Origin of the sequence: Streptomyces bicolor (assembly GCF_000719285.1) — a bacterium.
GTDB lineage: Bacteria > Actinomycetota > Actinomycetes > Streptomycetales > Streptomycetaceae > Streptomyces > Streptomyces bicolor.
Genome location: NZ_JOFS01000047.1, coordinates 1 through 51,723, shown reverse-complemented (window position 1 = coordinate 51,723; position 51,723 = coordinate 1). Strand labels below are relative to the sequence as shown.

Below are 51,723 nucleotides of genomic sequence, written 5' to 3'. Positions count from 1 at the left end.
AAGGCGCGGTCGCAGGGCGGGTAAAACCGTCAAGCCTGTCGCCGCAAGGTAGACAGGAATCCCCTCCCTGAGCTTGCGAAGGGAGGGGAGAGCTTCAACTCCACCAAGGGCACTCCACCTACCCGGTGCGGCCGGGGCACGAGTGGGCGGGGCGCGTGGCGGCGGTCGGCGGCGGTGTCGATCCGGGCTGGGTCGGACGCCGGGTCATGGGTGACACGATGCTGGGCTGCGGCAGCTGCCGCCGCTGCCTCAGGGGCCGTCAGCATGTATGCGAGAAGCGGCAGGAGGTCGGCATCCGAGGCGCTCGGGCCGGGGCGCTCGCGGAGCAACTCGCCGTACCGGCGTCGTCGTTGTACGCCCTTCCCGACTCGGTCGACGCCGAGCTCGGGGCGCTCGTGGAGCCGGGCGGCAATGCCCTGCGTGCGGCGCGGGCGGCCGCGCTTGGCGCCGGGGACCGTGCGCTCGTCCTGGGGCCCGGGACCATCGGGCTCCTGGTCGCGATGTTCCTGCGGGCAGCGGGCGCGGAGGTCCACCTGCTGGACCGCGCCGGCAACTCACCCGCGTTGCCCACACCCTGGGCTTCGAGCACGTGTGGGACGAGGGCTCCCTTCCGGACCTGCCCTTCGACGCGGTCGTCGACGCTTCCAATGCCGCCCATCTGCCGAGCCGGGCACTGGAGTTGGTGGAACCGGCGGGCCGACTGGTGTACATCGGGCTGGCCGGCGAGCCCAGCAGGCTCGACACCCGGGCGCTCGTGCTCAAGGACGTGACGGCGGTGGGCATCCTGTCCGCCTCCCCCGGCCTGGACGCCACCATCCGGGCCTACGCGTCCGGAGCGGTCGACCCCAGACCCCTCGTCGCGGCCACCGTGAGCCTCGGCGAGGTCGGGGCGGTTCTCGCGGGTGAGCGGCCGGAGGGTGCCGGGCCCGGCCCCAAGATCCACGTGGATCCCCGATGAGCCGGCGCACACCCCGGCGGCGGCAGGTCAGCCGACGTACGCGGAAATGATGCGCGCGCACTCCAGGGACTCGGCGTGGGTCGTGTCCACCTCCAGGTCGTAGGACACCCCCTCGTGCACTGCTTCCGCCTGCGACGCGGCCATCCCCCGGGCACGATCCCCCCGTGCGATCTCGCGGCCCGCGGCGACCGAACCGTCGCAGCGAACGCCCACCCACAACACGGTCAGTGCGCCCAGGGCCTTCTGCCACCGCTGCTGGGACGCCGCGCCGCCGAGGAAGACGTCATCGATGATGATCCTGGCCCCGGCACGGGCCGTCGCGACGACGCCCTCCATCCAGGCCGCCTGCAGGGCCATGAAGTCGCTTCCGACGTTCACCCGGCCGTCCGCCGCGAACACGATGCCCTCGTCGGACGTCTGCATCTTCGCGGGCATCGCGTCGACCAGCGAGTCACACCCGAAGGCCAGCCACGGATCCGGCAGTACATCCTGCAGACACCGTACGATCCCGGACTTCCCCGAGCTGGAACCGCCGTTGAGAATGATCATCTGGGTCGCCACGGCGTCACGATATGACGCCTCCAGCAGGGTCGGAAACGAATAACGAACGGATAGCCTCGCGTCCGTGACGAGCGAAGACGTACTGCAGGATCACACTCACCGGCAGGTCGTGCGAGGAAGGCCGCGAGGTCCTCAGCTACGTCGACGGGGAGTCGGGGCCACTGGGGTGGGCCAAGGTGGTCGACGAGGACGGATTGACCGCCTTCGCGCGGCTGCTGCGCGAGTATCACGACGCGACCACGGGCTTCACCGGGCCCGACGACGCGGCCTGGGCGATCGGCGCGACCGGGCCGCCCGGCGGTGACGTGATCTGTCACGGTGACTTCGGGCCCTGGAACGTGGTCTGGCAGGGACAGCGGCCGGTCGGCCTCGTCGACTTCGACTTCGCCCGCCCGGCGGCGCGGGTGCACGACATCGCCTACGCCCTGCAGTACGTCGCACCGTTCCGCGACGACACCGAGTGCCTGCGCTGGCTGCACCACCCACAGCCACCCGTCCGCGGACGGCGCCTTGAGCGCTTCTGTACCGCGTACGGTCTGTCCTCCACCGACGGCATCGTCGACGCCGTCATCCGCGAACAGCGGGAGAACGTCGAGCGAATACGCCGACTGGCCCTCGTCGGCCAGGAACCCCAGGCCACCTGGGTGGCCGAGGGTTACCTCCGGGATCTCGCGGACAAACTGGCGTGGAGTCGAGGCCACCGGTACCTGTTCGAGTGATGCATCAGAACAGGGACGCAGATCTCCGATGAGCCACGCAACGGCCGCCTGTCGGCCACTCCGGAGAGTGACATCGGCCATGCGGACCGCTACCAACTGACGTCTGCTCCCGTACAGTTCGTGGCACCAGCGCCCGGATACAGTCGGGTCCAGCGGTTGACCGAGGGAGATGCATGGACGCCGAAGCCCGTCTCGATTCGCTCCCGCGAGATCCCGGGACTGAGCGCCCGGTCCCCATGGTCGATCCCGAGCTCGTCAAGCGGTGGGGTTCCGCGGGAGGCGAACTGGTGGAGTTGCTGGCCCAGGTGCGTGAGCGGGCCGGCGGCGTCGCAGGGTTCCGTCTCGGGTCGGGCCTCACCGTGCTCGTCACCGACCCGCGGGCGGTCCAGGAGGTGCTCGCGCTTCGGGCGGACCGGTACGTCAAGCGCTCCCATCGCGCCCGCCTGTTGATCGGCGACGGTGTCATGGCCGCCACCGGGGAGGCGTGGAAGCGTCAACGCCGCCTGCTGCAGTCCCAGTTCACCGGAACCGGGATGCGCCGCTACGAACGGCGGATCACCGAGGCGGCCCGGACCACCGCCGAGCGGTGGGTGGCGTACGCCCGTACCGGCCAAGTCCTCGACGTGGGCAAGGAGATGCACCGCTTCGCCCTGGACGCCATCTGGCGCTCTCTGACCGGACACCCACTCGATGACGAGACCGCGCACGAACTCGAGGCCGTGACGGCCGTGGGGGCCGCCCTTCCCGCCTTGCCCGCGGACGCCGACAAGGCCCGGGACTCCGTTGCCACCGATCTTGCCCGGATCGACGCGGTCGCCGAGCGCGCCATCGAGGCCGCCCGCAGTGGCGTACCGGGGCCCGACGGACCGGGCGTGCTGCGCGTTCTGGTCGACGCCGCCGCCGAGCGCCCCGAGTACACCGACCAGTTGATCCGCGACGAGCTGGTCACGCTGCTCGCGGCCGGGCACGAGACCACCGCGTCCACCCTGACGTGGCTCTATCTGCTGCTCGACCAGTACCCCGCGGCCCGCGAACAGGCGCTGGCCGCGGGCGCCGAAGGCTCGGAGCAGCGCCGCCAGGCCATCCAGGCCCTGGTCCACGAAACGCTCCGGCTCTATCCGTCCGCCTGGCTCCTGCCCCGCCACGCCGCCGAGGACGACACCCTCGCCGGCCACACCGTCGCGGCGGGCACCGACATCCTGGTCTGCCCCTACCTCACGCACCGCGATCCGCAGCTGTGGCCGGACCCGGAGCGCTTCGACCCGCTGCGCTTCCTCACCCCGGGCGGCCGCCCCACCCATCCGGGCGCCTACCTCCCCTTCGGCATCGGTTCCCGCGCCTGCCTGGGCTTGCAGTTCGCGCTCCGGGAATCGACCATCCTGCTCGAACACCTGCTGCCCGTCCACACGCTGAGTCTTTCCTCCACCCCGACGAAGGCGAACTTCGGCATCACCGTCCGCCCGGCCGGGCCCACGCCCGCGACCTTGGAGCCCGCAGCCGTCTGATCGTCTGCACGACCCCCTTTCACAAGGGCCGGACGCGTATGAGATCTCGACTTGCCGTCCTGGTGAAACGTGATCGCCAGGCACCTTCGACCTTGGCATCCCCAACCCGACAGGTTTTGGTATGGACCTGACACGCCGACCTGGCTAAGCTCTGCCCGACCCTGAATGAGAGCGCTCTCAGCTTGCGGTTGTTCCACCCCACCTTGCTGGAACGACGAAGGGCAACTCCCTTGAGACGCATCAGACTCACGTACGCGGGCCTCGCCGCACTCCTCGTGCTCGGCGGCTGGACCGCGGGCGGCACCGGGTCCGCCTCGGCGAACGACTCCGTCGCGGCGGCCGATGCCGGACCCGCCTCCGCCGGACTGCTGCAGGCGATGCAGCGGGACCTCGGCCTGTCGAAGCGGCAGGCCGAGGAGCGACTGGCCGCCGAACGCACCGCCATGGGCCTCACGCCGAAGGCACGAAAGGCCGCCGGGTCCGCCTACGGCGGCACGTGGTTCGACGCGGAGAGCGAGCGGCTGACCGTCGCCGTCACGTCCGACGCCCCGCCCGCGACAGTGCGGCAGGTCCGGGCCACCGGAGCGGCGGTGCGCACCGTCGCGCACAGCGAGCGAGAACTCGACGCGGCCAAGGCCCGTATCGACCGCATCTCCGCGCCCTCGGGCATCAGCACCTGGCACGTCGATCCGGTAGCCAACACGGTCGTCGTGAGCGTCGTACGCGACCGGCTGGCTGACAACGATGTCCGGACCTTCCTCTCCCGCGCCCGGGCAGCCGGCCCTGTCACCGTCGAGACGGTGGCCGCGGCCCCGCGCACCTTCGCGGCGGGAACGGTCGGCGGCGATCCGTACTACACGGGCAACGTCCGCTGCTCCATAGGCTTCTCGGTGCACGGCGGCTTCGTCACCGCGGGCCACTGCGGACAGCCGGGGGCCGGGGTGAGAGGCTGGGACGGAAGCCACGTCGGCTCCTTCCAGGGGTCCTCGTTCCCCGGCAACGACTACGCCTGGGTGAGCGTCGGCAGCGGCTGGTGGACCGTGCCGGTGGTCCTCGGCTGGGGCACCGTCCCGGACCGGCTCGTGCGCGGCTCGGCCGAGGCGCCCGTCGGCACCTCCATATGCCGCTCCGGCTCCACGACACACTGGCACTGCGGGACGGTGCTGGCCAAGAACGAGACGGTCAACTACAGCCAGGGCGCGGTGCACCAGATGACCAAGACCAGCGTGTGCGCCGAACCCGGCGACTCCGGGGGCTCCTTCATCAGCGGTGACCAGGCGCAGGGGGTCACCTCGGGCGGCTGGGGCAACTGTTCCGGCGGCGGGGAGACCTGGTTCCAGCCCGTCAACGAGATCCTCAACCGCTACGGGCTGACCCTGCACACGGCCTGATCCGACGGTGCCCCCCGGTGCCGGGGGCACCGCTCGCGGCCCGCCATCGGGGCGGTGCGAACCGAGTCGCTGTCCGGCTGCCGTAGGGCGTGCGGCAGGATGAGGGCCATGAGCGTAGTCAAGATCAACGTACTGACCGTCCCCGCCGAGCAGCGCGAGACGCTCGAGAAGCGGTTCGCCTCGCGTGCCCACGCCGTGGAGAACTCCGACGGTTTCGAGTGGTTCGAGCTCCTGCGCCCCATCGAGGGCACCGACACCTACCTCGTGTACACGCGCTGGCGTGACGAGGAGTCCTTCCAGGCCTGGATGGAGGGCCCCATGAAGGCGGCCCACCAGGGCGGCGGCGCGGAAGGCGGCGAGCGCCCCCAGCCGGCGGCCAGCGGGTCCACGCTGTGGTCGTTCGAGGTCGTGCAGCAGGCGGGGCCGACGGGCAAGTAGCGGTTCACCGGCCGGGGGCGCTCACGGTGCCCCCGGCCGGTCCGCGTCATCGTGCGGGCAGGCCGGTCAGCCGGCCGGAGCCCGCCGCCCCAGGAGCAACTCGGCGATCGCCACCTGCTCGCCGTTCAGCACCTGCCCCGCCTCCACCCGCCACAGCGCGCCCTCCAGCACCCGGCCCAGCGTCCATGCCCGCGCCCGCTGACAGTCCACGCCCAGCACCTCGGTCAGCAGATCGAAGCGCCGCGTCAACCGGCCCTCGCCGAAGCGGCTCCACAGGGCGGGCAGCAGCTCGAAGCACGGGTCCCCGGCCAGCGGCTTCGGGTCGATGGCCGACCAGGGTTCACGGTCGCGGCGAGGACGTTCTCGAAGTGCAGGTCCCAGTGCAGCAGCCGGTCCCCCGTCTCGTCCGCGACCTCGCGCACGGCCGCCGCGCAGTCCTTCAGCAGACGTATGTCGTCGTCGGCGCCCCTGCTCTGCAGCTCCGCGAGCACCGGTGGCAGCCGCTCGAACAGCCGCGCAACGACCGCGTCCAGCCGCCGCAGGCCCGACGGTGCCGGTACGGCCGTCAGCCGGGCGAGCAGCTCCGCGAGAATCCGGGTCGCCTCCATCACGTCGGGTACGGTCAGCAACGGCCGGCGGTCCTCGTCGAGCCGTTCGAGCAGCAGCGTGCCAGTCTGCGGGTCCTCGGCCAGCAGGTGTACGGCCCCCGTCGCCGCCCCAGGTCCGTAGCGCGAGCCCCTCACCGGCCGTCTCCTCGTCGACGTCCTGGAGTTTCAGCGCGTCCCGGCTGCCGTCGCCGCACACCACGGGCAGCACGACCGAGGCACGCACGCGCATGGGCGCCCCCTCTGGCGAAGCCCCCACCGCTGCAGAAAGACCGCGCCTCGTTCGAGCAGTCCCGCGTTCATGATCCTCCCGGCGTCGAGCCGGCCATGCCGTGGGGCTCGGGGTGGCGCCGCGCACGGGTCACCGCCGCCAGGACGAAGGTGACGCTGATCAGCAGGGACCAGGCGCCGAACTTGTCCACTCCGACGGGCTCCCAGCCGTCGAGTTGGTGGGGGTAGCGCCAGGCACCCAGGTAGGTGGCGAGGTTCTCGGCGACCCAGAGGAAGAAGCCGATCAGGACGAACGACAGCGTCAGGGGCATCCGGCGGCGTACTCCGCGGACCGTGTATCGCACCGAGGTGCCCGCGGTGACGGCCAGGAGCAGGCCGGCCAGGAGCCAGCGTACGTCGGGCAGCCAGTGATGGCTGAAGAAGTTGACGTAGACGGCCGCGGCCACGACCGCAGTCGCCCGAGGGCGGTAGCGGACCAGCTCCAGGTCGAACAGGTGCCAGGCGCGGCAGACGTAGCTGCCCACGGCCGCGTACAGGAACCCTCCGTAGAGCGGGACGCCCGCGAACTTCAGTACGGCGGGCTCCGGGTAGCTCCACGAACCGAGGGACACCTTCACCAACTCGAAGGCCAGGCCGATGACGTGGCAGACGCCGATGACGGCGATGTCCCGGCCGTCCTCCCAGCCGCGCAGCCAGAACAGAAGGGTGAGCAGGACGCCGTAGACGACGAGGAGGTCGTAGCGGGCCACGGGCAGGCCGGGCAGCAGGGCGGAAGCGGCCACGCCGGAGAGCAGGGCGATGGCGAAAGCGCAGGACCGGGTCTGGGTCCAGGCGAAGTCGAGCAGCTGGCGGACCGAGGAGGCCAAGGGGGCGGTGTTGATTGTGGTGAGCATGATGTCTTGAAGGACGGCCCCTCGGCCTGCTCGGTTGCCGCCGGTCCGCGGCGCGCGCGTCAGTACCAACCAGTGGTCGTCAGCGCGTGACCGTCGCACGCCAGCAGGACCCGCGAGACACGGCCGTTGAAGTTGTTGCCGATCTTCGTGTAGGCGTAGTCGATGCCCGCGTCGACGGTCTCCGAGACCCAGCCGTCGACGCGCCCCGCCCCGGAGTTCGAGCGCTCCAGCACCACGGCGCAGTTGGCGCGGGAGTTCTCGATGCGGGCGAAGGAGCCCGACTTGTCGGAGTAGAAGTACTTCAGCGACATCCCCGCGGCGGTCTTGGTCGGCCCGACCTGACGGAAGGTCCCGGCGCAGCCGCCGACCGTGGGGTACTGGCCCTCGAAGGCTTAGGCGCCGTAGTTGCCGCCGGAGTGCGGTGCGGCGTGCGCGGGGAGCGGAGTGAGCGCCAGCATCGCGGCGGCGCCTCCTGTGGCCAGCAGCATCTGGATCGGTCGGCGGCGCATGCGAGCCCTCCTTTTCGTTCGTCTGGGGTGTCCCGCGTGCGATCGCAAGGTGCCGGAGCTGCCCTCGATGGGGTGCCCCCTCTGGGGGAGTGCGTGCCAGTCGTCGCGCGCCCGGCCGGAGGTATGACACAGGCTCTGAGCGGATCCCCGCCGCGAAATTCCGTTGCGGCCATCGTCCCCTCCCCCGGACCCTGAGCCCATGCCCTACCTCTTTCGCCCCGCCGGCCTCGGCGACGCGGCCGCCATCACCGGCCTGCTCAACGACATCGACCGGATAGAGATCGGCCGGCCCGAAACCGACCAGCACACCGTCGAGTCCGATCTGAAGCGGTCCGACGTCACTCTGGAGCGCGACTCCTGGCTGGCCTTCGACGGCGACCGGCTGGTGGCCTACGGCCTGCTGTGGGACGAGTCGGGCGGCGAGCGCGTCGACATCGATCACTATGTGCTGCCCGACCACCAGCGCGCCGGGGAGATCCTCCTGGACGCGATGGAGGACCGAGCCCTTCAGAAGGCCCGCGCGAACGGTGCGGCGCGGGCGGTGGTGCATCTGTACCTCAACACCGAGCCGACGCTCGACACGGCGCTGATCGAGCGGCGGGGCTGGTACGTCGTACGGCGGTATCACGTGCTGCACCGGCTTCTGGACGCGGCCGAGGACCTCGTACCGCAGGCGCCGCCCGGCGTACGGCTGCGGGCGTGTGCCAGCGAGGAGGATCGTGCGCGGGTGCACGCGCTGTATCAGTCGAGCTTCGCCCAGCACTTCGACTTCCGGCCGCGTACCTACGACCAGTGGCTGGAGGATGTCGACGCCGACGTGCTCGACTGGTCCCTGGTGTGGATCGTCGGCACCGAGGAGCTGGGGGACGCCGGGTTTCTGGTCGCCCGCGACGACCGTGAGGCGATGGGCTGGATCCGGAGCATCGGTGTGCTGCGCGAGGCCCGCGGTCAGGGTCTTGGCGGCCTGCTGCTGCGGCACGCCTTCGGCGCCTTCGCCGCGCGCGGACGGGAGACGGTGGGGCTCGGCGTGGACACCGCCAACGCCACGGGGGCTCCCGCCCTGTACGCGCGGCACGGGCTGACCGTCCATTACGCCGTCGACACCTGGGAGACGGTCCTGAAGTGACCGACGGCTTCTACGGCGGCGGCCGGGCTCGGAAGCGGACTTCCGGGCATGCCCTGCCGTGCAGGTCGTAGCCGCTACCCACGTCCTCCCAGCCCTCGGCGCAGAGCAAGCACCGCGCCGTCGGCGGTCGCGACCTCGTCAGCACGGATCTCGGGATGGCCCTGGCGAGGGGAAATAACTCCGCACCATCTGCCGCTCCCGGGTCCTCGACTTGGAGCCGGGCATGCTCGATTGCGGCAGCGGTCTGGAGGGCGCCGTGCTGGGCGGCGGCTTCGGCGACTGGAACGACAAGATCCGCTCGGGGTGGGTGCAGCCGGACCGTCCGGCGCCGAGTGAGGACGAGATCGCGGATGTGCTGCGGCCCATGTGCCGGGCGTGGGGCTACCTCTGGCGACGGCACCGCCTCGAACACGCGCGGTGCGGTGAACCCGGCGGAGGCGAAGGCCTCCTCGACGGCCTTGGTGATGGTCCCGACGTCGGCCGTCTCGGCCGGCACGATCGCCGAGCCTCCAACGAGTGCCGCGCCCGGTTCTCAGGCGGGCGCCGGGCCTTCCGTGCCGGCGAGGGTCTCGCGCTGCTTCTCGTGGCGGAGAGCCGCGGCCGTGACCAGTGCGCCGAGGCCCGCACGTAGTACACGCCCATGGTGAGCGCCGCCATGGAGGACGCGGTCAGGAAGACCAGTGTGTGATCTCCCTCCGCGCGCCGGGCGTCCCCTACACGGGTGAAGCCCCTGACGGTCAGGAGGGCCTCCGGGGCGAGGAGGCCGACCACGCCCATGGTGGCGGCGAGGATGCCGAACACGGCCATGGTCAAGCCGGACGGCGAGCGGGGCAGGAGTCGCACCAAGTCCTCCGTGTGTCTGGGGAGTTGGGGCTGTGGTGTCCCTGCATACCGGGCGGGTCCGGTGCGGTGCAGGCAGGGGTACGGGACCGGTGAGCGGGACCGTGCCGACGTCCGCCCGAGGGCCGTTTCCCGACCGGAAAACGCTTGGACTGCGCGGTCGCCGTCGCGGGACACTTCCGCACTCGAACCCGAACTCACAACGGCCGTCGCCGGCGATGACCCCTGCCCGCGTGACGCGTGGCAGGCTGCCGCAGAACACCACAGGGTTGGGATGGAAACCCCTCAATCGCGCAAGGTCCAGCCGAGCAAACGCTCGGTACTTCTCGCACTTCGCTACTACGGACGGGAGTTGGCCAGGCTCCGCCGGCTGACCGTACCCACGATGCTGCTCTCGGCGCTGGGCAACATCGGAATCAACTACATCGCGCCGCTGATCGTCGCCAAGCTCGTGGGTGACATCGCCGACAACAGGGACGTCAGCGTCGGCTCGGCGCTGCCGTACGTCCTCGGCTTCGTCGGTGTCCTGCTGTTCGCCGAGACACTGTGGCGGATCGCCCTGCACTGCCTGAACCGCCTCGACGCCCTCGGCATCGAGCACCTGTACGTGATCGGGATGGACGAGCTGTTCGCCAAGGACGCCGCGTTCTTCCACGACAACTTCGCCGGGTCGCTGACCAAGCGCGTCCTGAGCTTCGCCACCCGTTTCGAGCAGTTCGTCGACACGCTGACGTTCCAGATCGTGGGCAGCTTCGTGCCGCTGACGTTCGGTGCGGTGGTGCTGTGGCGCTACGAACCGCTGCTCGTGATCGGGCTGCTGGTGATGGTCGCCGTGACGGCCGTGTGCGTGGTGCCCCTCATCCGGCGCCGCCAGGAGCTCGTCGACGAACGGGAGGAGGCGATCGCCCGGGTGTCGGGGCATGTCGCCGACAGCCTGATGAACATGGACACGGTGCGGGCGTTCGCCGCCGAGGGGCGGGAGGCGGCCGAACACCGCGCCCGCGTCGCGGCGTCGCGGCGGCTGACACTGCGGTCGTGGGACTACGGCAATCTGCGCATCGACACGCTGGTCGCGCCGATGTCGGTGCTGACCAACGCGCTGGGGCTGCTGCTCGCGGTCACGCTCGGCGGGGGCGCACACGGCGTGGAGGCGATCGTGGTGGCCTTCACCTACTACGCCAACGCGACGCGGATCATGTTCGAGTTCAACCAGATCTACCGTCGGCTGGAGAGCTCGATGACGGAGGCGGCGCAGTTCACCGAACTGCTGCTGACACCGCCGACGGTGCTCGACCCGCCGTTGCCGGAGACGCTGGTGCGCGGGGCCGCCGATGTCCGCTTCGAGCGGGTGGCCTTCACGCATGCCGGTGGCCGGCCCCTGTTCGAGGGACTCGACCTGGATGTGCCCGCCGGGTCGAAGATCGGCCTGGTGGGCCGATCCGGTGGCGGCAAGACCACGCTCACCCGTCTGCTGTTACGGATGACGGACGTCGACTCCGGCCGGATCCTGATCGGCGGTCAGGACATCAGCCGGCTGCGTCAGGCCGACCTGCGCAGCCTGATGGCCTATGTGCCGCAGGACCCGGCGATGTTCCACCGCACCCTGCGGGAGAACATCGCCTTCGCCCGGCCGGACGCCACCGAGGCCGAGATCCGCCGTGCGGCGGAGGCGGCGCACGTCACGGAGTTCGCCGACGAGCTGCCGTACGGCTTCGACACGATGGTGGGCGAGCGCGGCGTCAAGCTGTCGGGCGGTCAGCGCCAGCGGGTCGCTCTCGCCCGGGCGATCCTGCGGGACGCGCCGATCCTGCTGCTGGACGAGGCAACCAGCGCGCTGGATTCCGAGAGCGAGATCCTCGTCCAGGAGGCGCTGTGGCGGCTCATGGACGGGCGGACGGCGCTGGTGGTGGCACACCGGCTGAGCACGGTCGCCACCATGGACCGGCTCGTCGTCCTCGACCGCGGACGGATCGTCGAGCAGGGCAGCCACGACGAACTGCTCGCGGCGCAGGGCGCCTACGCCAAGCTGTGGCAGCACCAGTCCGGCGGCTTCCTCGACGACAGTCCCGCGCGGGCCGAGTTCCCCTGAGCCACAGACGGCCCGGGGCGGGCGGCGGAGCGCATCCGCCGCCCGCCCGCCGCTTCGGACGCCGGCCGGTCCGAATCCCGGGGCCGCTCAGGGGGAGAGTCCGGCCTGGGAGCAGGCGGGGCGGAGCTTGCGGATGCAGATCTGCTCGATGCTGTACACGCCGTCCTTGACGATTGTCTCCTTGATGTTGCCGACCGTCACCGTTCTCGGAGTGAGCAGTACGGCCGGGATGTCCTCGGTGGTGGCGCTGTCCAACGTCTCCGTGGCCGTGTCCCGGACATCCTCGCCCCGCCCCAGGGCGACGGCCATGTCGGCGGCTGCGGAGGCTTCCGCCTTGAACGGCTTGTACACCGTCATGTACTGCTCGCCCTTGACGATGCGCTGCACGGCGTCGAGGTCGGCGTCCTGGCCGGTGACGGGGGGAAGCTTCCTGACACCGGCCGTCTTGAGCGCGGAAATGGCTCCTGCGGCGATGGAGTCGTTCGCTGCCAGGACGCCGCCGATCCGGTCCGAGCCCAGGGCCCCGATGGCGGCGGACATGTTGGCGTGGGCGTTGTCGGTGCTCCAGGCCACGGTGTCGTAGGACCTGGCGATCTTCAGCTTGCCGGTGATGGCGGACAGCGCGCCCGCGCGGAACCACCTCGCGTTGGCGCTGGTCGGGTCGCCGTTCATCATGACGATGTTCCCGCTGCCGCCCATCGCCTCCAGCAGCGCCTCGCCCTGGAGTCGGCCGACCTGCGCGCCGTCGAAACTGACATAGCCCGAGATCGGTCCTTCGGCGAGCCGGTCATAGGCGACGACCGAGACATCCGCCCTGCGTGCCTCCTGGACCGAGGAACGCATCGCCCTGCTGTCGGCGGGGTCGAGGATCAGGACACTGGCCCCCTTGGTGATCATGGAGGTCATCTGTTGCCGTTGCCTGTCCACGTCGCCCCCGGCGTTGGCGTACACCACGGTGCAGCGCGGGCACAGCTCCTTGAGCCGCTGCTCGATCAGCGGCTTGTCCCACTTCTCCCAGCGAGGAGTCACCCGGTTCGGGAGCAGCAGGCCGATGGTGAACCTCTCCGTGCCCGCCTCGTCCTCTCCCCCGCAGGCGGCCAGGGACAGCGTCATGAGTCCGGCGACGAGCGCCGCGACGATGTGCCGGGTGCGGGAATGGGCTCGGGTCCTCATGGCAGGCCCCCCAGGTGAGTTCGGGGTACCGAGTCCGCGCCGGACGGCACGGCTCGTGGCACGCGGATCTCGCTCCACACCTGTTTGCCGCCGGCCACCGGCACGGAGCCGAAGGACTCCGACATCGCCTCGACCAGCAGCAGGCCCCGGCCACCGGTCGACTCCCAGTCCACGATCACCGGTTTGGCGGGGGCGCGTGGCGAGGAGTCGGTCACGCTCACGCGCACCAGGTCTCCGCGCAGGATCAGGTCGAGGCGGACCGAACCCTGGGTGTGCACCAGGGCGTTGGTGACCAGTTCGGACACGACCAGCAGCACTCCGTCGGCCGCTTCCGCGACCTTCCACCGGCGCAGGGTTCGCGCGGTGAAACGGCGGGCGTGCATGACGGCGTCGGGCAGTCGCCACACTTCCCAGCCGGCCCGGATGGGCCGGGCCGTCATGCCGTCGTAGCGCAGCAGCAGCAACGCGACGTCGTCCTCGCGGCGGCCCTCGTCGCCGAGCAGGTCGTCAGCCATCCGCCCCGGGTCCGCCGGGTCGGCCGTGGCGAGCGCGGCGCGGGTGCGGTCCATGCCCTCGTCAAGGGGCAGGTCGGCGGCCTCGACGAGGCCGTCGGTGACGAGGGCGAGCACTGTGCCCGGGGTGAGCGCCACCGCGGTCATGGGGAACTCCGCCTCGGCGAGCACGCCCAGCGGCAGCCCTCCCTCGACCTGCACCTCCTCGGTGGTGCCGTCGGGGTGGCGCACCAGCGGGGAGAGGTGCCCGGCCCGTACGAACAGGGCGTTGCCCTCCTCCATGTCCAGTTCGACATAGCAGCAGGTGGCGAAGAGATCCGTCTCCATGCCGACGAGCAGCCGGTTGGCGTGCGAGACGACCACGTCCGGCGGGTGGCCCTCCACCGCGTAGGCCCGGACCGCGGTGCGCATCTGGCCCATGATCGTCGCGGCTCCGGCGCTGTGTCCCTGCACATCTCCGATGACCAGGGCCACCCGGTCCTCGGAGATGAGGATGACGTCGTACCAGTCGCCGCCGACCTGCAGTCCGCGCCGGGCGGGCAGATAGCGGGCGACGGCCGTTCCGCCGGGCAGTTCGGGCAGGCGCCGGGGCAGCAGGCTGCGCTGGAGCAGCGTGGCGAGCTCTTGTTCGGCGTCGTAGGCGTGGGCCCGTTCGAGGGCCTGCCCGACCAGCGCGGCCGTCGCGGTCAGCACGGACCGCTCCTCGGTGGGGAACTCGTGCGGCTGGTCCCAGCCGACCAGGCATACGCCGACGACGCCGCCCTTGGCGGGCAGCGGCAGCACGGCGAGGCCTCCGGCGCCGATCCCAGCGAGGCCCGGTTCGAGGGACGTGCCGGCCGGCCACAGATCCATCCGCCCGTCGCGCAGGGCCAGTTGGAGGGTGGGCAGGGCGCGGACCGGGGCGTCGGGCCATTCCGAGCGCCACTCGGAACGCCAGATCGCGGGCCAGGCTGCGGGATGCGGCGGGTCGAGCACGATGACGACCAGTCGGTCCTCGCGCAGTTCGGCGAGCGCCACCCGGTCGGCGGCCAGCGGTTCACGCAGTGCGGTGACCACCACGCGGCCGACGTCCTGGACCGTCGTGGCGTCGTCGAGTGCGGCGGTCAGCCACTGGATCCGGGACACGTCGTCGGCGCTGCGGCGCTGCACCGAGGTCGCTGTCACCACGCCGAGTACCTGTTGCGGCCGGTCGTCGGCGCTCGCCGCCATCCGGCACCGCAGACTCAGCCAGCGCACCTCGCCGGTGGGGTGGCGGACCCGGAACTCCAGCTCGCGCCGGGCGGACTCGGGGGTGGCCGGTTCCAGGACCGACATCAGTGCGTGCATGTCCTCCGGGAGGGCGTTGGCGAGCAGGGTGTCCGCCTTGCCGTCGAAGTCGGCCGGGGTGATGCCGACCAGTTCGAGCAGCGTCTCGTCCGCGTCGATCACGCCGGTGTCCGGCACCAGGACGAAGGAGCCGACCCGCAGTGCGCGCAGCGCGAGGACCAGCAGGCCCGGCGGCCCGGGCCGACCGGCACCGGTGCGGAGCAGGTCGGCGACCGCGCCGGCGTACCGCTCCAGGAGGCGGCGCTGCTCGGCGTCGAATCCGTCGGCCGCTGCCCCCACGACGACGAGGCAGCCCAGCCGTCGGCCCTCCGCCGTCAGGGGCAGGGCCCCGAGTGATGCCGTCGGCATTGTCGGCCCGGCCTCGTAGGCGGCGAGGGCGGCGGCGCTCAGCCACAGTGGCCGGTCGGTACGCACGGCTCGCGCGGCGGGTGAGTCGCCGGCCAGGGGCAGCAGCTTCGGCAGGTTGTACGGGGCGGGGCCCTCTCCGGCCGTTTCCATCAGCCGGAGCTCCTCGTCTCCGGCTGATGGCACATAGACAGCGACCAGCGCCGCTCCGGCGAACATCAGGGCTCGCTCCCCCGGGGCGGCCTCGCGCGTCGGAGGCGGTGGACCGGTGCCCGCGGCCCCGGCCTCCGATGCCCGCAGCTGCGAGACGCCGGTCCGGGCCGGGCCGTCATGAGGCATGTCCGCACCTTCCTCCCGCGCCAAGGCCACAGGTGCCGACAGACTGAGATCGGGCGCTCAGCTACCAGCGTCTCATATACGGACGAAGTGGACAGGTCAGCATCATTCCGCCGCCGATCGGACCCGATAGTGGCCGCGTTCGCAGTTCACAACGGCCGGTGCCACACTTACGGCATAACCGTCTTGCCGCTTTTGTCGCAGAATGTTCCCTGATCTCACGCAGCATGATCGCCGCGATGCTCGGCGCCGGCATCGCGACCGTTCGTCCTTGACGCCCTCCTCACCCCGCGAGGTGAAGGAAAGGGAGGTCTCTCGCATGAAGGCCTGCGCACGGGGGGCGGTCGTCGCGGTGACCGCGGCCGTCACGGCCGCCGGACTCGCGGCCTGCGGGGAGAGCGGGGGAAGCGACTCCGGCGGGGGGAACGGGCCGAGGATCGGCGTGCTGCTGCCGGACGCCACCACGGAGCGCTGGGAGACGAACGACAGGCCGATGATCGACCGGCAGATCAAGGAACTCTGCGCGGACTGCGAGGTCGAGCACGCCAACGCCAAGAGCGACGTGGCCATACAGCAGGCCCAGATGGACTCGATGATCGCCGAGGGGGTGGACGCCATCCTGCTCGTCGCCGTCGACTCCCGGTCACTGCGCCCCACCGTCGCCAAGGCGGACGAGGCGGGCATCCCCGTCATCGCCTACGACCGCCTCGCCGAGGGCCCCATCGCGGCCTACGCCTCCTTCGACGGCGAGGAGGTCGGCAGGCTCCAGGGCAGGGCGCTGCTGCAGGCCATGGGCGCAGGGGCGGCCGGCGGCCGGATCGTCATGATGAACGGCGATCCCAGTGACCCCAACGCGGTGTCGTTCAAGAAGGGCGCGCTGGCCGAGCTCGAGGGCAAGGTCGAGATCGCCAAGGAGTACGACACCCGCCAGTGGCGGACCGAGGTCGCCCACATGAACATGTCCGGCGCCATATCCGCCCTCGGCGCCGACAACATCGACGGGGTCTACGCCGCCAACGACGGCCTCGCGGCCGGCAGCATCGCCGCGCTCAAGGCCAACAAGGTGGAGCCGCTGCCCCCGATCACCGGACAGGACGCGGAACTCGGCGCCGTGCAGCGGATCGTGGCCGGCGAGCAGTACATGACCGTGTACAAGCCCTTCCGGCCCGAGGCCACCGCCGGGGCCGCGCTGGCCGTGGCCGCGGCCCGCAGGGAGAGCCTCGACCGGGTCGCCCCGGACACGGTGCGCACCAGCATGGGGAGCACGGTTCCGGCCGTGCTGCTCACCCCGGTGTCCGTGACCGTCGAGACCATCGAGAACACCTTGGTGAAGGACGGTGTGTACACGATCCAGCAGATCTGCACCCCGCAACTCGACGCCGCCTGCGCCCGGGCCGGACTCACCTGACCGGGCGGTTCCTCCGCCGGACCGGTCGTGGGAAGGAGATGGTGTCCGTGGCGAGTCCCCCCTTGCTGGCGCTGCGCGGCGTGTGCAAGCGCTTCGGGGTCGTCGAGGTCCTGACCGACATCGAGCTGGAGATCCGCGCCGGGCAGGTCGTCGCACTGCTGGGCGACAACGGCGCCGGCAAGTCGACCCTGGTCAAGGTGATCTCCGGAGTCACACCGGCGGAGAAGGGCATCATCGAGTGGGAGGGCCGGCCGGTCCAGATCCGGCGCCCGCACGACGCCCGCAACCTGGGCATCGCCACCGTCTACCAGGACCTCGCGCTGTGCGGGAACCTCGACGTGGTGGGCAATCTCTTCCTCGGCCGGGAGATCCGCAGGTTCGGATTCCTCGACGAGGTCGAGATGGAGCGTCGCACCAGTCAGCTGCTGGAGCGCCTGACCAGGGGGGTTCCCGATCTGCGCGCCCCCGTCGTCTCCCTGTCCAGCGGCCAGCGGCAGACGGTCGCCATCGCCCGCTCGCTCCTCGGCGACCCGCGGGTGCTCCTTCTGGACGAACCGACCGCCGCGCTCGGGTTCGAGCAGACCAGCGAGGTCCTGGACCTCGTGGACCAGCTGCGCGACCACGGCATGGGGGTGCTGCTCATCAGCCACAACATGGGCGATGTGAAGGCCCTCGCGGACCGGGCCGCCGTGCTGCGGCTGGGCCGCAACAACGGCTTCTTCGACGTGAACACCGCGTCCCAGGAACAGATCATCGCCTCCATCACCGGCGCCACGGAGAACGTGCCCCGCCGGATGGCCCACCGGGAGGCAGGGTGGTGAAAGGGACGCACAGCGAGGCCGACGGCACCCGGGCGGCACCCTCCGCGCCCACCGCGGACGACCGCCGCCCGGGGCGGCGGGCGGCCCTCGCCCAGGTCATCGAAACCGGGGTCGCGGTCCTGCGGCGCAAGCTGAGCGCCGGCGAGCTGGGCTCGCTCCCGGTCGTCCTGGTCCTCGCCGCCGTCTGGATCACCTTCCAGTCCCTCAACGACAGCTTCCTGTCACCCCGGAACCTGTCCAATCTCAGCGTGGACATCGTGGGTACGGGCCTGATCGCGGTCGGCATCGTCTTCGTGCTGCTGATCGGTGAGCTGGACCTGTCGGTCGGCTCGGTCAGCGGCCTCGCCGCCGCCGTCTTCGCCGTTCTGAACGTGAACAACGGCGTCCCGGAATGGCTCGCCCTCATCCTCGCGGTGCTCACCGGCACCGTCGCGGGAACCGTCCAGGGCTACTCCGTCGCCAAGACCCGTGTGCCCGCCTTCGTCGTCACGTTGGCGGGGCTGCTGACCTTCAACGGCCTCATGCTCTACATCCTGGGGACCAGCGGCACGGTCAACCTCGACGAGGACGGTCTCGTCGCCCAGCTGACCAGCTACTACTTCACCAACGACGCCGCCGCGTACGCACTGGCGGCGGTCGGCACGGGCCTGGTGTTCCTCGTGTCCCAGCAGGACCGGCGGCGGCGCATGGCGGTCGGCATGCCGCACCGCACGTTCCGGGGAATCGTCGTGCGTACGGCGGTCCTCGCGGCGGTGGCGTTCACCGCCGCATACCTGCTCAACCGGTTCCAGGGGCTGCCGCTCGCCCTGCTGGTCTTCCTCGTGATGGTGGCCGGCCTCGACATCGTGCTGCGCCGCACGCACTACGGGCGGCAGGTCTACGCACTCGGCGGCAGCATCGAGGCGGCCCGCCGGGCCAGCCTCAATGTGACGGGCGTGCAGACCGCCGTGCTCGCCGTCTCCGGCACCATGGCCGCGATCGGCGGACTGTTCCTGGCCTCGCGCATCACCTCGGTGAGTCAGGGCGCGGGCTCGGGCCTGCTGCTGCTCAACGCCATCGCGGCGGCCGTCATCGGCGGCACCAGCCTCTTCGGCGGACGCGGCACGACCTGGTCCGCGGTGCTCGGCATGCTGGTCATCCAGTCGATCGCCTCGGGCATGGTGATCACGGACACCCCCACCGCGGTCCAGTTCATGATCACGGGCGGGGTGCTCTTCGCCGCCGTGGTCATCGACGCCCTGGCACGACGGACGCAGGAGGCCCATGGGCGGGCCTGAGGGCGGGCGGGGCCGCAGCACGGGGAGGCGGCGGCCGGCCGGCGGAAGTGCGCGCCGAGCCGGCACACGCCGCGGCCGGTCGCATGCGGCGGGGCCCGTCATGTCGTCGTCAACGGCAGTTCCGCGAACGTGTGGCCCTCCCAGATGCGGCGCGAGGCCCCCTCCGGGTACGCGGCGACCGTGGGGGCGGCGTCGAGGAGCCGGACGAGGCGGTGGTCGCTGTCGAAGGCGGGCCAGCCCCGGTCGCCTCCGGGAACTCGCCACTGCTCATCGACGACTCCTTGGGAGACCCTGGGAGCAGCACGTGCGCATGATGAAGCTAGTTTCACTTGACGAACATACCGGGTCCCGTCCTGTTCGCCCAGGGGGTCGCTCAGTCGGCGCAGCAACCGTCCCGCGCGGCCGTGCCCTGGTGCGTTTCGAGCCGGCAGAAGCAGGACGCCTCGATCGGTACGTCCGCCAGGGCGGCGGCGAGGCGCAGTTGCCGGGCCACGATCTGTGCCTCCCCGGTCCGGCCGAGGCGCATCAGGCACTCGTGGAGGCCGTGCAGGGACCAGACGTTGTTGGGATGCTGCTGGGCGCGCGGAAGCGTGCCGTCGAGGCCGAGGTCGGCGCGGTAGACCGCCTCGGCCTCCTCGACCCGCCCCTGTTCGAGGAGCAGCGCGCCGTAGGCGTGCCGGCTGGGCTGCATCCAGCCCCAGGGTTCGTCGTAGGGGAGGTTGTCCTCCAGCTCGATGGAGCGTTCCAGCGCGGCGAAGGCGGCGTCGTGCCCGCCCTTGCGGTACTCGAGTTCACCGTCGAGCATCGCGGAGGCGATCTCGAGAATGTCGGCGCAGGTGTTGTTGAAAAGCATGCGGGTCTCGGGGATCCGGGCGACCGCCTCGTGGAAGCGCCGGCGCTCCGTTTCCGCCTCCGGGACGCGGTGGGTCGAGGAGAGCGCGACGCCGCGGGCGTAGTGGATCATCGCGGTCGTCACGCAGTACAGCTCGGGGTCGGCGGGCAGCGGCAGGTCGAGGATGTCGTCCCAGCGGCCGAAGCGGATCAGGGCGTGCACGCGCATGGCGAGGAAGCTCTCCAGCCAGTCGGCCATGGGTGGGCTCGGCACCCGCAGCAGGTCCTCCGGGATGGACGCCTCGAGCTGCGCCGCGGTCTCGAGGGCGACCCGGGACTGGCCGAGGAACATCGCGCCGTAGATCTTGAAGTGGTAGTTGTGCGAGCGGTACAGGGTGTAGAAGTTCATCGCCCCGGCCCGCTCGTGGTACTTCTCGTCGGCCGCGATCGCCGCGGTGTTGTCCGAGACCACCCGCCGGTAGTCGCCGCAGAGCACTTCCAGGTGCGAGGGCATCTGGAGGAGGTGCCCGGCGTCGGGCACCAGGCCGCGCAGCCGGTCCGCGACCGGCAGCGCCACCTCGGGCGTCGGGGACATCTCCATCAGGTGGATGTACATGTGCACCACGCCCAAGTGGCCGCGTCCCGCCTCGGTGGCGAGGGCACGGTCGAGCACGGCCCTGGCCTGAAGCGTGCGCGCGCCCTCGGCGGGTTCACCCGTCCTGAGGTCCCACAGCTGCCAGGGCGTGAGGTTCATCAGGGCGTCGGCATACAGGGTGGCGATGTCCGGGTCGTCGGGGGCGAGCTCGTAGACCGCGCGCATGCTGTCGGCGTACGGGGCGTTCCAGACCGAGCAGTCCTCCACGGCCTTCGCCTGCGGGTAGCGGGCGCGCAGCGCGGCGATCAGCGCCTGTTCGACGGGAGTGGCGGTCGCCGCCTTCTCGTGGGCCAGCTCCACGGCGGCGTGCGTGCGGTCCACGGTGCGGACCAGGTCCCGGTCGTCGAAGAACTCCCAGGGCTTGTTGTAGTTCGGACCCGACGCGTAGGCGATGCCCCAGTGGGCCATGGCGCAGTCGGGGTCCGCCGCGGCGGCCGCCTCGAAGCAGGCCACGGCCTCCTCGTGGTGGAAGGCGTACGTCCATGCCAGCCCCCGGTCGAACCAGAGCTGCGCCTGCGGGGAGGACGTGGTCACGGAGCGGGTGTGGGTGCCGAGGTCGTAGTACTCCATGGGTCTGCTCTCCTGCCTGTGCCGCGCCGGCCGGTCACGTTTCCGAGTCTTCCCGAGAGCGTCCGACTTGCCGACCCCTGTCATGCCGGGTCAGCCGTGTGCGGGCCCCGCACCCACAACGGGGCGGTCCGCCGGGCGGTTTCGGGTTCCCGCGGATCCGGTCGAGGCCGGCGGCGTGGCTCCCCCGGCGCCGTCGATCCCGGTTTCACTCAGTTCCCGCACACCCCTGGTCAAGCCGCCCGGGTGCGGGCAAGGTGCGTCGTGGCGCATTCTTGCTGTGTCGCACGCGTGAGGGCGTACGGACGAGGTAGGGCCGATGACTGGGAGCGCCGAAGGCGCAGAGCGGACGCCCGGCAGGCTGGCGGCGCTGCTGATCGATGCCTCGGCGGAGGTGATCAGCGCGGCCGGTGGCTACGCGGGTGGGGTCTACCTGCGCTCGAGCACGCCCGGACTGTTGCGTCTGGCCGTTCTGGAAGGGTTGCCGGGGCCGCTGTTCCGGCCGTGGTGGCGGCTGCACGCGGACCGGCCGTTCCCCGTCGCGGACGCCTATCGGCTCGGGGTCGAGGTGGTGCTGCCGAACGCGACGGAGACGATGCGCCGCTATCCGCAGTTCGCGGCCGGCCTGCCCTTCCAGTTCGGGTCCGTGTACGTCCCCGTCGCGGGCGACTCGACCGTCTTCGGAGTGCTGAGCGTGCTGCGCCCCTCGGCGACGGACGCCACGGAGCTGCTGCCCGTGCGCGAGCGCATGGCGCGGCTGGCCGAGGAGCTCGGTGCGGCGCTGGAGAAGCTGGCGGACGGGGGCACCTCGGCGGTGACCTGGGACGGCGGGCCACTGTGCGTCCGCCCGCCCTCCGGCCGCTCGCCGTCCGGGCGCCTGGGCCGGTTCGCCTGGGATCCGGTGACGGGCCGCGTGACGGCCGACGACCGGCTGAACCTCGTCCTGGGCCGGGCCGCGGAGGAATCCGACGGCACCGCCGAGGCGTTCGCGCGGGCCGTCGCGCCGGGCGACGCGCAGCGGCTCCTGGCGGCGCTGCGAGAGGCGGCCGGTGGCCGGCCACCGGCGCTGCCGCTGTACGCACGTGCGGCGGACGGTGCGCTGCGGCTGGTGGAGGTCTGGGGGCCGTACGACGACCCGGCGCGCTCCGGGGTGCGGGCCGTACGGGGTGTCGTCCTCGAACCGGGGCCGGGCACGGTGGCGGACGCGGCGGCCGATCTGCTGCCCGACGGGGTGTTCTGCCTGGACCGGGTGGGGACGGTCGTCTACGCGAATCCGCGGGCGGCGGCGCTGCTGCGCCGGCCGCGCACCGAGCTGCTGGGACGGCCGCTGTGGGAGGGCGTGCCGTGGCTGAACCAGCCCGCCGTCGAGGATCATCTGCGCGGCGCGCTGCTGTCGCCGGACCCGGTGCACTTCCACGTCCGAAGACCGTCCGACCCCGGACGTGAGAGCGCCGCCGGCCCGTTCGGCGGCGACTGGCTCGCCCTGTCCCTCTACCCCGGCCCGGACCTGCTGACCTGCACGCTCCGTCCGGGACACCGGATGACCGACAGCCCGTCCGGCCCGCCGGAGGCGCTCGACGCGCCGGAGACGGCCGGCACGCCGTCGCTCGCTCCCCTGTACCGCCCCATCGTCCTCGCCATCGCGCTGACCGAGGCGGTCACGGCGCGTCAGGTGTCCGCCGTGGTGATGCGGGAGCTGCTGCCCGCGTTCGGGGGGCGGCGGCTGGCCATCTACCTGCTGCAGGAGCGGCATCTGTTCCTGGCCTGGGAGGCGGGCTTCCCCAAGGGGTTCCTCGCTCCGTTCGACGGTGTGGGCCTGGAGGAGCGGCTGCCCGGGGTCGAGACGCTGACCAGTGGGCGCCCGCTGTTCTTCGACTCGATGCAGGAGCTCGCCGACGCCTATCCGGGCATCGCGCTGGACGCGACGGAGGGCGCCCGCGCCTTCCTTCCGCTGATTGCCTCCGGGCGTCCCGTCGGGTCCTGCATCCTGGGCTTCGACCGGCCGCGCAGCTTCAGCACCGAGGAACGTACGGTGCTGACGGCGATGGCGGGGCTGATCGCGCACGCCCTGGAGAAGGCGCGGCGCTACGAGAGCGAGGCGGCGCTGGCCCGCGGGCTGCAGCAGGCGCTGCTCCCGCGGCGGCTGTCGCAGCACCCGCTGCTGGAGACCGCCGGCCGCTATCTGCCCGGCACCCAGGGCATGGAGGTGGGCGGGGACTGGTACGACGTCATCACCGCCGGGGACGGGATCGCCCTGGTGATCGGCGATGTGCAGGGGCACGGCGTGCAGGCCGCGGCGACCATGGGCCAGCTGCGCACCGCCGTTCGGGCCTTCGCGGTCGGCGACCTGCCGCCCGACGAGGTGATGAGCGGCACCAACCGTCTGCTCATCGACCTCGACGCGGGCCTGTTCGCGAGCTGCTGCTACATCCGGCTGGATCCCGTGACGGGCGTCGCGCGGGCGGCCGTCGCGGGGCACCTGCCGCCGCTGCTGCGCCGCCCGGACGGCCGTACCCATGTCGTCGACCTGTCCGGTGGTGTCGTGCTCGGCGTGGATCCGCAGGCCGACTATCCGGTGGCGGAGCTGCGGCTGGAGCCCGGTGCCGTCCTGGCGCTGTACACGGACGGGCTGGTCGAGCGGCCCGGGGTCGACATCGACGACGGCATCAGCGCGCTGCGGGTGGCGCTGGCCAGGGCCGGTGCCCCGGCCGCGCGGGCGGGCGGGCGCTCGCTGGCGGGTGTGGCCGACCGGCTCACCGCGAAGGCCCGGCACACGGCGGACCGCCCCGACGACATCGCGTTGCTCCTCGCCGAGCGACGGACCACCCCGCTGCGCCGCACGTGAGGGCGCGGACCCCGCCGGGTCCGCGTATCCCTGTGGTGGCGGCGGGAGTTGCCCGGATTCGGCGCATCGCTCCCGTGATCATCCTGTGTCGAGGGAGCGGGTTCTGTCACGGTCCGTGACGTCTCTCGCCTCATGGGGCCCGGCAGTGTAGACATGGGCACATGGTCCGACGATTGGGTCGCTCCGGGGCCCGGTCGGCTCCTCGTCCCAGCGATCTGCGCGCACAGCGTGCGCCCGATCGCGGCCTCGGGGTGCCCGAACGGGGAACGCCGCCCGACGCGCCGGGTGGGGAGCGGCGCAGTGGCCCGTTCGCCGGGCTGCGGTCGGCTGTGGGCGGGCGCAGTGTCGCCGGGCAGGTGTTCCTGCTCCAGGTGGTGATCGTGCTGCTGCTGGTCGTCGCCGCGGTGGTGGCGCTGGTGCTGCAGGTGCGGTACGACACCACACAGGAGGCCCGCAACCGTTCGGTGGCCGTCGCCGAGGCGTTCGCCAACGCGCCGGGTACCCGGGAGGCGCTGGACAGCCCGGACCCCGCCGCCGTGCTGCAGCCGCGGGCCGAGGCGGCGCGCGAGGCGACGGACGTGGACTTCATCGTCGTCATGAACACCGACGGCATTCGCTACAGCCACCCCAAGCCGGACCGTATCGGGAAGAAGTTCGTCGGGACCCTGGAACCGGCGCTGGCCGGGAAGGTCGTGGTCGAGCACATCACGGGAACCATCGGACCGCTCGTGCAGGCGGTGGTCCCCGTCAAGGATCCCGACGGGAAGGTCGTGGGCCTGGTCTCGGCCGGGATCACCTTGAAGACCGTGGGCGGCACCGCCGACCGCCAGCTGCCGCTCGTGCTGACCGCCGCCGCGGTGGCACTCGCTCTGTCCACGGCGGGCACGGCGCTGGTCAGCAGACGGCTGATGCGGCAGACGCACGGTCTGGGCCCGCACGAGATGACCCGCATGTACGAGCACCACGACGCCGTCCTGCACGCGGTCCGGGAGGGCGTGATCATCGTCGGCGACGAGGGCAGGCTGCTGCTCGCCAACGACGAGGCGCACCGCCTGCTCGACCTGCCCGAGGACGCCGAGGGGCGCCGGGTGGTGGACCTCGGCCTCGCGCCCGACACGGCCGAACTGCTGGACTCCGGCCGGATGGCCACGGACGAGGTGCACCTGGTGGCGGACCGGCTGCTGGCGGTCAACCAGCGCCCCACCCACCTCAGGGGCCGGCCGTCCGGCAGCGTCGCCACGCTGCGCGACTCGACGGAGCTGCGGGCCCTGTCCGGCCGGGCCGAGGAGGCCCGCGAGCGCCTGAACATGCTGTACGACGCCGGGGTGGGCATCGGCACCAGCCTGGACGTCACCCGCACCGCCGAGGAGTTGGCGGAGCTGGCGGTGCCCCGGTTCGCGGATTTCGCCACCGTCGACCTGTTCGAACCCGTCCTCGGGGGCGGGCAGCCGGAGGCGGCGACGCGGCTGCGGCGCACGGCGTGCAGCGGGATACGCAAGGACGCGCCGCTGTACCCGGTGGGCGAGCAGATCCGCTTCGTCGACTCCTCACCGCAGGGCCGCGCGCTCAGCGACGGCCATGCGGTCGTCGAGCCGCGGCTGGGAGAGGCGCCGGGCTGGCGCGCCCAGGATCTGGAGCGGTCGGCGCAGGTGGTGGAGTTCGGCATTCACTCCCTGATCGCGGTGCCGCTGCGGGCGGGGTCCCTGGTGCTGGGCGTGGTCAGTTTCTGGCGGTCGAAGAAGGCCGAGCCGTTCGACGCCGACGAGGTCGCGCTCGCCGAGGAACTGGTCGCCCGGGCCGCGGTGTCCATCGACAACGCCCGCCGGTACACCCGCGAGCACAGCATGGCGGTGACCCTGCAGCGCAGCCTGCTGCCGCGCAGCCTGCCCGAGCAGAACGCCCTGGACATCGCCTACCGGTATCTGCCGGCGCAGGCCGGTGTGGGCGGCGACTGGTTCGATGTGCTGCCGCTGTCCGGCGCCCGGGTCGCGCTGGTGGTGGGGGACGTCGTCGGGCACGGGCTGCACGCGGCGGCCACCATGGGCCGGTTGCGTACGGCGGTGCACAACTTCTCCGCCCTGGACCTGCCGCCGGACGAACTGCTCGCGCTCCTGGACGAGTTGGTCGCCCGTATCGACCAGGACGAGGCCCAGGAGGGCGAGAGCGCCCCGGTGACGGGCGCGACCTGTCTGTACGCCGTCTACGACCCGGTGTCCCGGCGGTGCACCGTCGCCCGAGCCGGTCATCCGCCGCCGGCGCTGATAGGCCCGGACGGCACGGTCGAGTTCCCCGATGTGCCCGCCGGTCCCCCGCTGGGCCTGGGCGGGCTGCCTTTCGAGGCGGCCGAGCTGGAGCTGGCCGAGGACAGCCGGCTCGTGCTCTACACGGACGGGCTCGTCGAGGACCGGGAGCACGACATCGACGAGGGCCTTGAGCTGCTGCGCACCGCGCTGGCCCGGGCGGGCCGTTCCCCGGAGGAGACCTGCCAGGCCGTGCTGGAGGCCCGGCTGCCGGCCCGGCCGAGCGACGACATCGCGCTGCTCGTGGCACGCACGCGGGCGCTCGGGCCCGCCCAGGTCGCCGAGTGGGATGTCCCGTCCGATCCGGCGGCCGTCGCCCGGGTACGGTCGGCCGTGACGCGGACGCTGGAGGAGTGGGGGCTGGAGGAGCTGTCGTTCACCACGGAGCTGATGCTCAGCGAGCTGGTGACCAACGCGATCCGGTACGGCGGCGACCCCATCCGCGTACGCATGCTGCGCGACCGCGCCCTGATCTGCGAGGTCTTCGACAGCAGCAGCACCTCGCCGCATCTGCGCTACGCGGCCATGACGGACGAGGGCGGGCGTGGCCTGTTCCTGGTCGCGCAGCTCGCCGAGCGCTGGGGCACGCGGTACCTGCCTTCGGGCAAGGTCATCTGGGCGGAGCAGCCGCTGCCGTAGCTGTGCCCGTTCGTAGATAGGTACGAACCTTTGGCGCAACCGGTGTGCATCCCGATCCGCTTCTGATAGTAAACCTTCCTATCAGTGTCGCCTACGGCCAACTCCCCACCCCCCACCACCATTTGGAGCCGCCGTGAAGCAGTCCACACCCACCTCACGCCGCACCCTCCTCGCACTGATCGGTGCGTCCCTCGCGTCAGTCCCGCTCATCGACTCCCCGCGCGCCGCCGCGCTCCAGGCAGCGGTGGGACTCGACGACCCGGCGAAGAAGGAGATCGCCATGAAGCTGGTGTCGAGCGCGGAGAACTCCTCGCTCGACTGGAAGGCCCAGTACAAGTACATCGAGGACATCGGCGACGGCCGCGGCTACACCGCCGGCATCATCGGCTTCTGCTCCGGCACGGGCGACATGCTAGACCTCGTCGAGCTGTACGCCGACCGCCGCCCGGGCAACGTCCTCGCCCCGTACCTGCCGGCGCTGCGCCGGGTGAACGGCACCGACTCCCACGACGGGCTCGACCCGCACTACCCGCGCGACTGGGCCCGGGCGGCGCAGGACCAGGAGTTCCGTCGGGCGCAGGACAACGAACGCGACCGGGTCTACTTCAACCCGGCCGTGCGGCAGGGCAAGACGGACGGGCTGCGCGTACTCGGGCAGTTCGCCTACTACGACGCCATCGTCATGCACGGCGACGGGACCGACCCCGCCAGCTTCCGCAACATCCGGGGGCGCGCCCTGAACCGGGCCCGGCCACCGGCGCAGGGCGGCGACGAAGTCACCTACCTGCACGCCTTCCTGGACGCGCGGGTGTGGGCGATGAAGCAGGAGGAGGCGCACAGCGACACCAGCCGCGTCGACACGGCCCAGCGGGTGTTCCTGCGCAACGGCAACCTCGACCTGAACACACCGCTCGACTGGAAGGTGTACGGGGACAGTTATCACCTCGACTGAGCAGCACCCGGCGCCCCGCACCGACGGGGCGCCGGACCTGCCCGAACCTGCCTCGCACGCGCATGGGAGAGTGGCCGCGCACGCCTCTGCGGCTCATAAGGTGGCCTTATGAGCTCATAGATCGGACCCGTGTACCGACTTAGGCTTGCCTTAGTTTAGGCTTCCCGACGAGATCGCTTTGTCGCCGCTCGAAGGGAACCTGATCATGCCCCGCCCCCTGCGGGTAGCCATCGTCGGAGCCGGCCCCGCCGGGATCTACGCCGCCGACGCCCTGCTCAAGTCCGACGTGGCCGCCGAACCCGGTGTGTCCATCGACCTCTTCGAGCGCATGCCGGCGCCGTTCGGACTGATCCGGTACGGCGTCGCCCCCGACCACCCCCGCATCAAGGGCATCATCACGGCCCTCCACCAGGTGCTCGACAAGCCGCAGATCCGCCTCTTCGGCAACGTGGACTACCCGAACGACATCAGCCTGGACGACCTGCGCGCGTTCTACGACGCCGTGATCTTCTCGACGGGCGCGATGGCCGACCGCGAGCTGCGCATACCCGGCATCGACCTCGACGGCTCGTACGGCGCGGCCGACTTCGTCTCCTGGTACGACGGCCACCCGGACGTGCCGCGCACCTGGCCGCTTCAGGCGGAGAAGGTCGCCGTGCTCGGTGTCGGCAACGTCGCCCTGGACGTGGCCCGCATCCTGGCCAAGACGGCGGACGAGCTGCTGCCGACGGAGATCCCGCCGAACGTCTACGAGGGCCTCAAGGCCAACAAGGCGCTGGAGATCCACGTGTTCGGCCGTCGTGGCCCGGCCCAGGCGAAGTTCTCCCCGATGGAGCTGCGCGAGCTCGACCACTCCCCCACCATCGAGGTCATCGTCGACCCCGAGGACATCGACTACGACGAGGGCTCGATCGAGACCCGGCGCGGCAACAAGCAGGCCGACATGGTCGCCAAGACCCTGGAGAACTGGGCGATCCGCGACGTCGGCGACCGCCCGCACAAACTGTTCCTGCACTTCTTCGAGTCGCCCACCGAGATCCTCGGCGAGGACGGCAAGGTCGTCGGCCTGCGCACCGAGCGCACCGCACTCGACGGCACCGGCAACGTCAAGGGCACCGGCGAGTTCAAGGACTGGGACGTCACGGCGATCTACCGCGCCGTCGGCTACCTCTCCGACAAACTCCCCAAGCTGCCCTGGGACATCGAGTCGGGCACGGTCCCGGACGAGGGCGGCCGGGTCATCCAGGAGTCCGGCGAGCACCTGCAGTCGACGTACGTCACCGGCTGGATCCGGCGCGGCCCGGTCGGCCTGATCGGCCACACCAAGGGCGACGCCAACGAGACCGTGTCGAACCTCCTGGACGACTTCACGAACGGCCGTCTGCAGACGCCGGCTTCGCCGGAGCCGGAGGCCGTGGAGTCGTTCCTCGCCGAGCGCGAGGTCCGCTTCACCACCTGGGAGGGCTGGTACAGGCTGGACGCCGCCGAGAAGACGCTGGGCGAGCCGCAGGGCCGCGAGCGCGTGAAGATCGTCGAGCGCGAGGACATGCTGCGGGAGAGCGGCGCGTAAGTCGCCGACGCGGACCGACCGAGAGGGCCGGGGGTTCACCTCGGCCCTCTCGGCTTTCTCACGTGCCCCATTGATCGGCCCCTGTTAGCGTCCCCCGGTGTTCTCACTCCTCGAACCCCCGTTCTTCACCCGGCTGCGCGAGGCGCGGCGGGTGCTCGTCGCCGGCGCGGGCGGCGGCTTCGACGTGTACGCCGGTGTGCCACTGGCCCTCGCGCTGCGGGCGGCCGGCAAGGAGGTCCACCTGGCCAACCTGTCCTTCGCGGACCTGTACGGACTGGACCTCGGCGTATGGGTGGACCACGACGTCGCGGCGATACGCCCGGACACCGCCACCCGCGGTGACTACTTCCCCGAGCGCACACTCGCACGGTGGCTGGCCGCGCAGGATCTGCCCGACACGGTGTACGCGTTCGCCCGCACCGGCGTACGGCCGCTCAGGGACGCCTATCGCGCGCTCCTGGAGCATCTGCAGGGCGTGGACGCCATCGTGCTGGTGGACGGCGGGACCGACATCCTGATGCGCGGCGACGAACACGGGCTGGGCACACCCGAGGAGGACATGGCCAGCCTGGCCGCCGTGGCCGGGCTCGACGAGGTCGCGGTGCGGCTGGTGGCGTGCCTCGGCTTCGGGGTGGACGCTTATCACGGCGTCAACCACTCCCTGGTGCTGGAGAACCTCGCCGCACTGGACCGCGAGGGCGGCTACCTCGGCGCGTTCTCGCTGCCGCGCGACAGCCGCGAGGCGAGCCTCTACCTCGAGGCGGTGGAGCACGCCCAGCGGTGCACACCGGGTCACCCGAGCATCGTCCAGGGTTCGGTCGCCGCCGCCGTACGCGGTGATTTCGGCGACGTCCGGTTCACCGAGCGGACCAGGGACAGCGAACTGTTCGTCAATCCGCTCATGGCCCTGTACTTCTGCGTCGACGCGCCCGCCCTCGCCCGCCGCAACCTCTATCTCGACCGGCTGGAGAACACCGCGCTCATGCGCCAGATCAGCTCGGTCATCGAGGACTTCCGCGACGAACTCGCCCGCCAGCGGCCACCTCGGACCTACCCGCACTGACGCACCCGCGTCTCGCATTTCGGTGAAGTCGTTCCAGCCGTCGCGTCGGCTGTATACACTCCTGATCTTCACAGAAGCTCCACACAGGGGGGATGTTTCTCCATGCGCATACGCCATTTGGCCATATCCGCCGCCACCGTCGGCACGCTGGCCGCACTGTCCGCCGTCCCGGCCCAGGCCACCGAGTACTCGTCCGCGCTGAAGATCAAGGGCATCCAGTACGACGCGCCCGGCAGCGACTCCAACAACTGCCGGACCGGCAACACCGACGAGGAGTACCTGACGATCAAGAACTACTCGTCCGGCACCACGGTCAACCTCAAGGGCTACGTCGTGAAGGACAAGGCGGGCAACCGCTTCGCCTTCACCGCCAACCACTACCTGCAGCCCGGCGACTACGTGAAACTCCGGGGCGGCAACGGCACCGACTCCGACGCGGGCAACGTCGTCTACCGCGACAACTGCAACTTCATGTGGAACAACGACAAGGACTCGATCTACCTGTACAAGCCCTCGGGGGCCGGCGCGGACTCGCACTCCTACACCAGGAGCTCGAACGACCCTGACCGCAACGGCTACATCACCTACCACGGCTGAGCCCGGCGGCAAGGCGTGAGCAGGACCCGCCCCAATGCGGATGGTGGGCGGGTCCTGCTCACCGGGCCATTGTCATGACCGGACGTGGTGCGGGCCACGAGTGAACGGCGGCCGGGCTGTGCGGACGGCGCACACCCCGTGTGCGGACCCCGCTCGATCGACGGCCACCTGTGGCGACGATACTGGTACGACCACGTACCCCCGCCCACAGATGGACCCATGCCCAGCTCCCCCAGCGCCCGCCCCACGACCCCGCCCTCGGTGTGGTTGGCCCGTGGCCGCCACCCCGGACCCGCCGCGCAGGACGTCCTCCGGCTCACTCTGCGGCAGCTCAAGGACAGCGGGGACATAGACGACTTTCTGGAGGTGCCCGAGTCCGAGGGTGCCCAGGAGTGGATTTTCGAGGCCCGATGGCGGGTCGCCGGATCGGTGACGGTGCGGGCCCGGCTGACGGTCGAGCACGACTCCGGCAGCGGGCAGCTGTGGGTACTGGCCGCGGAGGCGGAAGCCCCGTGGGACCCGCGGTGGCCGTCGCCGGCCGCCATGTTCTGGCCCCGGGAGCCGGACACGCCCTGGGACCACGACGCGGTCACCGGCCTGCGCCTGAGGGACATCAACCCGCTGCCCCCGGACGACAAGGATGTACGGCGCGTACTGCGGGAGTCCGTGCGCGACGGCTGGAGCATCCACGTCGTCGTCCACGAGGCCATGACGACGGACGAGCGCGGCCGCGTGCCCCTGGCCGGCATGCTGCCGCCGGGCCTGCGCCACCGGGTGGTCGAGCACCGGGCGGCGCCGAGCCAACTGCGCGTCGTGAACTGGGCGCTGCGGGACGTCGGCGTTCAGGTGCCACGCGGGGGTGCCGTGGTGCTGCCCGGGACTCCGGCGCCGTCGGACTACGACGTGGACGACTTCGCCGTACGCAGCGTCTTCCTCGACGGCTCGGAGCCGGCCGAGCTCATCCACGCCGTCACGCGTTTCGCCGCGCTGCCGCGCCCGCTGCCGGACGGCGGCGAGGAGGCCCTCACCGCCCTGCGAGAGGACTGGCGGCTGCTCACACTGGAGGAGGAGCTCGAACGCGAGCGCAAGCTCGTGGCGATGTACGCCGAGGCGCTGGAGGCGATGACGAAGTCCCGCGACCTCTACCGGGAGGCCGCCGAGCAGGCGCACGCGGCGCTGGCCGCCTACCGGGAGTCCGCCGACGCCGTGGCCGAACCGCGGCCCCAGCCGCCCGCCGGCCCGTCCGCGTCCCCGCTCCAGCAGCTGACCCGGACCTTCGAGCGGTTCAAGGGCTCGGCCCGCTCTCGCCGGGCCGTCGAGGAGCAGCCGGAGGCGTCGGACCGCTAGCGGGTGCGCGAGAAGTACGGGAACCGACTGCGGTCGGCCCGTGCGCGTGGGTGCGTACGGCGGTTGCGCAGGACTCGTAGGGGCCGCGTACTGCGTCGAGCGGGTTCGCTCCGGTGCGTGGCTGGACGGACCGCACACCTGGCCAGGGAGGTGTCCGGGCCGATTACGCGTCTTCCGTCCTGACGGGTGAAGAGGTGCGCCGGGTGACCGCCGTCATGCAATGTGCACGCCGCGAACGGGAATCCGACCAGCAGTGCGCGTGGTGCGCACCGAGGGCTGAAGGAGGGTCCGGTGGAGTCGACCACCACGCTGATCGTCGTCGCCGTGGCTCTCGCGGCCGTCCTGCTCGCCGTGGCCGTCGCGGTGCTGGTGCGGCTCGTGCGAACGCGGCGCACACTGCGCCGCGCCGGGCTGCCGACCGGCCCGCGGTGGGTGTTCTGGGGTGCCCTGCTCTATTTCGTGCTGCCGACCGATCTGGTGCCCGATCCGGTGTATCTGGACGACATCGGCGTGCTCCTGCTGGCACTGCGTACCCTGCGCCGCTCCCCCCAGGCCGGACCGCCCGGCCCCGTTGATTACAGAAAGTAAGGAAACCAACCACGCGTTCGATTCGTTTAAGTAAGTGGAAACCAAAGGGCGTCGGCGGACCGAGGAGCGGCGCCGGGTGACCAGGCTCGTTCGGAGCAGCACCTGTAAGGGAGAGACGATGCAACCGTTCGCGCTCAACTATGCACGGCCGGCAGCGGAGTTGGAGGTCAGCACTCCGTACGTCTACGACTCCGGGCTGCAGTTGAACGTGCTCCGTGACGGGCGGATAGCCGCTTGTGATCATGCGTTGATGCGGGAGCTCGGGACCACGACGTCCACGGCGGGCTCCAAGACCCACTTCGACGACTGAACACAGGTCGGCGACGATGACCGTCTTGATTCTGACCAGCGAAGAGGACGTGACGGCGGACATGGTGGTCGTGCACCTGAACGCGTCCGGCGTCCCGGTGGTCCGCCTCGATCCCGCCGATCTGACCGGCGGGGTCGCCCTGTCGGGCGAGTATGTGCACGGTGCCTTCCGCGGACACCTGTCGGCCGCGGGACGGCTGGTGAGCATCGGTGGGCTGCGGTCCGTCTGGCTGCGCAGGCCGGGGATCCCGGCGTCGCGGGCGGCCGCGCCGTCCGGCTGGCTGGCGGAGGAGGCGGGGCAGGCCCTGTACGGGATGCTGCGCGGCAGTGACGCGCGCTGGATGAACCATCCCGACGCGGCTCGCCGGGCCCGTCACAAGCCCTGGCAGTTGCGCCTGGCCCAGCGTTGCGGACTGCCCGTTCCGGCCACCTTGATCACGACGTTTCCGCAGGCCGCCCGCGAGTTCGCCGAGCGGTATCCGGATCTGGTGGTCAAACCGGTGTCCGGCGCGCATCCGCAGGATCCGCCCCGGGCGGTGCCGACCAGCAGGGTGGCCCCGGACGCGGACTTCTCCGCCGTCGCGTTCGGCCCCACGCTGCTGCAACGGCGCGTCGCCAAGCGGGCCGACATACGTCTCACCGCCGTGGGCGAGCGGCTGCTGGCCGCCCGCATGGCGACCGGCGCCGAGGCCGAGGTGGACGTCCGTTTCGCCGAGTCGCAGGCGCCGTGGCATCCCGTCGAGGTCGCGCCACGCGTCGCCGATGCCGTCCACGCCTATCTGCGGGAGGCCGAACTCGCCTACGGCGCCTTCGACTTCGTCGAGGACGGCGACGGCACGTGGTGGTTCCTGGAGTGCAACCAGTCGGGTCAGTTCGGGTTCGTCGAGGTGGACACGGGCCAGCCGATCGCCCGCACCATCGCCGAGTGGCTCGCCCGGCCCGCCGCCGGGCAGGAGGCGCGGGTCAACGGGGCGAGCGCGAAGGTCGTCTGACCGGAATCAGAGATGCGGCGGGCCCGGCGGCAGAGCGCTGCGCTGCCAGGTCGGGGCCGGGGCTGCCGGTCGCACGGGGGCCGGGGCGGTGCCGCCGCTCAGCAGCGGCTGCATGGCGAACTCGACTTCCCGGCTGACGCGTTCGGCCTCCCGACGCACCTGGGTGGGGATGTCGCCGCGCTCCGCGATGAGCCGGTCGTAAATGGGGGAATCCTGGAACACCCGTCAACGCGCCTTTCCTGTCGTGGCCCTGTGTGCATTTGGGCACGGCTGTCGAGTCTAGGCGCGGACGCACCCTGAAGTATGAATTCTGCCAGAGTGCTTGACGGGCGACGAACGGGAACCACGACCCCGACGATGCGCCGTGGGTGTTCCGTGTCACCGAGCCTGGACCGTCTGCCGTTGAAGGTCGATCGGCTTGGGAGGCCGCAGGTCAGCCTTCGTCCATGCCGGACAGAGCCTCGCTGATCATGCGGGTGGCGAAGTCGCGGTCGTCGGTGATGCGGTTGATGTGCTCCGCGAGCAGGAAGGCGGTGGCTTCGAGCGGATTCATCTCGTCATCGGTCCAGTATCCGTACTGCTTGCGCCACAGGCTGGGGCTCAGACCGGTGCCGGCGGCGGCAACCAGACCGGCCATGGTGGGGATGGCACTCGATGACTTCCTTGCCGTGGTCCTCGTAGGCCATCCGCAGCCACTGCATGAACATTTGAAGTTCTCCCCTCCCTTCGCTTGCGCTCAGGAAGGGGATTCCTGTCTACCTTGCGGCGACAGGTTTGACGGTTTTACCCGCCCTGCGACCGCGCCTTCCGGCGGCCGGGAACTCCACGATGACGTGGCCGATCCGGTACAGGTGCAAGACGTTCCTCGCTGCGTTCCAGTCGGCGTTCGCCGTCCAGCCGCAGTCGGGGTTCTTGCATACGAACAGTTCCTGGCTCTCCCGGCTGCCGGGGGTGGTGAAGCCGCAGGCTGAGCATCGCTGGGAGGTGTGGGGGGCGGGGACCTTGACGAGCCGGCCGCCGTAGCGGGCGGTCTTGTACGTCAGCAACCTCACGGTCCGGCCCCATGCCTCCTGGGCGATGGAGCGGTTGAGTCCGGCCTTTGCCCTGGCTCCGTTGTGCAGGAACGCGCCCTGCTGCTCGGGGTCGAGCTTGGGGGCCGGGCTCTTGGTCATGCCAAGGATGTTGAGCTGCTCGACCACCAGCACGCCGTACATGCGGGCGAGATAGGTGGTGGTCTGGTGCTGCCAGTCCAAGGCTCGTCGCGTGGCTTTTGCTCGGAGCTGCTTGATCTGGTCGTAGGTGTGCTGCAACCGCTTGGAGGTCTTCTCCCCGCGCTTGCGGAACGTCTTGCGGTGCGCGGCGTGCCGTTCCAGCTTGAGGAGCTTGGCCTTCTCCTTCGGGGTCAGCCACTTGTCACGGTCGGAGTCACCGTTCGGCAGGCGCGGCGGGCGGCTGTGGTCCTGGTGGTCCTTGTTCGAGAGGGCGAGGGGGATGTTCACTCCGGCGTCGATGCCGACTTCCGGCCCGTGGTGCGGCTCGGGTGTGCGTTCGAGGGTCTGGACGCGGAAGGCGATGTGCCAGCCCAACGCGTCCTTGACCAGGCGGGCGCCGGTGATCCGGTTCTCCTTGTTCGCCCGCTTGCCGACCGGGAGATCCTTGGTCCAGCGGAAGCGGACCCGGCCCAGCTTGGGAATGTTGACCATGCCCCACCGACGGTGGACTCGGACAATGTTCAGGTCCCGGCCCTGCGGAATGTCCACGGACATCGACGAGCGGAAGCGGCCCTTATAGTTCGGCTCGTCGGCCCGGCCTTCCCAGCAGTTCACCCACGCCCGGTGGTACGTCTTCAAGACGGCCTGCGCGGCCTGAGCGGGAAGGACGGCGAGGTAATCGAGACCTCGCGGGCCTGCCGTATCGCCGCATCAGCGAGAGACAGCTTCGTGCCGCTCTTCGGCGTCATCTGCCACCAGGAGTGCAGGCAGTTCCACATGGTGCGGGCCGCGTGCGCCTGGTCATCCATGAGCCGGATCTCGGCACGGCTCAGCGCCAGTCGGGCACGGTGTCCGAACTGCCGCTTCACCAGACCGAGTTCACTCATGGCGATGACTCTACTACGGTTGGTTTATGTCACCACGTTGGAACCCAAACCCTGACGTACGCACCGGCCGTCACGTCGTCGACAACCTGCACGTGCACTTGGTGTTTGTCACCAAGTACCGGCGCGAAGCCATGACGGACGAGATGCTGACGCGCTGCGAAGAGATCATGCGAGAGGTCTGCACGGACTTCGAAGCCGACCTCAAACAGTTCAACGGCGAAGAGGACCACGTACACCTGCTCGTGCACTACCCACCGAAAGTCCAGCTCTCCAAGCTGGTCAACTCCCTCAAGGGCGTCTCCGCCCGCCTGCTCCGCAAGGAGTACGACACGCACGTGCGCCGCTACCTGTGGGGCGGCCACTTCTGGTCCGGCTCCTACTTCGCCGGAAGCTGCGGCGGGGCGCCCCTGACCGTCGTACAGCAGTACATTGAGCGGCAGAAACGCCCCGTGGGATGAGGTCAACAGTGCAGACCCGTGCCCCAGTGCGGGTCACCCCTATTCCGAGATGGTCATCACCATCCGGCCTGAAGGCCGGAGCACTGGCCAAGATCAAAGGTAGATGAGCGTGCACGCCCCGTCCAGCATGTCATCGACTCCGCCGGGGCCCAGCGATGCGGCGAACTGGTCGGTCAGCGCCCGCTGTTCGGCGTCGGGCTGCGTCTTGTCGTCGTAGATGGCCTTCAGCCGTGAGTCGACCATCATGAGCGCTGCGCCCACATCACCGACGGGAGCGTGCTGGGGGTCGCAGGGTGATGGCACGGGGTTCCTCCTCGACTGAGGGTTGGCAACGCAGCGTGTCCGTACAGTAACTCACCGATGATGCGAGGGTCTGACGATTCAGCAGGCGCCCGGACAGTGGGCCGCTCCGCCGGTCCCGCCGGAGGGGTCAGGCCCCCGTCGTCGAGCCCGGCCGGACGATCATCAGGACGGTGACGGTGGCCCAGAGCAGGTTGAAGATGCCGGTGAACATGGCGAGTTGCACCGTCGCCGAGTGCTCGACGGGCTTCTCGGCGTCCAGTTGCTCCAGCAGTTCCTCCTGGCGGGGCAGGACGAAGGCGACCAGGATTCCGGCGGCCGCCGCCGTCAGGGCGATCGACGTGATCAGCCAGCCGCTGCCGAGGACTCCCATCGCCAGTGCGGTGGCCAGCCCGAGGACGGGGACCGACACCCCGATGCCCGCGTAGACACGGCAGATGCGGTACAGGAGCCGGACGGTGCCCACCGCCACGGCTCCGTCCGTCGCCGGAACGCGGCGCGCCGCCGGCGGGAACATGCTGGCCGCGACGGTGACGGGGCCGACGGCGACGATGGCGGCCAGGACGTGAAGGGTGAGCAGGATCTTGGTCATCGGGTGGTGTCGTTCTCCGTGTCGGCGTGGGAATCGGTGCCCCGGGATCGGCTCGCGCGGGGCGGCTCGGCCCACGTTAGGGATCTCCCCGGTGATCGCACAGAGGCTGAAATGACAGCTTCCAACGGATTCTCGCCAACCCCGTGTCCGGTGCCTTACCCCGGCGCTCTCCCGTGACCTGGGCTTCTGTCCTTGGCGAGAATCCGCCTAGGGTGGCACTCATGCACACCGTGGCGATCCTGGTTCTCGACAACGTGGTGCCGTTCGACATGGCGACGCCCTTCCAGATGTTCGGCTGGACGCGGCTGCCGGACGGCCGCCGTCCCTACCGGGTCCGGCTGTGCGCCGAGTCGCCGGAGGTTCCCACGGAGGGCTTCGCGCTGCGGATCGACCGGGGGCTCGACGGGCTGGCGGACGCGGACACGATCATCGTGCCGGGCTGCGCCGACTCCGGGCCGCCCTCCCCGGAGGTCACCGCGGCCCTCCGGCAGGCTGCGCAGGCCGGCACACGGATCGCGTCGGTGTGCGTGGGCGCCTTCGTCCTCGCCGAGGCGGGCCTGCTGGACGGGCTGCGCGCCACCACCCACTGGATGGCCACCGGCGAACTTGCCGCGCGGTTCCCGGACATCGAGGTCGAGCCGGACGTGCTGTACGTCGACAACGGGCAGATCCTCACCTCCGCCGGCGCAGCCGCGGGACTCGACATGTGCCTGCACATGATCCGGCGCGATCTGGGCTCGGCGGTCGCCGCGCACACCGCGCGGGTGTCCGTCGTACCGCTGGAACGGGAAGGCGGGCAGGCGCAGTTCATCGTGCACGAGCACCCACCGGTACCGCGCGGCTCGGCGCTCGAACCCCTGCTGGATTGGATCGAGGACAACCTGGCCCAGGAGGTCACGCTGGCGCAGATGGCGGAGCGCTCGGGTATGAGCGAGCGCACCCTCAGCCGCCGGTTCCGTGAGCAGACCGGCACCACGCCGCTGCAGTGGCTGCTGCGGGCGCGGGTGCGGCGGGCCCAGTATCTGCTGGAGAACAGCGACCATCCGGTCGAACGGATCGCGCGGCAGGCTGGGTTCGGCTCGCCGACGGCGTTCCGCGACCGCTTCCGCCGGGTGGTCGGCACGACCCCGCACGCCTACCGCTCCGCGTTCCAGGCGAAGAGCGCGGTCCGCGTATAGCGACCGGTCCGCCGGACAGGCCCTGGGCATTACCGATGGACCACACTGTTCGGTCACGGTGGGAAAAATCACCCGAGTCCACGCGTGCGGTCAGCAGTTGGACAAGGTGTATTTATCCTCCGCAAGGACGGTGTACGCCCATGAATTGCTCCAGCCGCCTCCTCTGTGTCCTCTACGTCGCCACGAGCGCGGGGCTCGTCTGGACCTCGGTCCTGGAATTCCGGTACGGCCCCGTGTGGGCCGCGTGCCTGTTCGCCGCCGCCGGTCTCGTGCCGCTCATCGCCGTCGTACGGGAGACCGTGATCGGCGAACAGCGGCGGTGGCTGCTGGAGATGGTCGCGCGGGCCGGGCGTGAGGGCGACGCCGCCGAGGCGATCGTCAGGGCGGAGCTCGATTCGGCGTGCTGCGAGCGCTGGTGGACGAGCCTCGGCAACGAGCACGACGTGACGTGTCGGCACGGGATGCCGCGCAGCAGCAGCGCCGCGTGAGCGTCCGCGACGCCGCCCCGGGTGCGCCGGCAACCTGCGGGGCGGTGTCGCGGGCGCGGTCAGCCCTCGACGGCCCGGTCGACCTCCTCGCGCAGGAGGGCGACGTAGTCGCGGGTCCAGCCCTCGACGGTGACCTGGTCCCACAGGTCGGACGAGTACTCCACGAAGCCCTTGAGCTCGTCCCCCGCCGGGACCAGTCCGAAGGTGAGTTCCGTGCGGGACGCGGCGGGGGCGAGGTCCTCGACGGCCGTGGTCAGCCCGGGCAGCTCGATCTCGGCGTTCAGTGAGCTCTGGTACGCGAAGCCGACGTCCAGCCGGTCCGGCACCTCGACGCCCTTGAGTTCCCGCAGCGCGGGCGCGATCCGGCGCACCGGCATGGCCCGGTCCATGCACTCCACCGTCGTACGGGCGACCCGGTCCGTCAGGTCGGCGAAGGAACCGTCGGCCCCGTCCCGCACCGGCAGCGCAAAGCCGGTGATCGTGCAGGCCAGCAGGGACTCGAACTCGCGGCGCTCCCGGTTGGCGTAGGAGATGTTGAACACGACGTCGCGTTGTCCGGACTTCCGTGCGAGCAGCCGTCCGAGTGCGGCCGCGGTGACCACGAACGGCGTCGTGCCCCGCTGCCGGGCCAGTCGCTCGACCCCGGCCCGCAGCTCGGCCGGCACGGTGAACATCACGGCGCCGCCCCGGCCGCTCGCCCGCTCCGGCCGGGGCCGGTCCAGGGGCAGGTCGACGGTGAACGGCACTCCGTCGAGTTCACGCACCCAGAACCGCAGCTTGTGTTCGTCGGCGGCCTCGTCGGTCTGCTCCTGTTGCCATCGCGCGTACGCGACGGGCTGGCACCGCACGGGCGGCAGGGCGTGCGGTTCGCCCGCCACGGCGGAGCCGTAGAGCACGGCCAGCTCCCGCAGCAGCAGGCTGACGGACCATCCGTCGCACGCGGAGTGGTGCAGGACGAGGAGCAGCACCCACGAGCTGTCGCCGGTGCGTACGAGACGCACCGCCATCGGGGTCCCGTCGGTGGGATCGAGCGGTGTCTCGGCGGCGTCGGCACTGGCCCGTTCCAGGGCGGCCTGCCGCTCCCGCTCCGGCCGCGCGCAGACGTCCTCGACCGGCAGCTCCACCGGTCCGGGCCGCAGGACCTGCTGCTCCCAGCCGTCCCCGCTGCGGGCCAGGCGGGTGCGCAGTCCCTCGTGACGCTCGACGAGCCGGGTGAAGGCGGTGCGCAGGGCCGCCACGTCCAGCTCGCCGGAGAGGGTGATCCGCAGGGCTACGTTGAAGACCTGCGGGAGGAGATGGCCGGCATGCACCGTGGCGAAACGGGCCTGTTGCGCGGTGGCGGGTGCCCTGCGTTCCACGGTGCCGGCCCCGCCCGCCCGCGGACCCCCCGTCATCTCGCCCAGGGCCGGGGAGAGTCGGTCAGTCATGGCGCGCAGTGTCGGCTCCTCGTAGAAGCGCAGCATCGGGTACTCGGTGCCGAACTCCTCGCGGACCCGGTTGACCAGCCGCATCGCGGTGATGGAGTGGCCGCCCAGGTCGAAGAACGAGGCGTCCGCCGCGATGCCGTCGGCGTCGACGCCGAACTCGGCCGCCCACAGCTCGCGGACACGCCGCTCGACGTCGGTGCGGTGACCGTCCGCCGGTTCCCGGCCGACGCCGGACGGCGTTCGGTTCGGTGCCGTGGTGACGAGGTCGGGCGCCGGCAGCGCGGATCGGTCCAGTTTGCCGTTGCCGGTCACGGGCAGGGCGGGCAGGACCCGCCAGGCGCGCGGCACGAGGTACTCCGGGAGCCGGGACGCCAAGTCCTCGGCGAGGAGGTCGGCGACGGCCTGCCGGTCGTCGGCCGCCGCGCCGATCGGGTCGGCGGGTACGGCGTACGCCGCGAGGTAGGCCTCTCCTCGATCGTTGTGGCGGGCCAGCACGGCCGCCTCGCGCACCCCGTCCAGGGCGTTGAGCACGCGGGAGACCTCCTCCGGCTCGACCCGGAAGCCACGGATCTTCACCTGGTCATCGGCCCGTCCGCAGAACTCCAGCTTCCCGTCGACCGTCCAGCGGACGAGGTCGCCCGTGCGGTACCTGCGCGCGTCCGGACCGCCGTCCGGGTCCGGCAGGAAGCGCTCCTCGGTGAGTCCGGGGCGGTGCAGATAGCCGAGGGCCACGCCCGGTCCGCCGACGTACAACTCCCCCACCGTGCCGACGGGCACCGGACTGCCGGACGCGTCGAGCACGCTCAGCCGTACGTTGTCGGCCGGGCGGCCGATGGCGATCGGGCGGGCGGGGTGCTGGTCCTGCGGGGACACGGTTTCCGTGGTGCAGAGCACGGTGACCTCGGTGGGTCCGTACACGTTCACCGTCTCGTACGGCGCCTCGGGCCGCGGGCGGGTGCGCAGCACGTCGCCGCCGAGCAGCAGGTGACGCAGCGGCGGCTGGTCGCCGGCGGGCAGTCGCAGCAGTTGTTCGCCCAGGGCGGTGGGGAGGATGGAGAAGGTGGCGCCCTGCTCGGCGTACCACCGTGCCAGGGCGAGCGGATCCCGGCGCAGGTCCTCGCCGGCGATGGTGACCGACGCTCCCGTGGTCAGCGCCGGCCAGATCTCCAGGAGTGAGGCGTCGAAACTCTGGCTGCACACGACGGCGCTGCGGTCGGCGGACGTGAACGCGAAGCGCCGGTGCTGCCATTCGCACAGGTCGACGACTCCCTGGTGGGTCACCACGACACCCTTGGGGGTGCCGGTGCTGCCCGAGGTGTAGAGGACGCAGCACGGGGACCGGGGATCGGTCGGGGACGTCGTGGGCGGCGCGTGGTGTGCGGTCGCGTCCGGCGGTACGACGGTGACGCCCGCGGGCAGCTTCAGTGCGGCCGCCTCGTCGCGCGTCGACACCACGATCCGGGCTCCGCACTCGGCGATGACCTGCTCGGCGCGTGGCCGGCCGAGGGACGGATCGAGCGGCACATAGGCGCGGCCCGCCTTGAGTACGGCGAGCATGGCGACGACGAGGTCGGCGCAGCGCGGCAGCCACAGGGCCACCTCGCCCGTGCCCGTCGGGGGCTGTGCCCGCAGGGCGGCGGCCAACTGCTCAGCGCGGTCGTCCAGTTCGCGGTACGTCAGTGTGCTGTCGCCGCTGATCACGGCCGTGCGGTCGGGCAGCGCCGCGGCCTGCCGTGCGACCAGGTCGTGGACGGGGGTGGCGGCGAGCGGGCGGGACGGGCCGTGTCGCCAGGACGGCGGCACGGGCTCCCCGTCGACGGCTGCCGGAGCGAGCCGCGACAGCGGTGCCTCGGGTGTGTCGACGGCCGCCGCGAGCAGGTCCCGGAACGTGGCGAAGAACCGCTCGACGGTCTCCTGGTCGAACAGGTCGGTGTTGTACTCCAGATGGCAGCGGATGCCGTGCGGCTGGTCGGTGAAGTAGACGGTCAGATCCGTCAGGGACTTGTCCGGGCCGGCGTCCAGCGGTGTGGCCTCGATGCCGGGCAGGTCGAAGCGGAACGGCTCGGCGCGCTGGAACTCGGCGAACGTCTGGAACACCGGTGTCCGGTCAACCGCCCTGGGCGGGGCGAGCTCGCGCACCACCGTCTCGAAGGGCACGCGCGCGTGGTCGTACGCGTCGAGGGCGACCGTGCGCACGCGGTCCAGCAGCGTGCCGAACGCGGGGTCGCCGGACAGGTCGAAGCGCAGTGCGAGCGTGTTCACGAAGAACCCGAGCACGTGCTCGGCCCGCTCGGGCCGGTCCGAGATCGGGGTGCCGACGACGATGTCCGTCTGTCCGCTGATCCGGTGCAGCATCGCCGCGTACCCGGCGAGCAGCGTCATGAACAGGGTGCTGCGGCGGGCGCGGCTCAACTCCCGCAGCTTTTTGGAGAGTTCCGGGTCGAGGGTGTGGAAGACCGCCCGGCCGTTGGAGGTCATCGTCGCGGGGCGCGGCCGGTCGGTGGGCAGGGCGAGGACGGGCAGGTCTCCGCCGAGGGTGCGGCGCCAGTAGGCCAGGTCCTCGTCGGCTTCGGGGCCGTCGGCGCAGGCCGCCTGTTCCCTGGCGTGGTCGGCGTAGCTCCAGGTGAGCTCGGGGAGGTCGGGGGCGGTGCCGTCGTATGCGCTGCGGTAGAGGGCGGACAGGTCACGGGCGAGGACGGTGGCTGAGGCCGCGTCGACCACGATGTGGTGGAGGGAGAGGACGAGCACGTGCTCCGCCACGCCGAGCCTGACCAGCCGGGTGACGAACAGGGGGCCGTTCGCCAGGTCGAAGTGGCGCGCGCTCTCGGCGGCCAGGACGTCCTGAAGCGGGCGGTCCACGACCTCGAATTCGGGCTCGGTCGACACTCGCACGACCTGCCGGGGCTCGCCTCCGGTGTCGCGGAAGACGGTTCGCAGCCCCTCGTGACGGGCGACGAGGCCGCGAACTGCCGCATGCAGAGCGGGTATGTCGAGCGGGCCGTCCAGGCGGATCGCCTTGACCTCGTTGTAGGCGGTGCGTCCCGGAAGGAGGCGCTCGAGGAACCAGATCCGTTCCTGGCCGGGCGACAAGGGCGCGTCGACGGGGGCGGGTTCGGCCCGGGCGGTTTCGGCCCGGGCGGACTCAGCGGGTCGCGACCCCGCAGCGAGCCCCCGGCCGTGGTGGCGGCGCAGGGCGTCCAGGCGTGGGAGGCCGGCGCGCAGTGCGTCCGGTGCGACGCCGAAGTCGACCAGTGCCACGATCTCGTCGGCACCGGCCTCGGTCACCGCGTCCACCACCGGACGGACGCTGTCCACCGTGCCGATCAGGGCGCGCTGGTCGCAGTAACGGCCGTAGGCGCGGCGGAACACCGCCTCCAGGTCGTCCTCGCTCAGCGCGGCGAGGTCGATGTGGTGGCCGAGGCTGTTGGTGACGCCGCTGAACACGGACAGGGACGCGCGCATATAGCGGGACAGCGGTTCGTACGCCTGTGTCCGCGCGGTGTCGTGGTCCTCCGCGAGGTAGGTGTGCAGCAGGACCGCCACTCGCCCGGCGTCCGGGTCCAGGCCGTGCCGGGCCCGGGTTCGGCGGTAGCGGGCGATGTTCTCCCGGAGCTGTTCGACGGTCTGGCTCATGAGGTTGGTGACGATGCCCAGGTCGTGGCGGGCGGCGAGTTCGTACGAGGCGGGATTGCCGACCACCGCGGTGTACAGGGGTGGAGCGTCCTGGACCGGCCGTGGGAAGAGCCGCAGCTCGGCCTCGCCGTCACCGGTGGTCCGGCGCACCGCGTCGCCGCGCCACAACTTCCGTACCTCCGCCAGCTGTTCGTACATCAGCTCCTTGTGCCGGCCGAAACGGTCGGGGAAGAAGGCGAAGTCCTTGGCGCTCCAGCCACTGGCGACGCCGATGCCGACACGCCCGCCGGAGAGGTTGTCGACCATCGACCACTCCTCGGCGACCCGGATCGGGTCGTGGAGCGGCAGGACGACGGAGCCCGCGTTGAGCCGTATGCGCTCGGTCTCACGGGACAGCGCGGCCGCCAGCACCGCCGGGTTGGGGAAGAGCCCGCCGAAGGAGTGGAAGTGGCGCTCGGGCATCCACAGCGCGTGGAAGCCGTGCCGGTCGGCGAACCGGGCGACGTCCATGAGGAGTTCGTACTGCCCTTGCCGCGGTGCCGACGCGTCCTGCGGGTAGTCGCCGAAGAAGTAGACGCTGAAGTCGGGGGTGCGCGGGGCGGTTCGGCGCACGGGTGCCGTGCGGGATCCGGTGACGGCCGCGGCGTTCCAGGCCATGGCGGCCACCGGGGCGGGCGTCGGCGCAGGCTTGGGCTCCGGCTTTGGTGGCGCGGCCTTCGGCGCCGCGGGCCGCCCGCCCGGAAAGAAGCCCGCCGACCGCAGCTCGCGCAGTGAATCCCGTACGGCGTCCGCCACGAACTCGATGTCGCCGTCCGAGTGGGCGGTGGACAGGAAGAAGTTGCGCCACTCCCAGACGTGCACGCCGCGCAGCATCAGGTGGTGGTACAGGAGTTCCATGTCGGCGCGGTGCTCGAAGCGGAACTGGGAGCCGAAGTGGCTCATCCGCAGCGGGTACTCCTCGTCCTCGAAGAAGCCGTTCAGCGTCGCGGCCAGTTCGGCGGTACGCGCGTTGAGCCGCTCCTGCAGACGGGGGCTGTGCTCCTTGAGGTGGGTCAGTACGGCGCGCGCGGCGACCATCGACACGGGGTGCTGGATGTACGTACCGCCGAAGAAGGTGGTGTCGGCGGGTGGGTAGCTGTCGTCGCCGTACGACCAGTGGCCGCCGTCGACGCCGTCCATGATGTCGGCGCGGCCCGCGATGGCGCCGATGGGGAAGCCGCCGCCGAGCAGCTTGCCGTAGGTGGCGAGGTCCGGGGTGACGCCGTACAGCTCCTGCGCGCCGCGCAGGGCGGGGCGGAATCCGGTCAGCATCTCGTCGAAGAGCAGCACGATGCCGCGGCGGCGGGTCAGGTCCCGCAACTTCCGCACGAATTCGACCGGTTGGAGCGACGGATGCCTGCTCTGCACCGGCTCCACGACGATTGCGGCGATGTCGTCGGCGTGCCGGGCGATGGTCTCCAGGGCGGTGTCGCTGCCGTACTCGAGGACCAGCAGATCGGCGACGGCGGCCTGCGGGATGCCGCGGGAGACGGGAACGGTGAGCTGGTCGGCGCCGCCGGCCGAGGTGCGGCCGAGGACGTTGTCGGCGTGGCCGTGGTAGGCGCCCCGGAAGGTGACGATCTTGTCGCGGCCGGTGGCGGCGCGGGCGAGGCGGATGGCCGCCGAGTTGGCCTCCGTACCGGAGTTGGCGAACGCCACGCGCTCCAGGCCGGTCAGTTCGGCGAGGAGTTCCGCGGCCTCGCCGGTCTCGATGGTGCGCGGGCCGAGCTGGATGCCGCGGGAGAGGTGCTCGCGGACGGCCTCGGTGACGAAGTCCGGCTCGTGGCCGAAGAGGAGGACGCCGAAACCCATCGTGATGTCGACGTACTCGTTGCCGTCGACGTCCTGCAGTCGTGCCCCGCTCGCCCGGTGGCCCGCGATCGGGTACAGCATCTCCTTCGTGCCGCTGCGGAAGCCGACGACGGCCCGGCTGTCGGCCAGGACACGGCGGTAGCGCTGGGCGATCCGCTTGGAGGTCGGCGTCTTGGCGGTGTAGCGGCGTACGAGGTCGTCCAGGTGCTCCTGCTGGGTGTGCGGGGAGGCGCCCCGCACCATGCCGGAGGCCCTCGCGACCGTCACGCGGGGGCCGTGGACGAGCGGCGGCTTCGGCGACTGTTCGTCCGAGGTGGGGGTACCGGCGCCCGCCCGCATCTGCTCGGCGATGCGCTGCGAGAGCTCGGCCATCGCCGCGAGGTCCTGGTCCAATGCGGCGGACATGCCGTTCAGTCCGCTCACTGGGCCGCCCTGCCGTTGAGGCGGTCCGCGGTGGTGGCGGTCTGGAGGGCGAGCAGCTGGGAGAGCTGGGTCATCATCTGCAGCTGTATCCGGGACATCTGCTGGAGCTTGTGGGCGAGGTTCTCCAGCTCTTCGCGAGTCGCGTATTCGGCAGCGGGTACGGCGGCCACGGGCTCGCGAGCGGGCGCGGCGGCCACGGGCTCGGGAGCGAATGAGGCGACCGTGGGCTCGCGCTCCGCCGCGAAGCCAGGCTGCGGGGCGTCCTGCGGTGGCGGCGCCGGCATGCGGGCGACGATGAACTCCGCGAGCCGGCGCGGCGTACCGGTCTCCTCGAACAGCTGGCGCATCGTCACCTTGACCTGGTGCTCCTGCTCCAGCTCCCGCAGCACACTGATCATCTGCAGCGAGTCGGCGCCGAGGTCGAAGAAGGACGCGTCGCCGCCGATCGCCGACGGATCCTCGCCGAGGTGCCGGGCGGTCGCCTCGACGACGCTGTGAAGTACGGGCCCGACCACTGCCTCTTGCTGAACCACTTCCGCTTCCTCTCTCGCTGATGTTCCCGTGCGCGGGGCCGTCAACTCCGGCCCGGTCCAGTGGTCCTTGTGCTGGAATCGGTAGCCGGGCAGCGGGATGCGCCTGCCCCCGCTGCCGGCCAGCAGCACCCGCCAGTCGACGTCCGCGCCCGCGCAGTGCAGGCCGGCGGCCGCACCCCAGAGGGTGCCGAGCCCGGTGCCGCGCCGCAGCGAGGGCAGCGACCGCACCTCGGGCAGCGCTCGGCGGGCGAGGCCGCTGAGGGTGGTGTGCGGCCCGATCTCCAGCAGTACGTCGGGCCGCTGTGCGCCGATGCCGCGCAGGGCCGCGTCGAAGCGGACGGGCTCGCGGGTGTGCCGTACGAGGTGGTCGGTGTCCGGGGTCCAGCCGGGCGGGCGGGCCACACCGTCCAGTGCGCTGACGAAGGGGACCCGTACGGGCCGGAAGACCACGTCGTCGAGGAGCTTGCGGAACTCCTCCAGCATCGGTTCCATCAGGGCGGTGTGGAAGGCGCGGGTCACGGGCAGCCGGTGACCCGGTGTGCCGCGGTCGTCGAGCAGGGCGCACGCCCGTTCCACGGCCGCCACCGGCCCGGCGAGCACCTGCGCTCGCTCGCCGTTGGTCACGGCCGGCTCCAGGCCGGGGATCTCGGCGGCCAGGGCGAGGGCGGCCTCACGGTCGAGCGGTGCCGCGACCATCGCGCCCGGCTCGCAGCGCTGCCGCATCAACCGGCCGCGTGCGGTGGTCAGGCGCAGACCGTCGTCGAGCGACAGGGCTCCGGCCGCGTGCAGGGCGGCGTACTCTCCGACGCTGTGGCCGGTGACGGCGTGCGGTTCGATGCCGGTGTCGCGCCACAGCCGGACGAGGGCGCACTGGAGGGCGAAGAGCGCGGGTTGCGCGGTGTCCGTGTCCTGCTCCGCCCCATGTCCGGCTGTCCGGTCGGTCAGCAGCGGGTCGCCGGTGAGGTCGCGGTAGTGGTGCTCGCAGGCGTCGAGCACCTCGCGTACGACGGGGAAGCGCTCGTGGAGGTCGGCGGCCATCCCCGGGTACTGGCTGCCCTGCCCGGTGAACTGGAACGCCACGCGCGCGGGGCCGTCCTGGGGTGCCGCCCCCATGGTCGTCGTCGCTCCCGCGGTGCCGGCGAGCCAGGTGTCGAGGGCGTCGGCGACAACCCTGGAGGTGGAGCCACGGACCGCGAGCCGGTGACGGCCGTGGGCGCGGCCGAGGGCGGCCGTGGTGACGAGGTCCGCGAAGTACGGTTCGGGCGACTGCCGCAGCCGGTCGCTCAGGGCGCGGGCGTTGTCCGCCAGGGCCTGCGGGGTGCTCCCGGAGACCAGCAGCACGTCCGGCGGGGCGACGGCTTCGGTCCGGGGCGCCGGTTCGGGAGCCTGTTCCAGGATCAGATGGACGTTGGTGCCGCCGACGCCGAGCGAGGTCAGCCCCGCGCGGCGCGGCACGTCGCTGTCGGGCCAGGGCCTGGCGGTCCGGGGAATGTAGAAGGGACTGTTGTCGAGGTCGATGAGCGGGTTGGGCTCGCTGAAGTTCGCCATCGGGGGGATGACGCCGTGCCGCAGGACCAGCAGGGTCTTGACCAGGCCGGCCAGTCCGGAGGCCGCGTCGAGATGGCCGATGTTGGCCTTGGTCGAGCCGAGGGCGCATGTGCCGTTGCGGTCGGTGTCCTCGCGGTAGGCGCCGGCCGCGCCGTCGAACTCGATCGGGTCACCCTTGAGCGTGCCGGTGCCGTGGGTCTCCAGGTAGCCGATGGTGTCCGCGCCGATGCCGGCCCTGCGTAAGGCCTGACGGATGGCGGCTCGCTGGCCCCGTGCGCTCGGCGCGGTGAACGTCGTCTTGTCGGCGCCGTCGTTGCTGATGCCCCAGCCGCGTATGACGCCGTGGATCGTGTCGCCGTCGGCGACGGCCCGGGCCAGCCGCTTCAGTACGACGGCCAGGACGCCCGTGCCTCCCACGGTGCCGTCGGCGCCGGCGTCGAAGGCCCGCAGGCGGCCGGACTTGGAGAGGATCGAGCCCTTGACGTAGCGGTAGCCCAGGATCTGCGGCACATGGACGGCGGTGGCACCGACGAGGGCGACGTCGCAGTCGCCCATGAGCAGCGACTGCGCGGCCGACTGCACACCGACCAGGGAACTGGAGCAGCCCGTCTGAACGTTGACGGCGGGTCCGGTGAGGCCCAGCCGGTGGGCGACACGGGTGGCCGTGAAGTCGGCGTAGTTGCCGACGGTCAGCTGCATGCCCGTCATCCAGTCGGTGACGGGCCTGCTCGGCAGAACGTTGTTCAGGAGGTAGTTCTGCAGCGTGTAGAGGTGGTAGCCGGTGCTGGCGTAGACGCCGACGCGGGTGCCGTCCCGTTCGTCCGGGTAGCCGGCGTTCTCCAAGGCGTGCTGGGCGCACTCCAGGAACATGCGGTGCTGGGGGTCGGTGAGCCGGGCCTCGCGGGCGCTCATCGCGAAGTGCTGCGCGTCGAAGCCGGCGATGTCGTCCAGCACACCGGAGGCGCCGACGAAGTCCGCCGCCCGGTACTCCTCGGCGGGGACACCGGCCGCCGCCAGCTCTTCCTGCGTGAAACGCGTGATGCAGTCCGTGCCGTCCCGGATGACGCGCCAGAACTCCTCGGGGGTGTCGGCGCCGGGCAGCCGGAAGGCCATGCCGATCACGGCCATGCGCGGATCCGGATCGAGGGCCTCCCACGGGGCCGGTTCGCTCGTGCCCATCAGCCACGCCCCTCCGTCACCGTCGGTCTCTGACTCCCCGCCGGTTCCGCCGCACCCCGCACGGCCGTTCGCCCCCTGCTGACCAGCAGCAGAAGCAGGGCGAGGCACAGAGCGATCGCGAGGCCGTGGAAGGCGGCCACGACCTGCAGCGGTGAGAAGGTCTCCAGGAGGGCGCCGCTGACAAGCATGCCGAGCCCGAAGCCGGTGTTCTCGGCCGAGGCGGAGAGCCCGAAGAGGCGGCCGCGCTGGTCGTCGGGGGCGGTCTGGAGCCTGGACACGTACACGATCTCGGTGAATCCGTCGGCGGCTCCGGCGACGAGCGCGGCGATGACGGCCGTCACGGTCGGCAGCCCGCTGAACACCAGGATGAAACCGGCCGACATGACGCACGCACCGAGCGCGAACGCCCGCTCCCCCGGGGTACGCCCGGTCTTCTTGGTGACCCGGCCGATCACCTGCTGGGCGACGATGCTGCCGATGGCCCACGTGGCCCAGAACTGGCTGATGAACGTCGCCGGATGGTCCGGATCCAGGCTGCTGGAGTAGAGGGGCAGCGCGACGTTGTGGGACGAGGAGCCCAGCCCGTCCACCGCCCGGACGGCGATCATCGCCATCAGCACCGGGGCCGTGCCCAGCAGCATCCGGGCCGTCCAGCGGGCGGCGGCGGAGGACTCGGCGCCGTCGCCGGCCGCGCTGTCCGTCTTGGCAGCCCTGGTGCGTACGGGCAGCAGGAACAGCACCGTCGCGGAGACCAGGAAGGTCGCGGCGTCCAGCGCGAACGCCGCGGAGTAGCCGAGCTCGGCCACCACCAGGCCCGACGAGGCGAACCCAGCGATCATGGCGAGCGAACGCCCGGTCACCAGGAGCCCGTTGGCCCGGACGCGGTGCTCGGCACCGACGATCTCCGGGATGCTGCTGCGCAGGGCCACCTGGGACAGCGTCGAGCAGCCGCCCGTGACGACCGCGAGGGCGTACAGCAGTCCGGGGCGCACACCGTCCGGGGCGAGCAGCAGCGTCAGCAGCGCCGCTGCCTGGCACAGATCGGCGCCGACCATCAGGCGCTTGCGGTCGAACGCCGAGACGAGACGGCCGCTCACCCAGCCCGACACGACACTGGTCGCGAGGCGTACGGCCATGAAGAGGCCGGCGGCCAGCGCGCTGCCGGTGGCGTCGTAGACGAACACGTTCAGCGCCACCATGTTCAGGTAACTGCCGTACGCCGAGATGCCGTTGCCCAGGACGAGCAGACGGAAGTACCTCATGCACCTTCCTCTGGTCTGCATGAAGGGTGTGTGATGTGCGGCCGGGATGACTCGCCCCGCCTGCTCAGCGGCGGGACGGTACGCGGACGGACGACCCGTGGCCCCGGTTCAGCCCCCGGTACGGTCGCGCGGCGCGTTCATGCCCCCATTGCCGGCCCAGCACAGAAACCATTCCCCCTACGGGCCGCCGGACGACGGCCATTGGTCCGCCACCCAAGCAGAACCGGACAGGCACGTTCAAGACTGCGGTGTGGTCCAGACGACTTCCGGCCCGGATTTGGCGATTTCGAAGCGATCACGACCTCCGACGTCGGTGACTCCCGTCAAGGCCGGAAGGTGACTCCTCCCCCTCGTGAACGAGGGGGCTTCTCGCTATGCCGGTGCGGCTTCGCGACGGACCAGCCCGGCCCGTAGGACATTGATCGCGCCCACCGT

Annotated in this window: 34 protein-coding genes and 6 pseudogenes; 23 read left to right on the top strand and 17 right to left on the bottom strand. The window is 71.3% G+C overall.

Going from position 1 to position 51,723, the window contains the following annotated elements; genetic code table 11:
* Positions 1-98: 98 nt before the first annotated feature.
* Positions 99-958: pseudogene (locus tag IF78_RS44380) on the top strand (zinc-dependent alcohol dehydrogenase); the annotation flags it as partial.
* A gap of 27 nt (positions 959-985) precedes the next feature.
* Here IF78_RS44380 and cpt read toward each other — a convergent pair.
* Complete coding sequence (gene cpt, locus IF78_RS0138795; RefSeq protein WP_031487212.1) at positions 986-1,519, bottom strand: chloramphenicol phosphotransferase CPT; 534 nt, start codon at positions 1,517-1,519, stop codon at positions 986-988.
* Between the two features lie 176 nt (positions 1,520-1,695).
* On the opposite strand from cpt, the gene IF78_RS0138790 reads away from it, so the two are divergent.
* The 4 genes from IF78_RS0138790 to IF78_RS0138775 all read left to right on the top strand — a co-directional run bounded on the left by IF78_RS0138790 (position 1,696) and on the right by IF78_RS0138775 (position 5,572).
* Complete coding sequence (locus IF78_RS0138790; RefSeq protein ID WP_234439948.1) at positions 1,696-2,238, top strand: phosphotransferase; 543 nt, start codon at positions 1,696-1,698, stop codon at positions 2,236-2,238.
* Positions 2,239-2,411: 173 nt separating this feature from the next.
* On the top strand, positions 2,412-3,743 hold the full coding sequence (locus tag IF78_RS0138785) for a cytochrome P450 (protein WP_031487214.1): 1,332 nt from the start codon (positions 2,412-2,414) through the stop codon (positions 3,741-3,743).
* A 230-nt stretch (positions 3,744-3,973) separates the two neighbouring features.
* Positions 3,974-5,134, top strand: coding sequence for a S1 family peptidase (locus tag IF78_RS0138780; protein WP_031487215.1), 1,161 nt, complete (start codon positions 3,974-3,976; stop codon positions 5,132-5,134).
* Positions 5,135-5,242: 108 nt separating this feature from the next.
* Positions 5,243-5,572, top strand: a complete 330-nt coding sequence (locus IF78_RS0138775; RefSeq protein WP_031487216.1) for an antibiotic biosynthesis monooxygenase family protein — start codon at positions 5,243-5,245, stop codon at positions 5,570-5,572.
* Between the two features lie 66 nt (positions 5,573-5,638).
* On the opposite strand, the pseudogene IF78_RS51015 reads toward IF78_RS0138775, so the two are convergent.
* From IF78_RS51015 to IF78_RS50035, 3 genes and pseudogenes are all read right to left on the bottom strand, one after another.
* Positions 5,639-6,480: pseudogene (locus IF78_RS51015) on the bottom strand (aminoglycoside phosphotransferase family protein).
* Entirely contained in the window at positions 6,477-7,301 is an 825-nt protein-coding gene (locus IF78_RS0138765) for a DUF817 domain-containing protein (protein ID WP_031487217.1), read from the bottom strand. The pseudogene IF78_RS51015 and the gene IF78_RS0138765 overlap by 4 nt, the downstream one beginning before the upstream one ends.
* Positions 7,302-7,360: 59 nt before the next feature.
* The gene (locus IF78_RS50035; protein ID WP_234439949.1) at positions 7,361-7,612 is read right to left on the bottom strand and encodes a hypothetical protein; all 252 of its coding nucleotides are present in this window, start codon (positions 7,610-7,612) and stop codon (positions 7,361-7,363) included.
* Positions 7,613-8,009: 397 nt separating this feature from the next.
* On the opposite strand from IF78_RS50035, the gene IF78_RS0138755 reads away from it, so the two are divergent.
* On the top strand, positions 8,010-8,936 hold the full coding sequence (locus tag IF78_RS0138755; protein WP_031487218.1) for a GNAT family N-acetyltransferase: 927 nt from the start codon (positions 8,010-8,012) through the stop codon (positions 8,934-8,936).
* Positions 8,937-9,327: 391 nt separating this feature from the next.
* Here IF78_RS0138755 and IF78_RS50030 read toward each other — a convergent pair.
* Positions 9,328-9,447 (bottom strand): annotated as a pseudogene (locus IF78_RS50030) (galactokinase); the annotation flags it as partial.
* A gap of 603 nt (positions 9,448-10,050) precedes the next feature.
* On the opposite strand from IF78_RS50030, the gene IF78_RS0138745 reads away from it, so the two are divergent.
* A complete protein-coding gene (locus IF78_RS0138745; RefSeq protein ID WP_078662757.1) occupies positions 10,051-11,865 on the top strand; it encodes an ABC transporter ATP-binding protein in 1,815 nt (604 codons plus the stop codon).
* Between the two features lie 87 nt (positions 11,866-11,952).
* On the opposite strand, the gene IF78_RS0138740 is transcribed toward IF78_RS0138745, so the two are convergent.
* Both IF78_RS0138740 and IF78_RS0138735 read right to left on the bottom strand, forming a co-directional pair.
* Positions 11,953-13,038: a sugar ABC transporter substrate-binding protein gene (locus IF78_RS0138740; protein ID WP_031487221.1), complete on the bottom strand. Its 1,086-nt coding sequence runs from the start codon at positions 13,036-13,038 to the stop codon at positions 11,953-11,955.
* A complete protein-coding gene (locus IF78_RS0138735; RefSeq protein WP_051828540.1) occupies positions 13,035-15,560 on the bottom strand; it encodes a SpoIIE family protein phosphatase in 2,526 nt (841 codons plus the stop codon). The genes IF78_RS0138740 and IF78_RS0138735 overlap by 4 nt, the downstream gene beginning before the upstream one ends.
* A 316-nt stretch (positions 15,561-15,876) precedes the next feature.
* Here IF78_RS0138735 and IF78_RS0138730 point away from each other — a divergent pair, with 316 nt between their 5' ends.
* Genes IF78_RS0138730 through IF78_RS0138720 form a run of 3 tightly spaced genes read left to right on the top strand, consistent with a single transcriptional unit; the run spans position 15,877 to position 19,063 of the window.
* The gene (locus tag IF78_RS0138730) at positions 15,877-16,965 is read left to right on the top strand and encodes a substrate-binding domain-containing protein (protein ID WP_031487223.1); all 1,089 of its coding nucleotides are present in this window, start codon (positions 15,877-15,879) and stop codon (positions 16,963-16,965) included.
* Between the two features lie 38 nt (positions 16,966-17,003).
* Positions 17,004-17,786, top strand: coding sequence for an ATP-binding cassette domain-containing protein (locus tag IF78_RS0138725; protein ID WP_031487224.1), 783 nt, complete (start codon positions 17,004-17,006; stop codon positions 17,784-17,786).
* On the top strand, positions 17,780-19,063 hold the full coding sequence (locus tag IF78_RS0138720; RefSeq protein ID WP_031487225.1) for a sugar ABC transporter permease: 1,284 nt from the start codon (positions 17,780-17,782) through the stop codon (positions 19,061-19,063). The genes IF78_RS0138725 and IF78_RS0138720 overlap by 7 nt, the downstream gene beginning before the upstream one ends.
* A gap of 98 nt (positions 19,064-19,161) precedes the next feature.
* Here IF78_RS0138720 and IF78_RS47005 read toward each other — a convergent pair whose 3' ends face one another.
* On the bottom strand, positions 19,162-19,392 hold the full coding sequence (locus IF78_RS47005) for a hypothetical protein (RefSeq protein WP_078662756.1): 231 nt from the start codon (positions 19,390-19,392) through the stop codon (positions 19,162-19,164).
* 44 nt (positions 19,393-19,436) lie between these two features.
* Entirely contained in the window at positions 19,437-21,119 is a 1,683-nt protein-coding gene (locus IF78_RS0138715; RefSeq protein WP_031487226.1) for a tetratricopeptide repeat protein, read from the bottom strand.
* Between the two features lie 316 nt (positions 21,120-21,435).
* Here IF78_RS0138715 and IF78_RS0138710 point away from each other — a divergent pair, with 316 nt between their 5' ends.
* From IF78_RS0138710 to tgmB, 10 genes are all read left to right on the top strand, one after another.
* Positions 21,436-23,961, top strand: coding sequence for a SpoIIE family protein phosphatase (locus IF78_RS0138710; RefSeq protein ID WP_031487227.1), 2,526 nt, complete (start codon positions 21,436-21,438; stop codon positions 23,959-23,961).
* A gap of 161 nt (positions 23,962-24,122) precedes the next feature.
* On the top strand, positions 24,123-26,900 hold the full coding sequence (locus tag IF78_RS0138705; RefSeq protein WP_031487228.1) for a SpoIIE family protein phosphatase: 2,778 nt from the start codon (positions 24,123-24,125) through the stop codon (positions 26,898-26,900).
* 133 nt (positions 26,901-27,033) lie between these two features.
* Positions 27,034-27,852 carry a chitosanase gene (locus tag IF78_RS0138700; RefSeq protein ID WP_031487229.1) on the top strand — a complete coding sequence of 273 codons (819 nt, stop codon included), beginning with the start codon at positions 27,034-27,036 and terminating at the stop codon, positions 27,850-27,852.
* A 205-nt stretch (positions 27,853-28,057) separates the two neighbouring features.
* Positions 28,058-29,422: an FAD-dependent oxidoreductase gene (locus tag IF78_RS0138695; RefSeq protein ID WP_031487230.1), complete on the top strand. Its 1,365-nt coding sequence runs from the start codon at positions 28,058-28,060 to the stop codon at positions 29,420-29,422.
* A gap of 97 nt (positions 29,423-29,519) precedes the next feature.
* Entirely contained in the window at positions 29,520-30,485 is a 966-nt protein-coding gene (locus IF78_RS0138690; protein ID WP_031487231.1) for a DUF1152 domain-containing protein, read from the top strand.
* A gap of 102 nt (positions 30,486-30,587) precedes the next feature.
* Positions 30,588-31,082: a lamin tail domain-containing protein gene (locus IF78_RS0138685; protein WP_031487232.1), complete on the top strand. Its 495-nt coding sequence runs from the start codon at positions 30,588-30,590 to the stop codon at positions 31,080-31,082.
* Between the two features lie 219 nt (positions 31,083-31,301).
* A complete protein-coding gene (locus IF78_RS0138680; RefSeq protein ID WP_031487233.1) occupies positions 31,302-32,429 on the top strand; it encodes a hypothetical protein in 1,128 nt (375 codons plus the stop codon).
* Between the two features lie 291 nt (positions 32,430-32,720).
* A complete protein-coding gene (locus IF78_RS0138675; RefSeq protein WP_031487234.1) occupies positions 32,721-33,017 on the top strand; it encodes a DUF1232 domain-containing protein in 297 nt (98 codons plus the stop codon).
* 118 nt (positions 33,018-33,135) lie between these two features.
* A complete protein-coding gene (gene tgmA, locus IF78_RS0138670) occupies positions 33,136-33,327 on the top strand; it encodes a putative ATP-grasp-modified RiPP (RefSeq protein ID WP_031487235.1) in 192 nt (63 codons plus the stop codon).
* 16 nt (positions 33,328-33,343) lie between these two features.
* On the top strand, positions 33,344-34,318 hold the full coding sequence (tgmB, locus tag IF78_RS0138665) for an ATP-grasp ribosomal peptide maturase (protein WP_031487236.1): 975 nt from the start codon (positions 33,344-33,346) through the stop codon (positions 34,316-34,318).
* A 6-nt stretch (positions 34,319-34,324) separates the two neighbouring features.
* Here tgmB and IF78_RS0138660 read toward each other — a convergent pair whose 3' ends face one another.
* The 3 genes and pseudogenes from IF78_RS0138660 to IF78_RS44360 form a co-directional block, all read right to left on the bottom strand.
* Entirely contained in the window at positions 34,325-34,540 is a 216-nt protein-coding gene (locus tag IF78_RS0138660) for a hypothetical protein (RefSeq protein WP_031487237.1), read from the bottom strand.
* A 211-nt stretch (positions 34,541-34,751) separates the two neighbouring features.
* Positions 34,752-35,031, bottom strand: a pseudogene (locus IF78_RS44365) (hypothetical protein); the annotation flags it as partial.
* A gap of 42 nt (positions 35,032-35,073) precedes the next feature.
* Positions 35,074-36,416: pseudogene (locus IF78_RS44360) on the bottom strand (RNA-guided endonuclease InsQ/TnpB family protein).
* A 26-nt stretch (positions 36,417-36,442) separates the two neighbouring features.
* Here IF78_RS44360 and tnpA point away from each other — a divergent pair.
* Positions 36,443-36,874 carry an IS200/IS605 family transposase gene (gene tnpA, locus IF78_RS0138645; protein ID WP_037644064.1) on the top strand — a complete coding sequence of 144 codons (432 nt, stop codon included), beginning with the start codon at positions 36,443-36,445 and terminating at the stop codon, positions 36,872-36,874.
* A gap of 96 nt (positions 36,875-36,970) precedes the next feature.
* Here the strand turns inward: tnpA and IF78_RS44355 are convergent.
* Both IF78_RS44355 and IF78_RS0138635 read right to left on the bottom strand, forming a co-directional pair.
* Positions 36,971-37,177: pseudogene (locus tag IF78_RS44355) on the bottom strand (hypothetical protein); the annotation flags it as partial.
* Between the two features lie 127 nt (positions 37,178-37,304).
* Entirely contained in the window at positions 37,305-37,766 is a 462-nt protein-coding gene (locus IF78_RS0138635) for a DUF2269 family protein (RefSeq protein WP_031487239.1), read from the bottom strand.
* Between the two features lie 221 nt (positions 37,767-37,987).
* On the opposite strand from IF78_RS0138635, the gene IF78_RS0138630 reads away from it, so the two are divergent.
* Together IF78_RS0138630 and IF78_RS0138625 are read left to right on the top strand one after the other, a co-directional pair.
* Positions 37,988-38,944 carry a GlxA family transcriptional regulator gene (locus tag IF78_RS0138630; RefSeq protein ID WP_031487240.1) on the top strand — a complete coding sequence of 319 codons (957 nt, stop codon included), beginning with the start codon at positions 37,988-37,990 and terminating at the stop codon, positions 38,942-38,944.
* Positions 38,945-39,084: 140 nt separating this feature from the next.
* The gene (locus tag IF78_RS0138625) at positions 39,085-39,432 is read left to right on the top strand and encodes a hypothetical protein (protein WP_031487241.1); all 348 of its coding nucleotides are present in this window, start codon (positions 39,085-39,087) and stop codon (positions 39,430-39,432) included.
* Positions 39,433-39,491: 59 nt separating this feature from the next.
* Here the strand turns inward: IF78_RS0138625 and IF78_RS0138620 are convergent, their stop codons facing one another.
* The 3 genes from IF78_RS0138620 to IF78_RS0138610 are packed head-to-tail and all read right to left on the bottom strand — an operon-like array spanning position 39,492 to position 51,288.
* The gene (locus IF78_RS0138620; protein WP_031487242.1) at positions 39,492-46,748 is read right to left on the bottom strand and encodes a non-ribosomal peptide synthetase; all 7,257 of its coding nucleotides are present in this window, start codon (positions 46,746-46,748) and stop codon (positions 39,492-39,494) included.
* Positions 46,749-46,762: 14 nt separating this feature from the next.
* Positions 46,763-50,026 (bottom strand): type I polyketide synthase, encoded by a 3,264-nt coding sequence (locus IF78_RS0138615; RefSeq protein ID WP_051828536.1) that lies wholly within the window; start codon positions 50,024-50,026, stop codon positions 46,763-46,765.
* A complete protein-coding gene (locus tag IF78_RS0138610) occupies positions 50,026-51,288 on the bottom strand; it encodes an MFS transporter (RefSeq protein ID WP_031487244.1) in 1,263 nt (420 codons plus the stop codon). Before IF78_RS0138610 ends, IF78_RS0138615 begins: the two co-directional genes overlap by 1 nt.
* Positions 51,289-51,723 lie beyond the last annotated feature (435 nt).

Bases quoted from the DNA above. Each gene is read 5' to 3' on its own strand.
- IF78_RS0138705 (WP_031487228.1), top strand. From the start codon at position 24,123: ATGGTCCGACGATTGGGTCGCTCCGGGGCCCGGTCGGCTCCTCGTCCC.
- IF78_RS0138755 (WP_031487218.1), top strand. From the start codon at position 8,010: ATGCCCTACCTCTTTCGCCCCGCCGGCCTCGGCGACGCGGCCGCCATC.
- IF78_RS0138765 (WP_031487217.1), bottom strand. From the start codon at position 7,301: ATGCTCACCACAATCAACACCGCCCCCTTGGCCTCCTCGGTCCGCCAG.
- IF78_RS0138630 (WP_031487240.1), top strand. From the start codon at position 37,988: ATGCACACCGTGGCGATCCTGGTTCTCGACAACGTGGTGCCGTTCGAC.
- IF78_RS0138740 (WP_031487221.1), bottom strand. From the start codon at position 13,038: ATGAGGACCCGAGCCCATTCCCGCACCCGGCACATCGTCGCGGCGCTC.
- IF78_RS0138775 (WP_031487216.1), top strand. From the start codon at position 5,243: ATGAGCGTAGTCAAGATCAACGTACTGACCGTCCCCGCCGAGCAGCGC.
- tgmA (WP_031487235.1), top strand. From the start codon at position 33,136: ATGCAACCGTTCGCGCTCAACTATGCACGGCCGGCAGCGGAGTTGGAG.
- IF78_RS0138785 (WP_031487214.1), top strand. From the start codon at position 2,412: ATGGACGCCGAAGCCCGTCTCGATTCGCTCCCGCGAGATCCCGGGACT.
- IF78_RS0138635 (WP_031487239.1), bottom strand. From the start codon at position 37,766: ATGACCAAGATCCTGCTCACCCTTCACGTCCTGGCCGCCATCGTCGCC.
- IF78_RS0138610 (WP_031487244.1), bottom strand. From the start codon at position 51,288: ATGAGGTACTTCCGTCTGCTCGTCCTGGGCAACGGCATCTCGGCGTAC.
- IF78_RS0138615 (WP_051828536.1), bottom strand. From the start codon at position 50,026: ATGGGCACGAGCGAACCGGCCCCGTGGGAGGCCCTCGATCCGGATCCG.
- IF78_RS0138715 (WP_031487226.1), bottom strand. From the start codon at position 21,119: ATGGAGTACTACGACCTCGGCACCCACACCCGCTCCGTGACCACGTCC.
- tnpA (WP_037644064.1), top strand. From the start codon at position 36,443: ATGTCACCACGTTGGAACCCAAACCCTGACGTACGCACCGGCCGTCAC.
- tgmB (WP_031487236.1), top strand. From the start codon at position 33,344: ATGACCGTCTTGATTCTGACCAGCGAAGAGGACGTGACGGCGGACATG.
- IF78_RS0138725 (WP_031487224.1), top strand. From the start codon at position 17,004: ATGGTGTCCGTGGCGAGTCCCCCCTTGCTGGCGCTGCGCGGCGTGTGC.
- IF78_RS50035 (WP_234439949.1), bottom strand. From the start codon at position 7,612: ATGTCGCTGAAGTACTTCTACTCCGACAAGTCGGGCTCCTTCGCCCGC.
- IF78_RS0138735 (WP_051828540.1), bottom strand. From the start codon at position 15,560: ATGCCTCATGACGGCCCGGCCCGGACCGGCGTCTCGCAGCTGCGGGCA.
- IF78_RS0138685 (WP_031487232.1), top strand. From the start codon at position 30,588: ATGCGCATACGCCATTTGGCCATATCCGCCGCCACCGTCGGCACGCTG.
- IF78_RS0138695 (WP_031487230.1), top strand. From the start codon at position 28,058: ATGCCCCGCCCCCTGCGGGTAGCCATCGTCGGAGCCGGCCCCGCCGGG.
- IF78_RS0138745 (WP_078662757.1), top strand. From the start codon at position 10,051: ATGGAAACCCCTCAATCGCGCAAGGTCCAGCCGAGCAAACGCTCGGTA.
- IF78_RS0138620 (WP_031487242.1), bottom strand. From the start codon at position 46,748: ATGTCCGCCGCATTGGACCAGGACCTCGCGGCGATGGCCGAGCTCTCG.
- IF78_RS0138680 (WP_031487233.1), top strand. From the start codon at position 31,302: ATGCCCAGCTCCCCCAGCGCCCGCCCCACGACCCCGCCCTCGGTGTGG.
- IF78_RS0138730 (WP_031487223.1), top strand. From the start codon at position 15,877: ATGAAGGCCTGCGCACGGGGGGCGGTCGTCGCGGTGACCGCGGCCGTC.
- IF78_RS0138710 (WP_031487227.1), top strand. From the start codon at position 21,436: ATGACTGGGAGCGCCGAAGGCGCAGAGCGGACGCCCGGCAGGCTGGCG.
- IF78_RS0138625 (WP_031487241.1), top strand. From the start codon at position 39,085: ATGAATTGCTCCAGCCGCCTCCTCTGTGTCCTCTACGTCGCCACGAGC.